Here is a 57671-nt window from a genome sequence, read left to right as displayed (position 1 = left end):
TGACGCAGGGAATGTTTGTCGGTTCGGTATCCGACAACTTCGATGAAAGGATAGAGCAGAAAATCTTCCATTGCGAAATCGTGGTAGATTCGGCGAAGGTAAAGCAAGAGGAAAAGGCTTACAAGCCTATCCCCATCATTACCGACTTCACCGACTCCGACGGCAAGGACTGCATGAAAGAGAAGATTCAAGAGAATTACAACCGCATCAAGACGGAAGTCCGGCAGATAGTTTCCGATGAGTTGCAACGTATCAAGAATGACCCTGCACTTGCCCACCTGCTTCAACAGAAATAATGCTTTTAAAATAAATGACGGTCAGAGCTATTATAGCCGTGACCGTCATTTATTGGAGATTAGATATTTCTACTATCATGTTATTGATTTAATTGTCTAACTGTTATCCCTAATTTCTTAGGTAGCTTGTTGATAGATGCGTATATTGTTACTCAGGTAGCTCTATCGTTGTCATTTATATTCATATGGATTATGAATATTGAAAGGAAGTTGAAAGTTATTGTACCACCAATACCCGTAAAAACAACCATATATAGCATCATTACCAGTATCTATTGAATGCTTGTTATATGCATAATAAAACATATCCTTATAAACTCGTAAGTTATCATTTATATTTATATTTACAGGATAACCACGAGAAAGATGGTCTCCGTTAAAAGTCAATATGTTATTGTTTTTTAATTGCAGATATACTTCATATAGGCACATTGTATTTTTAACTTGTTGTAAGCTAATAATTCCATTAGAATTAAAACCTATAACTCTTTTAACCTCTGTTTCAATTTTTCCACTTGTAACATTCAATAAATATCCTCCGTTACTTATAATCTCTAAATAGATATTATTAAAGGTCTCATTACCATTAAATCGAGGGTAGCTATAATTAGGTATTACAAAATATGCAACATCATCTTTATTATGCCGATCAACAGTCGGTCCATTTTCATGCACGAGCCTCATCCTACCATTCTCGTAATATATACTACCAACTTTTTGGTTTTTATCCATAGAAACAAATAAATACCTGCCTAACTTAGAATAGTCCATAATAATTTATTTTCTCCCTACTCATCTTCGGCTTTTCGGTTCCGCCGTTTTAATTATCTCACCTTAAAATTACGCCTTCCGTCCTGCATTGCCAACTTTTTTCTCCATACAGCCACCCCATCCACCCGACGACTTTCATCTTCTCATCCGTTCCTTCTCATCATCCTGCTGCATCCGCTTGTTCAATCGTTCCTGCATCTTATCCAGAAAATACGTCCGGCTATCATTCTTGCGGCGTTTGATGTCCGTATAGAAGCGGTAGCACTCCTTTGAATCCACGCCAAAGAGGGCATAGAAGAAAGCCGCCAGTTCACCTATCGGTGTATCACCGTTATTGATACAGCCCATTTCGTCGATACCGTAGATGATTTCCACCAGATCGACGGCATTTCCAGTCCAGCGGAAGGCGGAAGTGACGGAGGCAGGAACAGAATTTTTGGGAGAATTAAAAGAGGTGGATGTTAGTGGTGGCACTTGGATAGTCAGAAGTTTCAGCATCTTGCGGATGAAGGCAAGAGCTTTGCGGACATACACGTTCAGCCCGCTTTCCGATGCAGCGGCGGCGTTCTGCATTTCGTGGTACTGCAATTCTATTTCCGCATACGTCATGGCGAACAGCGAGTGATGCAGGTCGTGGCAACCGGAACACAGTTCGACAACACATTTCACAAACTCATTATACGCCGCATCCACGCCGGAGCAATCCTGTCTATTATGAATCAGGCGGAAAAATTCGTTTTCCGTTAATATAAGATAATCCATTATTCTTTCTGTTTTTGAAGTTCAACACTTTGTTTTCAGTGTGCGCACAGAAAGTAAAAGGACAAAAGCCGTTCCCGCTAAGTGGAAAAGCAAAAAAAATCCACATATCTTGTTGATTACCAACGGTATTGCGACAAAAACTTTTCTTACAACGCCTTTCAGCCCCCATAAAACGTGTAAACATTCTGAACAAATGTAAATAATATGGACACGCTTTACGATACGGAGTGTATATAAACCGGACACTTCCGCTTATTCTTCAGCTCCTGACCGTTGGTAAATCGTCCGTGAAATGCCTCCGTTATAAGTACATTGTTCTGTGAAATTCCAGTAAGAGGTGGGAAGAGTTGCTTTGAACAAATGCTGTCCCGTTCCGGCAATAAAAGGAACGGTATAAAGGATGATTTCATCTATCAGCCGCATACGCAGCATACCGTTGATAAATTCCGCTGTATTGGTGGTCGCTTCAATCAGATAACACACCGTGTCATCCTCGTTCATTTTCCAGTTTATCAACATAGAAAGGGAAATATCCGAAGTCAGTTCCAGACTTGCGTTATCCCGTATTTCCGTGATTCCATAGCTTTCGGGGCGGAGCCACCAGCGGGATTCCCTGTTCATTTCCGATAAACAGCCGTCCAGAGAAAGTACGGCGAGTAATTTAATTTTTGCCATAACCGGTTATTTAGTGGTTTACCGAAAAGCAAAAAAAGTAGCGTGCAAATCACACTACTTCAAGCGTAGGCTCTGGTAAGCCCCTGAAAGAAATACGTGACTGCACGCTATGCAAAGGCATAGCATAAGCTATCACGCAATGAGTTTCTTTCAGTTTCGATTTACCAGATTTACGCTTGAAACGCCTTGCGGTCTTATGTCTATCTCGTCAGGCAGAAGTTATGCTCTTCCGCCTGTTTTCCTCAAATCTCTATGCAAAGATAGAATTTTCACTCGAATATTCATTATCCGGCTTTCATTTTTATAGCATACCATACTGTTCCAGCTTTTTGTACAATGTGGTACGGCTCACCTGTAATAGCTGTGCTGCTATCTTCCGGTTCCCGTTTGCTTGTTCAAGAGCTTGCCTTATACGTTCCTTTTCCTGCTTCTCATCTTTGAGCGAATAACAAACCGGGACATCTGCTTGTTTACTGCCGATTTCCAGTTCTTCTTCCGAAATGAGCCCGTTTTCTTTCAGCAATACGGCAGATTGTACCCTTTGCCTCATTTCCCGCACATTTCCGGGCCACATATAAGTCAGCAGGATTTTCCGGGCAGAGGTATCAAAGCCGCATACGGCTTTTCCCAACTCCCGGTTGCCCTGTTCCCGGAAAAAATCGGCCAAAGGCAGAATATCCTCTTTGCATTCGCGTACAGGAGGGACAAGTATCGTAAAGTCCTGAAGACGGTATAACAAATCCTGCCGGAAACGCTTCTCTGCTACCGCCGTTTGTAAATCCTCGTTAGTGGCGGCTATTATCCGTATATTGGCATTCAGGTCTTCTTTCGCGCCTATCGGACGGTATCTCCTCTCTTGTATGGCTCGCAGTAACATCTGTTGTGTTTCATAAGGCAGGTTTCCCACTTCATCGAGAAAAAGCGTACCGCCTTCTGCTTCCTGAAAATACCCCGCCTTTTTCATGTCCGCGCCCGTAAAGGCACCTTTTGCGTGTCCGAAAAAAGCAGACTGTGCCAGATTGACGGAGAGCGAACCGCAATCCACCGGTACAAAAGGTTTATCCGTCCGTTTGCTTTGGAGATGTATTTTCTCGGCGATGTATTCTTTTCCCGTTCCGTTTTCTCCGAATATCAATACCGTCATATCCGTAGGGGCAACCAGCCGGATACGTTGTCGTATCTGGTAAAATGCTTCGCTTTTACGCTCGTATATGTTTTCCTTTTTTCTGCAAATCTGTTCCGACCGTTTTTGTAACTTCCGTATGGAAGGGAGTATTTTTTCTTCCAGTAATTTCTTCGGAACATAATCCTCTGCACCGGATTTCATGGTTTCTACGGCTGTATGAACTTCCGCATAATCCGTCATCATAATGAAAGGTTGGTTTTTCCCTTGTTTGCGCATCCATTGCAGTAATTCGATACCGTTTCCGTCTGCCAGGCGCAGGTCGGAAAGGACGATAGCATCCTCACCCGCAGCCTCTATCAATTTTCGGGCTTGTGCAACGCTGTATGTTTTTTCCGTCTCCATCCCGTTTTTGCGGAGATAATTGCATATATAATCGCAGAATACGGGATTATCCTCAATCACTATTATCTTCTGCATAAGAATCTTGCGTTTTAAATGCCAACCGGATAATAGCTTCTCCTTTCGTCAATACGGCTTTCACCCCTTGTCTCAATTTATCTTCTGAAAGTTCAGTACCATGCAGTATATTATACAAATCCTGCAAAGGTTTGTCCGCATGAATAATAGTCCATGAGCTGCGTAAGTGATGCACTTTCTCGTCCAAAGCCTTCCGGTCGTTATTTTTGTTCGCTTCCGCTATCTGCTCCATATCCTTCTCTGTTTCCCGTATCAGTTTATCCAGCATCTCACCTTTGTTCCGTTCGTACATCAACAGGGGGGAGAGGTCTGTTTCCTCTTCTTGTTTACTGCTTTCGATACATTTCTCTGAAGTCTCCAGCAATTCGGAAGAAGAAAAAGGTTTGCTCAGGTGTGCGGAGAATCCCGCAGTCAGAAAGTCTTCCGTCTGGCAGCTTCCCGAAGCTGTTGCTACAATAACAGGAATAGACCGGGAATTACCTACATTTGACGTGCGTAATAATTCCAAAACTTCATAACCGTTTACTTCAGGCATTTTCAAATCGGTTATTAGTAAATCATATTGTTTTACCCGTATCATTTCCATTAAGTCACGCACATTCCGGCAGGTATCGCACGGAATATTATAACAGGCGAACATATCCTGCGTCATGGCAAGTAAAACCTCGTCATTATCCAGTGCAAGTACGGAAAATTGACGGGAAGGTAAAGCGCTCCCTTGTACTTTGCTTGTTTCAGGTATATTCTCTGCTATTGGTAACGGTATGGCTATGGTAAACATACTGCCTTTATTTTTTGAGCTTTCCAGTTTGATACTTCCATTCAGTAAGGTCACCAGACTCTGCACAATAGGCAAGCCCAATCCGAATCCGTCTTGCGTGGCGGCATTCGGTAAACGCTCAAAAGCCTCGAATATTCGCTTTTGCTGTTCCTTGTCTATTCCGCTTCCCGTATCGCTTACAATAAGGGAATAAAGATTATTCGCATAAATCGTTTTTAGGCTGACAGTTCCTCGTTCTGTAAACTTGATAGCGTTGGAAAGTAAATTATTACCGATTAATATAATATGGTCTTTATCACCGATCACCACAGTGTCCTTACACGGATCTACTTCCAGCGTTAGTTTTTTTTCTTCCGCCAACGGAAGAAATTCGGTTTCGAGTGTGTCGGTTATATCCTGCAAACGGAAGGGTATCGAATTTGCCTGCTCTTTGCCGCTATCCAGGCGAAAGAAATTTAATAAAGTATTTAGCAACGACACCATGTGTGCGGAAGCTCCTCGGATGGCCTCGATATATCGTATCTGTTTGGACATTTCGTGTTGTTGTAGAATCAGTTCGGCATATCCGCTGATAGCCGTAAGCGGCGTACGTAGTTCATGTGTTATCGTAAGCATGATTTTCCGGCGGGCTGCCAGTATTTCTTCGTTTTTCTTTACTGTTAGTTCCAGCTTGTCTATCAGTTTTCCGGTTTTCATCTTATAGCGCTTAATTCGTTTCGTATCCTTATATATAAGGAGATATGAAAAAACGAGCAGTAGCATAATGGTTACTATCAGCCCGCTTGTCAATTGGAAAACTTCTTTTTGAGTTACGGCTATTTCCTGCTCTCCGGTAGAGAGGTCCGTTTGCACCTTTTTATCCATTTGTTGGATTAATTCCTTTAATTGTCGGTTCAAAAGATGGTTTCGGTTAGTCAGGCTATCGACAAGCTCCGCTAATAGGTGGTTTTGTTCTTGTTGTTTACTTATGACATTCCGGTTTAACGAATAGAGCATTGTAGTTGTAGTATTTATTTCGGGCGTTTTCTTCTTGAAAAATCTGAAGAAACCGCCGTTTTTTTTCTTGGATGGTTCCTGTACGCTTTTTTTTGTGATTATAGGAACTTGCAGGGCTATTTGTTCATAGGTGGCTTCTTGTTTTTCTAATATTTCATGTATATGATAGAGTTGTTTCTCCTTATTGGCAAGCAAACGTCGTACGCTGTCAATGCGTTGACTCGGATAAATGGTCTTGAATTTGCGCAATATGCTGTCAAGCCCCATACGTTGGGAACGATAAGTGATTGGGTCTGTTTGGCTCCAATCCATTACAGTTTCGCCGAGAAGGGAAAGTTCCGTCATGCGTACATAAGCATCGTGAATTTCCCGGCGAAGCAGATGGAGACGTTCAGAATCTACTTTCAGCATTTCCATTTTTTGCCAGCCATTCAGATATACACATACGATACAGCCTGTTAGCAAAGCAATGATGGCGTAACCGATGGCTATTTTACGGTATGGTTTTATTCCTTTTATTTGCTTCATTTAGTGTTTGGTCTGTTTGTATGGTTTCAATCCCGTTCACAGGTGATAGACAGAGGTTAAGTCCGCTTTAACCTGTGTGAACGGGATTTTTGTTGTCTGTGAAATAAGTCGAAAATTTTGCCGGGCACTTGCTCCCGTCCGGCATAGGAGTGTTTTTATTGGTTTTCTTTTTCTGCTATTATGCCTCCTTTCTGTTTTATATTTTTTCTTTTTCTTACATTCCTCCGGGCGTCACTCCGCCGGGCGCGAGGTCGGGAAGGGTGTAGGACTGGCCGGAGTAGTCTGTGGCACTGGTGGTGGTACCGGGCTGGGGCGTAAAAGTCCACGTGGCGCCGCTCCGGGTGAGAGTGATGGGGACGGGGATACCCTGATCGTCCGCAACCGGGAGGAGGAAGATGTCTCTGGGGGCGTCGGCGGCAGGGAGGTCGAGAGGGGTGGCGGCGGTTTTAATATTCAGGTCACCACCAGGTAGGTCATAGCTCGCATAGTATCTGTAATTTGCCATCTGCACTCTGTAGCCGGCGGGGATGCGCAGGCGGGAGCAGCAGTAGGTGAAGCTGAACGACCAGGAATCGCCCTGGATGGAACGCTCTCCGGAAGCCTCCATTACCGGAACAGAGGTATCGCTACTGGGAGCCGGGATAGTGATCAACCCGTTCTTACCCGGCTTGCCATTGCCTGCATAGTAGCCCAAGACGTCTATAACCGTGTATCCATCGGGGAGAATAATACGGTTGAAAGAGTTATCGTTGTTAAGTCCCATCTCGCCGGCTTCTGTCTTGGTGAGGTAGTACCATGTGGTGTCGGTGTATTTTAAGGCGGAGTAGAAGGTACCTATATTACCCTCTGTATCCTGAAATGTGGCATACAGCCATACCACATCCCCCTCTTCCCACTTCGTGGCGTCGTCGGTCTGGGCGACGCGGGTCTGGGCGAGGGGTGTGCCGTCGGCGCGGGTCAGGGTGCCGTCGGTGAAGGCGGGCTTCGGGCCCACGGTGATGTTGAGCGAGTGGCGGTCGTCGGTAGGCGCTTCGTCGCCGGGGAGATTGTCGGTGCAGCTCCATGCGCATAGGGCAGAGAGCATTAGTAAAAAGATGTTGCGTATCATATCGATCTATCGTTTTTTAGGTTTGTCATTTTCTTAGTCTTTAAGTTTATAGCTGGCGGCGGAGAATTATCAGTTGCCATTATTCTCCATATCGAGCACGGGCCAGCAGCGGTCGTCGCGCAGCCAGACATCGGAGTTATAATTCCTTTCACTTACGTTGATGCCGTAGGCAGGCGTGGCGGAGGCGTCGTAGAAGGTGGTGGAGATACCGGGGAATATCCAATCACTACTTGTTATTATATTCCATATCTCACTATCTCCCGGCGCCGTGTTATAGGCAATATCGCCTACGCGCTCCTCCAGCCCCGACGTCCCTTTGCCTCCTTCTCCCGCGCCGAAGCAAAAGTCCACGGCGCTGCTACCGTCGTATCCCCCCACAATGGCGCCGGCATGTCCGGAGGCGTTGCCTCCCGCCGTGGCCGTAGCCGTGCCCCGGGCGTAGCTGTACAGGAGGTATCCCCCCTCGCCGAGATACCCCACCAGCCCGCCGGCCCATGCCTGCACGGCGTCCGCGCCCGTATAGGCGGCCGTGACGGCGCCCGTCGCCACGCAGGCCAGGATATTGGCATCGGTGTTGCTGTAGTCGTTGTTGTTGTTGTTCTTCCCGGCTATCCCCCCGGCGCAGAGGGGCTGCGCGTCGGTGGACGTCCCCGCCCCCGTGAGGCTTACGCTCCCCTCCGCCCGGCAGGCAAAGAGGGTGCTGGTATTACCGTCACCGTTGGCCAAGTTCCATCCCACGATTCCCCCCGCCCAGGCTCTGCCGCCGCCTTTCAGCGTCACCTCCGCCCGGATATCCACCTTCGTATGGCAGCGGTTGACGGAACAGTTACCGGCATTGCCCACCAGCCCGCCTACGGAGGCGCCGCCGGAGCTTAAGGTGGCCTCTATCTTCCCCTCTGCCGAGCAAAGGGTCACCGTTGCGCCACTGACATAGCCGGCGAGCGCGCCGGTCCTGTTGCCGGTTGTGCCCGTTATCTCCACGTCCCGCAGGTGGATGCCCGTCAGCAGGGCGCCATTACCCGTGACAGAGCCGAAGAGGCCGTTACTGCCTGCCCCGTGATTGGATTTGATGCGCAGCCCGGAGACGGTGTACCCGTTGCCGCAATAGATGCCTGTGTATTGAATGCCGAAGCTGCCCACCCTGCTGCCTATCGGCACCCAGTCCGCCGCCAGCGCCCGCAGCGCGTCGTCTTCAGACCCGGCCAGTTCCTGCAAGTCGATATCCGCCACTTGCAGGGCGTTGAGGTCAGTCTTTCCCGAGCCCGGCGTCACCCCGTCCCCGTTCACATCGCGGGCAAAGCGTGCGAGGTCTTCCGCCGTGCGTATCAGGCGGAACTCCTTACCGTCGATCTTCGTGGTCAGGATGCCGTCCTGCCAGGGCACGTCGCTGTCGGTCACCGTCACTACCAGGCGGTTTTCCTCGACGGTCACGTTGTAGATGTATTCGTGTCCGCCTTCCAGCATGCTGCCGCTCTCCGCCGCATACCCCAGTTCAGTGCCGTTGGAGAGCCGGGCACTGATGAAGAGTTTGCCGCTCACGTCCTGCGGGGGCAGCAGGGCTTCGTAGGCCACAGCGTAGCCCGTGGGGGTGGCGGCACAACGGTGAGGGGTGACGGTTTGCGGTTGCAACTGATTCCCTCCGGTAGGGACATGGGCTGTCAATGTCCCGGTCTGGGGGTCGATGTCCGCTACTAGGAAGATATTCTTGTCGCCCAGCAGCACGGAGGCACCTGCCACTTCCTCGCTGGTGAGGGAGCCGCCGGGGCGGAGGCGGACGACGACGCGCGTCATGCCGTGGCGGAAAGTGAGTGCGGGGTTGCCGCGGTCGAGCGACTGTGCGGCATAGACGTAATCACGTCCTTCATAATCTTTATCTTTACTCTGGTCTTTGGCGACAGCACATTGAAAAACATATCCTTCATTGACATCATACATGATAACTCCTGTGGGCCCGTAAGCAAGGACATCTTTTCCGGTTTCCCCGCTTTTCCACTCAGGAGGTGTGGGGTCGATGTTCAGGCTGGAAATACTGGGGTCATGTACAAAGCCGCCGTCGGCTGTGCGGTAAACGAAGACTTTCCGCTCGCCGTCTATGTGGACGAGAATCCAGTCGCCTTCCTCGAAGGTTCCGTCGGGGATGGCACGTGAAGTGGGAGCATTGCCGTTGTCGTGCCCTTCGCGTGTGGCGATGGTGGCGCCGAAGGTGACGGAGGTGCCGTCACCGCCGGTAGGGTTTTCCGGCTCGTTGTCCGCGCTGCACCCGGTGAGGACTGCCAGCGTTGCCGTCATCGTTATCGCCGTGGCAAGCCACAGGCGGATGCTGTGCCGCCGGATGGCTTTCGGGATGATATGGTTGTGTATCTTCATATTCTCTTATTCTTTTATTTCTTATTTGGATGAATGGTGGGCGCGGCTACTTGCGGCGGAGCACGGGCTGGTTGCCGTCGGTGACTTCCCAGGTGGTGGTGAAATCCCAGGGGGTGAAGGTGTCGGTGTAGCCTTCGGGATGTTGGTAGCTATCCGCCCATCTGCCCTGTCCCGTCCACCACGAGGCGGCAGGCTTGGCATCGCAGTCCGCACCGTCCAGTTTATCGGGTCCTTTTTCTCCGGAAGCGGTCAGCACTGCCGAGGCATAGTTGTTGACTATGTAACCGCCGCTGATTCCTGTAATGCGGTGGATGCGGGTATTTTTCTGCCCATTCTTGCCTGATATGCTGCTGTTGAGTGCGGCACAGTTGGCTATACGGCTGTTGTTAGCTCCTGCAATGCCTCCCAAATCCACGTCTTCGGCAGTAGCCGTGTTTTCTATCTCTCCGGTGGCATAACAATTGAAGATGTTCCCACCGCTATTATCTCCCGCGATGCCTCCGGCTTTAAGGACGTCCATCTTTCCCGTTGCAGTCACCGTGACATTGGAGATGCAATCGGTGATGGTGCCGAGGTTATACCCGCAGATTCCTCCCACGTAGTAATATGTGCTTTCATCGGTGCCGTCCGCCGTTATCTGCCCGTCCACCCGCAGGCGGCGCACTTCTCCCCCTTGAATATTGGCAAAGAGAGAAAAAAAGTAATAGCTGGCGTTGCTGATGTTACCGAATACTGCCCGTATCCCCTTCACCCCATTGAGGGTAAGGGTATGCCCTCCGCCATCGAATGTTCCAAGGAAAGGCTCACTACTGCTGCCTCCACTGTAGCAATGGATAGCCTCCCAGTTATCAAGCACCAAATCCTTGCAAAGGCGGTAATGCTTCCTTCTATTTTCGTCACTCGCCCCGATGTCCTTCATCCCCTGCACATCCGTGATAAGAACGGGCTTTTCTTTCGTAGAGCCATCGCCCGACCACAGGGCATAGAGGGTGAGGTTTCCGGCAGGCATCGTCAGCTTGCTGTTTTTGGCATAAAACTCGCCGCCGCCTTCGGGCAGGGTGTTCCATCCAGCGAAGGTTTTGCCGGTTGGAGGCGTCAGGGCGGCACCGTCGTTCAGGGTTGTCGTGGCGCCTTCAAGAACTTTGGAGCTGTTCACCATGCCCGTGCCGCCGTTGGCGTCGTAGGTCAGGGTGCGGGCTTCCTGCAGGGTGATGTCCTTGCTGCCGCCGTCCGTCCAGTCTTCAATATCGGCTTTGCTGATTTCGATGCCGGTGCGCTCCACGTTTACATTAAAGGTATAGGAGGTGGAGGGGGCAAGGGCTTCGCCCGCCGTGCCGGATGGGAAAGTGAGCGCGGCGCCGAAGGTGGTGCCGTTCAGCGTCAGTTGCAGGCGCACGGAGTTTGCGGGTTGCGGCCAGAGGATGGCGGTGCCTGTGGGCTGTCCCGCGGTGGTTATGGTGGGCAGTTTTTCGAGGGTGGACGCCGTGCCCGTGGCTTGAGCTTCACCGGTGAGGGTGTTGAAAGTTCCTTCCGTTGCCAGTCCGGTGAGGGTGTAGGTCAGCCCGTCCGTTGGGAGTACTGTTCCGGCACCCGCCTTGAAGTTCAGGATGATGCGGCTCATGCGGTGTGAAAACTGGAAATCGACCTTCGGGTTGCTGCTTTGGGCTGTTTGCTGCGCCCAGAGATAGTCGATGGCGGGCAGGTTTGCCGTGCTCTGGTCGGCAACGGTGAGGGTTCTTGTGATGACGCCGTTGCTGCCGGGCTTGGTGCCGTTCACACCCTCGTAGGGGTAATAAGCGGTGAACTCTGTCGGGGACGTATCCTGAAAGTAGATGGTGTTGTCTTCGCCCGCCGCACCGGATACGGGTTTGAAAACACTGCCGTCGGTTTTGTATTGGATATTGATATAGTTTGTTTTTCCCTTCGCGGAAGAGGTGGAAATTCCGATACAGTCGTCGGCATCCCATACCGTATTTGAGGCGCGGGTGGATGTCACGTTGTCTGCCTTGCCGATAGAGGCGGTGACAATGGCAGCGTTCGAGGCGTTGCCGACGGGTTCATTGTTCTCCTCGCTGCATCCTGCTGCGAGCATGGCTGCTACCACGGACGTGACAGCGAAAAGCCGGGTTGATGTGAATTGTTTCATCTGCTATTTGTTTTTAGTTTATGATTATACTTGATTATTCCATTCCGGCATTTACGTCACTGCCGCTTGTCTCCGTCCAGCCGATAATCGTACCGCCCGTTTCGGAATTTACCGGTGCATATACATCACCGGTAAGACGCATGGGATGGAGTTTGTCGGCATTGAAATCCTTCAACATTTCGCTAAGGTCGGTTTCCACCGTCTCTGTCCTGCCATCGCTGAAGGTAAGTGTCATGGCCATACGCTGTGCCGTTCCCGGAATTATTCCCGGCACCCACACGGCACCGACCAGTTTTCCTTCCAACCGGACAAAAGGAAACGGCACGATAGCCGCAACGCCCGTCACTTCGCCCGTGCGCAAGTCGATGGACGCCGCCACTCCTAACAACCGGGCTTCGATACCGGTAATACGCCTGGGATCTCCTTCGGTAACAACCACTTCGGATTCTATCTTTCGGAAGAGTTGCCGCATGGGTAACACGACGCTCGTCGTATCGTCCGCCACGACATCGGCTACCGTCGTGCCTGCTAACAATACGCCCGGTTCAGGGTGTTGCATCCCGGCGTTGTCCGGGTCATTGTCCACTGTCGCTATGCCGTCCTTTACCGTAACGTGTGCCGCCGGGTTGTAGCCGAGCAGTTCCGTCGGTCCCGGCACGAATAGTCCGGTAAGCGCGGCAACCGGTTCATGCAGGGTGAAGGATGTTCCCGCTGCTTCCGTGATGTATTCCGCGGGAGCGGCTATGCCTTCGCCCCGCCGGGTCCAGTCGGCGGTTATCACGATGGCCCCTTTGTCGGGGTGCGGCGTGTTGTAAATCGGGTCTTTTACATCGCAACCCGCAAGGAACAGGGTCGCCCAGATGCAAAGTAATGTCATTGTAATTTTCATATATCACGTTTTTATAGTTCTACTTATTTGCTGCCGATAGTCCACACGAGGCTGATTCCTGCCTGCGTGGGTCCCCAGAAGTGCTTGCTATTGTTCCGTTCCTTATAGACACGCACGCCGTCGGTCACGCCGTAACTGTCGTATTCAGACCGGGTATATCCCAAACCGAGATTGAAGTCAACGGAAAAGGTACGGGACAGATAGAGCTGGTAGCCTAAAGTTAGTCCTACATTCCAGCACTTCCCCTGATAACCGGTATCTTTGGATAGGACACCGCCCAGCATATACTTATATACATTGTATTCGCCATAGTTGCCTGATACCCCTGCATAAAAGCGTTTGTCGCGCAGCAGGTACCATCGCACTTCGGGCGAGAGCATCCATATCTTCTGTACCTTGCCGTGCTCACCGCCCCACCACGAGAGGCTGCCGTCCAGCTTCACGCCCAGATCACGGTTCACCCGCCATTCCACGCCGAGCGTGGGAAGCAGCATGGCATCATACAACACGTTCGTGCGCACGGCAAAACGGTAGAGTTGTTCCGGTTCTGACGGCAATCGCTCCGCGACGGGTGCGGGTTGTCGTTCCACGTTCCCGTTGGCTGCAGGTTGCTTCTCCGACACGGGTTCTTCCTTTTTCTTCACGGTTACCTCTTGCGGTGCGGGTTCTTCCCGCTTTACTTCTTCTTTAGCCGGTTGCGGTTCCACGACGGTTTTGGCCGGAATGCGGAGCGTCACTACCACTATATCCTTATTATTATGGTACGCACGCGCGTAATTAGCCGTGACGAAATCCGTTTCTTTCAGTCCTTTCCGGGTGATAAGTTCCGATTTCACCCGGTTGGCACGAATAAATGCCGTGTGCAGATTCTCTTTGGCGGTTGGCAGCGAAGCGCAGTAGCCATCCACCTGCACGGGTATTTTGCCTTCTGTAATCTCTGCTTTGTGACAGTCAATCAGCCCATAGAGCCGTTCCAGTTCCGCTTCGTTACCCGCACGGGTAAACATATTCTCACCCGGAAGAAAACGGAAGGTGACAACCGTATCCGCCGCAGTAGTTTCAGATGCCCGTGCAGGGGAAATTCCGGTGAGCGAAACTCCCCAAAGCAAGAGAACTGATAGAATTTTGTGTAAATGTTTCATAGACTTATTTGTTAAATTTCATATTATTTCTTATTAATATCAGACATTGGGTAAAACAACGATCGGATATTATTTAACTATCATTTATCAATAAGCAAAAATAATCGAATCCTAAATCAGACTGGTGACAATTTCACAAAATCCGTTAGGACAAATCGTATGTAGGGTACTTTTTTCCTTAGGACAAATCGTAAAACGCCCTCAAATAAGTATATAATAGCCTATTTTTTTCATAAATCCGGTTTGCTTTGATTATATTTTAATATATTTGCAGTTATGGACCTCATCACTTCATATACTATGGCTATGGCTGTACTTATTCCGGCCTTTTCATCCGCCGCATGTGCAGCTCTGATTGCTTTCGCATTGCAGGATTGCCTGACATGGGAAGAGATGATGTTAAAAAAAATCACATTCGCCTACTTCGTTGTCGAGGGCATCGCCTGGTGCATAACCTTTTGTTACCCATTCTGTCCGGCGCTGTTCGTTTGCCTGAATGCGCTGTGCCTGCTGTCGTATGTGTTGATACCTGTATTCTTCTATCGCGTTATCCGTTACCTTACAAGGCTGGGACAGCCCGAAAACTTCTCTCCGCTGCATTACCTCATCCCCGGTTTGCTGGCGGCAGTCATGTTAGTGTGGTCGTTTCTGGTTCCCTTCGACGTGCAAGTGGAAATCGTGAAAGGAAAAGCGCTCGTATTTCCACGGGGCTACGAAACTTATGCCCATTTCTTCACTCTCAAGCTTTTCTTCCGTCTCCTTTGGGGAGTGGTCTATTATATCCTAACAATAGCCCTTTTGGCAGGATACTATAGGAAAGCGGGCAATCAGAATTTGAAATGTAAACCTGCCCGCTGGGTACTGTTCCTGATTGGCATATCCCTCACTTCGTTGATTTCTTCATTATTGCCCGCCTATAAGCCCCGCGGCGAAATACTGTACTCCTTCGGAACCTTGCTGGTGACAACGGGTATAGCCGCACAACAAATATTGCTTTCCTACCATATCATACGCCGGAAATATATGCTGTACTACATGCCGGAAATCGTGGAGAAACCGGTTGCGGAAACGCGGGTAAAGCCCTGGCGCAAGCAGCATACCGGCAAGCTGAACCGCATCCGTTTCGAGAACTTTATCGGGGAGAGTAAACCGTATCTGAATCCTGACTACAAAATAATCGATCTCGTGGAAGATATGGATGTAAACCGCACTGCACTCTCCGCTTTCATCAACCGGACATACGGAGTGAACTTCAACCGGTACCTGAATCGGCTCCGGCTCAAAGAACTCGCCCGGCTTCGTTCGCAGCCCGAAAATCAGGGCAAAAGCATCAGTTCGCTGATAGACAAGGTAGGATTTAAGGACTTCCGTAATTACTCCCGTGCCGTTGCGGCGGAACGGGATGCCGCCACCGAAAGAAAGGAAGCGGGCAAGAAGAAAGGAGGTCTTGAATGATACACATGAAACTGGCGGAAGCCTTTGCTTTTTCGGCTCCTGTGGTATGTGCGGTAATCTGTATGATAATGATGCTGATGGACGCCCATGCACGCAGGTCTAACCCGGTTGAGAGACGATTGCGCCTGTTCCTTGCCTTTGCCTATCTTGTTTCATTACTGGGATGGCTGGGCATGGTGTTTTTTGTTCTCAGCCCCCGCGTCTTCGTGTATTACTATACGGTATTCCTGTTGACGCTGATGCTTGACCAGGTGATGATTTACAGGTTCGTTTCCATCATTACCAATACAGGGGAACATCCCAAGTTCAACCGTTTGCATCTGATTATACCGCTTCTCATCATTGCCGTCTCGGCAACCGGTAGCCTCCTTGTTCCGGTGGATCGTCAAATGGACATTATTTACGGAGATGCCGGTTACAATAGCTGGTTCCGGGTAATGTACGTGACGGCAACTGTCATATTCGTTGTTTATAATTCTTTATATCCCGCATTGAACCTGCGGAATATACGCCGTTACAGAGAATTTATCGTGAACTATTCCGCCGATGCGTATTATACCTCCCTTAATTGGCAGACTATCATCCAGGTGCTCATACTTGTCACGGTACCACTCCCTTTTGCGGGGCTTCTGATAGGTGTTCCGGTCGCTGCTGTCAGTTCTCTGCTGCTGTTTGGAGCATTGGCATATTTTATTAATTACCTTATCCTTTGTTTTAATCTGCTCAATAGCAATTACCTTATTATCCAGCCCGATGCCCTGAAAAACGATAGCCCGTCTATGGCCGCAAGCATCGACCGCAAGCACTTCGAGCGTTACCTGCGTGATAAGAGTCCCTATCTTAATCCCCAATTGCGCATCACCGATTTAGCCGCGGGGCTGAATACCAACCGCAGCTATATATCGGAGTTTATAAGTAAGGAATACCAGATGAATTTCTGTAGCCTGATTAACCGTTGCAGGCTGAACGAACTCGACCACTTACGTTTACTCCCCTCGAATGCAACCAAGAGCAATATGGATTTGGTACTTATGGCAGGCTTCAGCAGCTATCGGAGTTATCTCCGGGCAAAGAAGGAAGAGGATAAACTGGCGTTATTGAAAGTTTTTGAAAAGTAATCGTTTTTGAGCAATAGCTTTTTTAATATGTCAAAGATCACTTTACTATTTTGAATACAATTTCTTTAATCCCGTTGAGCTGATAATCAGAAGATAACAGTAGTCGGGATATATAGACATTGTTTTCCGGTGCATAATAACTTTTCAAAGTTATGCCTTCAGATGTGTATTCGGCTTTTCCGTCTTTGTTATAGGAACATACAACGGTACTGTTTCTGCATAATGTCCTGTATAGATTATACACGTCCGCAGCATCGCGAACTTGTATAATCTGTATATGTTGGTGTTTTCTATCCAACGGACGGCATTTAAAGCAGGACATATCCGAAAGGATTGAATTTAAGACCTTTTCTGTCTCAAGTAATCGGGAATAAGCTGTTTTAATACCGACCTTCTTTAAAAACAGAAAAAGCGAATCTTTAAATCCGGAGCGTTTCATAACTATTTTCCGTCAAAGTGTGAAGCCTTTTCTACATTCTTTTGAGCATCCATTACTTTATTCATTGCTTCCATTGCTTTTTGTGAACTGGCTTTATCAATAGTCAATTGCAAATTGCAAACCGGGCAAACGAGAGAAGAACTTGTTACAAGTTCCTCCATAGAGGTCGGAATGAAACCTCCACATACCGGACAGCTAAAACCGCCGACTTTGTCTCTATTCATGTTCTGCATCATCTTTTATTTTATTATTCTCAACTGATTTAAACTCCATATTATTAACAAACTGAAGAAAACGCGAAAGTCCGCCGGGCAGATCGGCTTGATGAAGCCTCACATTCACTTTCATATTGGGCATATATGCGTTTGTACATTCATCGCTGGAACTCTCTCCCGAACGGAAAGATCGCAAGGCTACGCGCAGTTGGGGTGGTATGTGGCATTCGCTCTTTGGCAGGTCGGAACTCCCATCGAATAAAAAAAATGCTTCCTCCTGCGATTCCGACAGGTCCGCAATTCGAACATTGAAGCCGAAGTCTGCCTCCTTGACTTGCAGCAAGGGCAACGGTAACAGGGAAAGAATCGGTATATCCAACGATTGTGTGGTACCGACTGCGTCCGTGTACCAAAAGGTCAGTGTGCGCAAATTGCCTGCCTCGTCCGTTCCTTTGTCATAATGTTCAAAAGCAAGCTCGCACATATTGCTGTAGTACCGCTGGGCTGCCGCCGTATCGGCATCCACTGTTGCTACGAGTGTGCTTGAAAGGAGATCACGCAGGGAAACCACCTGCGAGCCTGTTGTAAGCGTATTCATCATTGTTTCTCGTTATGGGGTTCAACATAATTAGAAGAATCAGGCAGACTCAGTTTCAAGCGGATGGAGTGAATGCATTCAGCAGGGACTTTTTCAAGTCCTGCCGAATCCACTATCACGTCGGCGGTAGGTACTATCCGTTTGGTTGAAAAATTGTATCCTGATACCTGTTCTTCCACAAAAGGTCGAAGCATGCTGACAGCGTTATTTTCCACCTCTTCTCGTGATTGCCTGCTTTTTTTTCTGTTAAACAGGCCTTCGATGTCTGGTAAGCATAAAAAATCGCTGCGGATTATGCTGCACAAAAGAGTAACAAGCGGTTCTGTAAGAAGAGATCCTTGCCCGTCAAGAACGACACCTATACCGGAAATCAACCGGCTATATATCCTGCGGCTCAGGTAAGTAAGTAGTTTACGGTATTCTTTGCTTTCTTCAGACAGCAATACCCAGATACGCTGCGCCTCGCCGTCGGTGGCTACATCGACAGCTTTTATCGACGAGATGATGCCAGCGATAGTTACTTTAGCGGTCTGATGAGAGAAGTTTTTCAGAAAGGAATAAAGTTTTTGGTAATCAGTTTCTACCTGTTCACGCTGGGATTCCGCATTTTCAATGCCATATTTCAGGTTTAATTCAATGTTTCCGATAGTAGCGTATGGTAGGGTAAAGCCATTGGCTTTACCCCCCTCACGATATTCGTTCCGCAAACTTCCGGCATAAAGATTCGCTTCATGCTGGGCTTGAATGACGTCATTCAAAAGCGTACTGATGATTTTGTTAAATTCAGCCATGCAGGGTTAGTTTACTTGTTAGCAGGGTTTACGATTTTTTTCACTTCAACCGTCTCACTAAGATCTCCGGCTACCACTGTATAAATTCCTGTTTTTTCCAGCCTGAAGATACGACTGTTACTCTTGGCATTCAAAATTTTATCTTCATCTGCATCACTGGGTTTTATCTCGCCTGATGAATCCCTTACTGTAATCCTGGTTGGTTCGTAACGTCCATCCGGATTCTTATAAGTAACAATCAGCTGTTCACTAAAACCACTGTCCGATTCTACTTCAAAAAGATTGCTGTTAACACCCAATTCCCCCTTGGGGTTGCAAACATTGAGTGAACTGTTCAATATTTCGAGAACCTTAGCAAGTCCGGCAGGCATGTTTTCCTGTCCGGCGCGGATATCTACATCCATCGTGTATTCCACACTGTATTTGGAATCCTGCGTGGCACGCGAATCTTTTTTGGAAGAATAACCGCCTTTTAGGCTCATTTTGACACCCCACATTCCCCAACCAAATAAGCCGCCACCTGTTATATCCGTATTAAACTGGTCATTGCTGACCCTTTCCTCAGCGGTGCTGGATGCTGCTGACAAATTAGCCTTGAAAGAAATATCGATGTTCTGGATAGCAATGTAAGGAATCGGGATAATGGATAGCAATGGAATATTCAAACGGACTGTGTTTCCGTTCTGGATGAAAGTGAATGCCACGTTAACGGCCTCTTTCGTATCGTCCTTGCCATCAACTTTCTTCATGCCTACTTCTTGAATAAATTGCCACGTTGTTTTTGCAGCCATAGCCTGTGCCTTAATACAGGCGTCAAGTGGTGAACCGATAATCGTTGAAAACGGTATCGCTTGCAATGCGCTGGTTGCCACTTGTGAAGGTGTTGTATCAATTTTCATAATAATTCTTTTTTTAATTGTGATTATTAATTGTTGTTAGCTAACTTCATCACCAAAATTCGCGAAAGTACCGGACAATAAAAAAAAATCTTGCCGGACAACGGTTTAATCCACCCGGCGGCGTCATTTGTCATTTTTGTCTTTGACACGCTTACGTGAACCGATACAGATAAACTCTTCACTGATTTTATCTCTGTATTCCCTGCCGACAACGATTTCTTTCCCGTTTCTCAAAATCACCATATTGCCCCTATAGGTATCCACATATTCCAAATGAACTATAAATGATCGGTGTATCCTTTTAAAACACGCCGGATTCAAATAATCATATACTTCATTCATCGGCATAGACACATTCAGGCAAGTATTGTCTTCCAAATGGACATCACAGTAATTACGGGCAGCTTCCAGATAAGCGATCTCTCTTATTGCCACTTTTTTATATCCCGATCCTTTGCGTATGCACACATGGTCGTCATATTTTCTGATGACCGGAAGTTCGGCAGTTACTTTATCGGGAATGCTGACCGACAGTATGAAGCTGTTGATAAAATCCAATAATTGTTTTTTATCTATGGCAAGCTGCATGACGGTTATATCTTCTTCATCTTTTTCTTCGATAATAATAATTTTTGTTCTTATCTTGTTTCTTTTTGTTTCTTGCATGAATAAAGCGTGTTACATCTCACAGACACTCAAATAAACTAAAATTTAATGGTTTATCGGGTGTATGCTTCCCGAATGACCGAATAATCCACCCGATAACATAATAATAAAGGTTGCCAAGCACGGCAACCTTTACCCTTATCATATTTTTAAGCCTTTTACAACAGGTTTGATTTCAAGAGGAGCGTCTGCTATCGGATTACAGATTAAATCAGAATATGCAGGTGGTATCATATTCGGGCGTTGCCCTTGTTGCATTTCTGGTTTCCTTGTCTGTTCTTCCTGCTGTTGCTCTTTGTCCGGTTCTCCGGCAGAAGGGGTGGGTGGTGTCAGTTCCAGTTGTATCTTCCGGTCCAGTGTGGCAAGTTCCGTCTTTAATTGTTTCAGCTCGTCTTCCTTTTTCCATACTTTGCCTGCCATTTCCTGCAACACCGGCAGGTCTTTTTCCAGTACATAGTTCTTTTCCTGGTACTGCTCGACCATACCCGGTATTTTTTCCATTGCCCGGAAAAAGTTCATGGCAGCGGCTTTAGTATCTGCCATAGCGATAGCGCCGTTATTGTAAGTGTACTTGTAGTTCCCTTCAATAACGAACCGGTTCTGCGTCAGTGCAAGCCCGCCGTCCACAACGCTCTCGCTTTTCACCTTGATAGGGAATCCGTACAGTTCCCCGATAGGGGTGTACTCTTTTGCCGTAGTGGTATTCTTGGCAATCTCCTGTAACCTTGTTCCGATGCTTTTCTCGTCCGCTGCATCGAAACCGTGCAGGCGCACCGGGTTCAGGCGGTTGCCATCCCCGTCGGTCTGCATACGGCTGCTGAATGTTTCGTAATCCTTGCTCATCAGGTCGATACGTGTCCGGTTCTGCCCGATCTCCTCCTGTTTATCCTTCAGCTTGCTTTCCGCACCCATCTTCGCTTTGAGGAAAGTTTTGCGCTCGCTTTCCAGCGAGGCTATTTTCTTTTCTAATTTCGCTTTGTCCAGCAGGTCGGTATTACCCGAAAGAATCGCCATGTATTCCGAGAAGTTCATGCCGTTCTTCTCGTCCATCGAACCCTCGTCGATGGTACGTGCGCCCATCGCGCCGCTTTTAAGCTGCGAGATGAACGTCTGCTTGCAGTGCAGCAGGTTAAACTTATAGCTGTCCAGTGTCTTTTTCGTGGCGTAAATGATTACATCCACCTTGTTTCCGGCAAAGAACTTCGCTATTTCGTTACCCTTGCGCACCGCCCGGCCGTTTCTTTGGGAGAGGTCGGACGGTCGCCACGGCGTATCCAGATGATGCACAGCCACCGCCCTTTTCTGGGCGTTCACGCCCGTTCCGAGCATACTTGTCGAACCGAACAGCACGCGCACCTTGCCCTCGTTCATTGCCTTTATTACCGCTTCACGTGCCTTGTCCGTCTTGCACTCCTGAATAAAGCGTATTTCATCCGCTGGAATCCCGTAGTCCTCCACCAGCTTGCGTTTGATTTCGCTATAAATGTTCCACTCGCCGGGTTTGAAGGTCCCCAGATCCGAGAATACGAACTGCGTACCCTTCTGTTCGTCAAATTTCTTATAGTATTCGGCAATCTTGCGGGCGCAGTGGCTCGCCTTGTTGTTCGGGTGGTCGCTGTACTTTGCCGGATCGACCATACGCATATCCAATGCCATTTTTCTTGCATAGTCCGTAGCAATCAGCATCTTCGCTTTCTCTTCCGTGTCCGACAGCCTGCCTCGTCCCAGTATAGTGGCGTCGCCTGACTTGGCAAACTCCATCAACTTTTCTATAAACGCTTCCTGCTCTCCCGTAGGTTCGATGTCATACAGTATCTCGTTCATATCCGGACGGTCCACGCCCACGTCCTCCGCCGTGCGGTAGTCCGTTATCTCGTTGTAGAACGCAGCCAGTTCCGGCACTTTGATAAAATATCGGAAACGCTCTTTCTGCACCACGTTGTTCGTTACCGAGAACTCGAAATCGGTAGTTTTTTTGGCAAAGATGGCAGCCCACGCATCAAAACAGGAGATGTTCTGCCGTTCCAGTTCCTGCGGACGCAGGTATTTGAACAGCAGGTACAGTTCCGTCAGGCTGTTACTGATGGTCGTTCCCGAAAGGAACGTCGCACCGAGGTCCTTGCCGGAACGTTCCTGAATGGTGCGGATGGCGTACAGCATGTTCAGCGCCTTTTGGCTTCCCTCGCTGTTTCCCAATCCGGCTACACGCCCGTGCCGGGTATTGAACATCAGGTTTTTGAACTGATGGCTCTCGTCAATTAGGATATGGTCGATACCCATTTGTTTGAAGTCCACCACGTCGTCCGTCCTTACCTTTATCGCATCGGCGATTTTTTCCAGTTTCGCTTCGAGGTTGTGCTTCCGCACTTCCAGTCCCTTCATCATCCCGCGCGAGATGTCTTTTCCCTGCTTGCGCAACACTTCCAGATTTTCTTCCACCGTATCCAGTTCCGCTTGCAATATCTCTTCCTGCATTTCCGGCGACTGCGGTATCTTACCGAATTGGTCGTGCGACATGATAATGCAGTCATAGTCGTTATTCTTGATATTATTGAAGAACTTCACCCGGTTCTTGGTCGAAAAGTCCGCTTCCGAAGCGTAGAGGATACGGGCGTTCGGATAGGCGGTACGGTAGCACTCGGCTATTTCCGCCACGTTCGCTTTCAGACCGGTGATAATCGGTTTATGTGCCAGTCCGAGCCGTTTCATCTCATGTGCTATAACACACATTATCAGGGTCTTTCCTGTACCCACCTCATGGTCGCAGATACCACCGCCATTCAACAGCGACATCCAGATACAATCTTTCTGGCTCTGGTATATCTCTTTGATATTGTATTTCCGTTCCAGTCCTTTCAGGTCCAGGTCGGGAAAGGTCTGGTGGCTTCCGTCATACTTCGGACGGACGTAGCAATTAAACTTCCGGTTGTACATATCGGCAAGCCGTTCCTTGAACTCCGGCGACTGCGCTTCCAGCCAGTCGGTGAAGCCCGACCGTATCTCGTCGATTTTGGCATTGGCAAGCTGTATGCCCTCGCTGTCCCGCACCTTGATGTCGTTGCCGTGCTCGTCCTTTCCGATACTTTTCATCATGTCCGGCACGGTATTGTGCAGCGCATGACGAAGCAGGTTCAGTCCATTGTATAGCTTATAGTGTCCCTGTACGGCATATTGTTGGGTAATCTTTGCGTTGGTAGAGCCGCATTCCGCTGAAAATTCGTCGATGCTCTTCGTGTACGATATATTTACTTTCGCACCGTATAGATAGGACATATATGCCGAATAAATACCTGTCGGAATCCAACGTTCACCGAAATTGAAATCCAGTTCTTCAAAGCTGATAGGGCGGGGTTGCGCTTCATGCAGCGCGGCGAGTGAGGCTTCTGCTGCTGCTTTCATCGGATGGCTTTCGCCTTCTTCCTCGTTTGCCGCCAGCCATCTGGAAATATTTTCCGCTTTTTGCACCACATTCCCGGCGATGAAGCGGTCCTTTATTTCGTAATGGTCTTTCAGTGGATTATAATAGATACGTCCTTTCAGTTCCTCTGTCAGTTCCTCCCGGTCGGTTCCCGTGAGCGACTGCATATAATCCAGATCGACTTCCCCCGTCCGGTTCAGCGAGAGTGCCAGCGCCTCTGTCGCTGTTCCCACATGGGTTGTTTCTTCAGTGGCGAACGATACGGGACGGTCGAAGATGTCCGCCCTCACGATTTTTCCGTCTTCTTCCCGTTCCAGTGAAAGCGTGTCACGTCCGGCGGCATCCATCAGAATAAGTTTCACGTTCTGCTTGGCATTCAGGTTCCCATACCGCATCACGAACTCGTCATAGTGCGTGTTCAGGTGCTCGCGCCACTCCTTGTCCTCTTCCTGCTTCTCCGCTTCGTTGGCGTAAAGCCGTTGGTATGCGTCGCGCAACCGGATATACTGCTGTGCTTTTTCTTTCTGTACGGAGTCGAGGTCAAGCGGTTGGAAGGTTGCCCCCAACGGGGTTACACGCTTCAGTACGCCTACCTGATAGCGCACTCCCGCGGTATATTCCCACACGAGTGAACCTTCTTTCAGGTGTGCGTCCACCGGACGGGAATACGGACGCGGCTGCATCTCCTGCTCATGTCTGCGTTGCCGTTCTTCTTTCGTCAGTGCGGCTTCTTCCGCACGCATTTCTTGTTCTACTTCTTGCGCACGCCGTTTCAGGTCTTCCGCAGGGGCATTTTCAACGGGATACATCCATTCGTTACCATTGGAAGTTCCGTTACCATTGGACGTTCCGTTACGGCTCGTCTTTCCGCCGTTGTTATCCGCCGTCACGTTAGTGGCGCCGGTCGTTCCGGTCGTTTGTGTTTTCGCCGTCTTCATTTCCCGGTGCAATCCGGCTTTCTGCCGCAGTTCCTCCCGCCTTTCGGGTGTCAGGCTCATCATTGTTTCATAAAAACCGTTAATGGGCGGGTTCGTTTCCCAATTAATGGCGGCATACACCTCTTCCGGATCGGTATTTATCGTTTGTGCCGACATCTGCGCAGCCGTCTGTTCCGCAGCCATCTGTTCCGCAGCCTGTACCGTATCTTCAGCAGTGCTCGCTGCCGGATTTTCTCTCTGGCTTGTGTGTTGCGGTGAAATGGTTTCCGGCTGTTTTGTCGTACCTTTCGCCGTTTGCGCATCTTTCGCATCGTTTGCCGCTTGCGGCTTCACATCACCGAAAAGGTTCTTCTGTACAGGGGTGGTTTTCCCTTTTCGTTGGGGACTTTTCTTCTTCTTTATGCCTTGTTGTGCCTCCCTTCGTTCTGCCTGCGTAAATCCGAACAGGTCGTACAGTGTCAGCAGGGGGGCAGTCATTGGCTCTGCCTCTTCCTTTTCTTTCTTTACATCCGTAGTGGTAAAAGCGAACAATCCGCCTTCCACCGGCATTGCTGTTTTTTCTTTTTCCCTTTCCTTATCTTCTGTTACAGGTATTGTTCCTGTAATTGCAGCCGTTTCAGCCGTCATCTCTTCCGGCAACCGTTCATCCTTTGCAGGAACGGTATTTTCAGGCGCAGTTCGTTCTTGTATTTTTTCCGTCTGCGGTACGGCAGTTTTTCTCTGCCTGATAATCTCCGCCAGATAACGCATAATGTCGAGCCGGGCGTTACAGTCCATCCCCAACTTCTCGTACACATCGTCTGCGATACCTTGCACGCCGCCCTCGTGCAGATATTCCATTGCGGGTTTTCCGTAAGGATCTGTCCCCATTTTCTGTTGGGTACAAATAATCCGGTCGGGGTACTCCCGGAAATATTCGTTCACAGCCACTCCCTTATCGGACAAATACCCCCCGCAAAGCAAATCCTCGTCCACACTCATATCACCCTTGTCCCTGTTCTTTTGGAGTACAATCAGGTCACTGCCTACTTCCGTTCCCGCACCGTCCGTAAACAAGTTGTTCGGCAGGCGCAGGGCGGAAACAAGGTCCGCGTGCCTGAACATCTCCCTCAGTACGTTTTCATTCCGTCTGGAATTGACAACGCCTTGTGAAGTAATAAAGGCTACGATACCGCCATCCCGCACCGCATCCAGCCCTTTGAGGAAAAAATAATTATGTATCGACTTCAATGCCGTGCGTCGTTCCGCCGACTTGCTGTTGCTGAAATCGGGATCGAATACGGCAATGTCTCCGAAAGGAATATTGGAGAGAGCCACATCAAAGTGACCGTTGAAATACTTCTCCATCTTCTCGAACCCTTCCGTGCGCACCTTGCATTCGGGATAGAGTTGTGTCAGGATTTTACCCGTCAGCAAATCCTTTTCAAAAGCCGTCATATCCGTTTGCGGGTAAAACTTCCGGTACGCATCCATGAACGCCCCTTGACCGGCGGACGGTTCAAGCAGGAAGCGGGCTTCCACTTTGTAATTTACCAATGCTTTCGCAATGCCTTCCGTCACCTCACGGGGCGTGTAGAAAGCCGTAAGCACCGAATTTTTCAGCGAACTGACATAACGCTTGTATTGCCGTTCATCCTTGCTGTTCTCACGGATTAGACGGTGCAGTTCCACCGTCAGGGGAAACAGGTCGAGGTCGCTCTTTGCCCAATGGACGGCATCGGTCAGTTCATCCGCAGGATTGAGAATACATTTCAATCCGCCGAAACCGCAATAGCGTTCCAGCACCTCCCGTTCTGTGGGAGTGGCCGTTCTGCCTTCTTTCTCCAACGTGAATACCGTCCGTATCGCCTCGATGTTGTCCCGCAGCTTCGCTTTGCGGTTAAATGCCATACTCTTCCAGATAAAGGGCTACCGCACCCGTAAGCTCGGTGTAGAGCAAGTCATGTTCGGGCGATTGGGCAAAATCGTCCGTCAGTTCATAAATAGAAAATACATTTTCAAGCAACGGCAGCAACTTCCGGGCAAAGGCAGGAATCTCTTCTCCGGGCAGTTCTCCCTCGAACTCACTTTCCAGTACATCACGCAACAGATCGTACTTGGAAAAGTGCAACCCTTCCAGCAGGCTTTTCATCGCCAGTTCCTGCGCTCCGGCAGCGGGATAACCTTCACGGAAACTTTGGTCGTACACGTTGGCGGCACGCTGCGCACGTTCTTCAACAAGTGCCATGTCGTTTGCCTTGTCGGGATGGCTCTCTTTAAGGTAGTTAAGCAGGTACAGACCGTAGTAGTCCAGCTCCGTATGCTTCTTCTTTCGGCTCATATTCTTATGGATTTAGTGGTTTTGTGGAATATTTAGGATAGGATAAAATAAGGAAAGGGTATAAACGCAAAAGCACTCCGGGTATCCCTCCCGAAGTGCCACCACTAAATCCACAGCCCGGTCAGTACAACTATCTGCATAGTATGAACGACTTATGTCCGTGAACTTAGTGGCGAATATACGCATTATTTTCTTTTTTGCGGACGTTTCCCGCCCCTTTTCTTCTCCGGGAAAACAAACGTCGTATTGAAGTCCGCGTCAAATGCGATGACAGCCTCAAAGCCGTTGCCTTGCTTGCTTTGGAAGCCTTTCAGCAGTCCCGTCCTGCCTTGAACCAGCAAGTCTGTCACTTCCCCGTCGGAAAGTGTCTTTCCGGCTATTATGCGGAAAACGGGCAGACCGCAGGCAGGATTGTCGCAGCGTACCACCTTCCCGTAAAACTGCATCGTCCCCGACTTGCATTTCGGGCAGGTGTACCCCGAATCTTTATGCGAGAACAGTTTGTCGCACGACAACAGTTCGGAGGTAATCTGTGCCGTATATACCTCGATACTTTTGCGGAACGTGTCTGCATTCATCGTCCCCTTTTCGATATTGGCAAGGGCTTGTTCCCATTCACCCGTCATTTGTACATCGGCGATACGCATATTTTTCACGACGGAATAAAGTGCAAGCCCTTTCTCCGTCGGCACGAGCGTTTTCTTCTGGCGTACCATATAATCGCGTGCAAACAGTGTTTCGATAATGGCGGCACGGGTGGCGGGTGTACCGATGCCGCACTCTTTCAGCGACTGGCGCAGTTCCTCGTCCTCAATTTCTTTCCCTGCCGTTTCCATAGCGGCGAGCAGTGTCGCTTCTGTATGGAAAGGTTTCGGTTTGGTTTTCCCTTCGGTGATGGAACACGCTATTTTTTCGAGCGTGTCCCCCTCGTTCCATTCCGGCAATTCCGCTTCTTCCTTTTCCTCGCCATATATGTTGCGCCAGCCTGCTTGCTTCGTTACCGCACCTTTCACCGTGCAGGTTACGCCGCCACATTCGGCGGTAACGGTCGTTACGTCCTTAATGCACTTTTCCGAGAATGCTTCCAGCATTCTGCCGGCTATCATATTATAGACCGTCATGTCGTCCCCCGAAAGGTTCTTAGGCTTCATACCCGTAATCAACAGCGCGTGATGGTCCGTAATCTTCGTATCGTCCACGCTCCGGCGTGTCGGCTCTCCGATACGGGCGGCAAGCCTGCCCCATGTCATACTGTTTTTCAGTGTGGCGAGTAATGCGGGGATTTCCGCAAACACATCTTCCGGGATATGGCGGCTGCCCGTTCTCGGATAGGTAATCAGCTTCGCTTCATACAACTTTTGGGCGATGGAGAGAGTCTGCTCCGCAGAAAAGCCGTGCTTACTGTTCGCTTCTTTCTGAAGTGTCGTCAGGTCATACAATAGCGGTGTGTCCTGCACCGTTTCCTTGCGTTCCACCTTTGTCACCGTTGCCGTCTGCGCAGCCTGCAACGAGTGGTAAGCCGTCTCTGCGGGTTCCTTCTCCTTCCATTTCTCTACGGAGGTCAATTTCACGAAAGCAGGGTTATCACCGTCATTCCGTATGCCGCTATTCCCTGCATCGCTTTCCCCGCAGCCTTTCATCCCAAAATGCACCTGCCAGAACGCTTCGGGCGTAAACCGCTTGTTCTGCCAATAGCGTTCGCACACCATCGCCAGTGTGGGTGTCTGTACACGTCCGAGCGAATACGTACCCCGTCCGGCGGCAATGGTGATAGCCTGCGTACCGTTGATTCCCACGAGCCAGTCCGCTTCGCTTCTCGCTTTTGCCGCATAATACAGCTTGTCATACTTATTGCCGCATTCCAGCCGTTCCAATCCTTCGCGGATAGCCTTATCCGTCAGCGAACTGATCCACAGACGGTCAAACGGCGTGGCGCACCCGATATATTCATACAGATAGCGGAAAATAAGTTCTCCCTCTCTTCCCGCATCCGTAGCGACGATAATTTTCCCGCTTTCAGCGAACAGGCGGCCGATCACCTTTATCTGTGCCACCACGTCACTGTCCGGCTTATAGCCTTTCTCCGTTCGCTTTTGGCGTGGGATAAGAGTAAACACCGGAGGAATAATAGGCAGATTTTCCCGGTGGAACCCCTTGATACCGTATCCATCCGGCAAGGCGGGCTGTACCAGATGTCCGAACGCCCATGTCACTGCATAGCCGTTTCCCGACAAATAACCCTCTTCTCTCTTCGTTGCGCCCACGATGCGGGCAATCTCGCGTGCCACGCTGGGCTTTTCCGCAAGGATGCAAAATTTATAATTCATACTGATTAATTTTTTAAGAGCCTGCTCGAATCCTTCTTCCGGTATTCCCGCAGACCTGATTGTGGATTTAGTGGTCTATTATTTTTTTTCTGCACCTGAATGGTTTATCTGTAAGCGGTGCAGTAGCTCACAGCCTTGATAGGGAGCGTCCGCAGGCTACATTCTCATTCCTCTGCTCTTTTTCGGTTCGTCCGCTTGCGATGTGCTTTGCCCTTGCTGCTCTCCCTGTTGTTGCTGCTCTCCCTGTTGTTGCTGCTCCTGCTGTTTGGCATTGGCAGGGGCGACTTGCCCTTGTTGAAGCGGCTGATTGACATGCCTCGTCGCTTCATTGGTCGCACCGTCATTATTCACCGCCATTTGCGTGCGGCTCTCATTGGACGGGATAACCTCTGTGGCTTGTTTCACATCCGGACTTTCACTGTTGGCAACCGGTTTCCCTTTCTCCCAATCGAATTTGATATACAGTGTACACGGGTTGCCTTCCCGGTCCGTTGAGTTTTGAAGCACTACCGTCTTTCCTTCCACATAATCCTTCTTCTGCTGTTCATCAAACGGTTGTCCCTTCCATTTTCCAATCGGGCGGATCGTTCCCTCTTTAGTCAGCCAGGTGGACTGCTGTTGCTTCTTCTCCTGTCCCGCTTGTTCCGGTTGTCCCGTTTGTCCCGGTTTGTTTTCGTTGGGAGACTGGCTCGCCTTATTGCCGCCTTGCGTCTGTCCGGTATTCCCGTCGCCGTTGGGCGTTTTTTTTCGCTCTCCGGCAGTCTGGCTTTCTCTCTTTTCGCCCGCTTGTTGTTCCTTTTTCCCTTGCCATTGCGCTTTTTTCTGACCGAGCGGCTTGTTTTTCGGCACGAACTCCACACCTTTGTACTGCACGTTCACTTGCAGGGTGGCATTAAATTTCCGGTTGTTGTTCAGTTCGATTTCCTTTTTCAGTGGAAGCCCTGCGGCAAGCAAATCCTGTTCAGCTTTGGCAAGCTCCGTCTTTCCGATTTTTTGCGGGATTTTGATTTCGCTCACCCGGATATCCGTCAGTTCGTTCGTTTGTCTGTCGATACTGATGTACGACGGAATGATTTCGCCCGTTTCCTTGTCCACGATTTCCACCGTCCGCCCCAGATTACCGTTCTCTTGCAAGCTCTTACGGTCTGCATCCGTAAATTCGATGTCTTTGTAAGGCATATCCAGTTTCGGTTCTTTCTGGATAAAATGCGGTTCAAAATTCTTGCTGCCGTCCGGCATCGTCCTCACTTCCAGTCTCGCTTGTATCTCATAGCGTTGCCCTGCGATTTCCGGGTGGATAGTGACAAGGTTCGACAATCCGGTTTTATTCAGGTTTTTCAGTTCTCCGCTGTCCGTTAGTTCTTGCAGGGAGATACCCCATTGTTGTTCGAGTGTCGCCCAGTTAAAACCGTTCTCGTCGAGTTGTGCAGCAGGGGCATTTCCCGTCTGCGTTTGTCCTGTTGCGTCGGCTTGCTGCTCCTGCGTCCCGTCCTGCTGTTGTCCTGCTGTTCCGTCCTGCTGCTGCCCTTCCGTAACTTCCGGTTGCTCTCCATCCGTAACCTTTGTCGTAACCTCTTCGCCTTCGACAGCCGTTTTTTCGGCAGGCGTTTCACTTTCGCTTGCCGCTTGTCCTTGTGCTTGGTCTTCACCTTCCACAGTTTCCGTCTGCTGCGTTTCCCCTTGTGCGGCGGCTTGTTCTTGCCCCGCCCGTTCCTGCGCCACCTGCTGTTCAACGGCAGACGTATCCACCTTGTGGGGTGCAAGCAGGTCCTTGTACGTTTCCGGTTCTTTCAGGAAATTCTTCACAACCTCCATTACCTTATCCATCCCGTCCACTGCCACACGGTAAAACCCGAAGCGGTTCGGCTCTTTGCATTGCCGGTAGAAATTGGTTAGGAAAGTAGTCATAGCATCACCGTTCCGGTCGAACCGCAGGAAATCCTGCGACTGTTTCGGATTGGCAGGTGTCCGTTTCGGTGTGCCGTCCTTGTTCAGTCCGGCTACCACGCTGATCTCGCCCGTCTTCTCATCCCTGACGAGCAAAACATCTTCATCTTTCTTTTTTTCAGCCATAATTAAAATTGATTTTAAATGGATATTAATTAGGAAGTCGGTTCACCCGCTACCGTCTTTTCTCCGGTCTTTTGGGAGTGTCCAGGCTTCCTTTCTTCTATGGTATATTCTTCAATCATATCCGGTTCTCATTTCCCGCTGTTACCGTAATGAAAACCTTATTCCTACGGCAATTTTGAGATACGTGCCTTGTACCGTTCCACTTCATCCTTATGGAAAATCCTGCAATGCGTTGCAATAAAGCGCAGCACCTCTGATTCTTTGTAGTAGGTCTTGTGCCTCAGCATCACGTAGGGCAGTACCCCGATGCTCCGGTAGCGTTGCAGCGACCGTTTGCTCACTTGCAGTAGCAGGCACAAGTCCTGATTGTCGAGCAGGCGTTCCCCGTCCAGTAATTTTACATCCTCTTCCGGTTCTTTCTGCTTACCTTTAAGCGTGGCAATCAGTTCTTCCTGTCGGTCCAGCCGTTCGACGATACGCCGCATCCACCCCTCAAAGGTTTTTATATCCAGAAATTCCATAGGCTATTTGTTATTAGGTGGGATATTAGAAGGCTTGCCGCCTGTGCGTAGCAGATAATTCCGCTTAAACTCTTCCAGTGTTTGGGGATTACAGTTGAACACGCTTTCTTTTATCAGCCGTTCCACTTCTGAAAACGGATAACGGCACGCCCCCCGGAAGATAGCATAACCGATACGTCCGCTTCCCCGTAGCCGTTGCAGTGTCCGGCGGCTGATACCCAGAAGTGACATGACTTCCCGGTTATCCAGCCACACGTCTGCCGTATCTTTCTTTTTTGCCTGTTCGCGTTCATTCTCGCGCACATACCCGGCTATCTTTTCTATCTTTTCCATCAGTTCCTTATAAGCGGAACTTTCCATTGTAATAATCTCCATAACCTTCCGTTTTTCTGATTATGCAGCGAAATTCGTCCATTCCCGTGACGTCCTTTCACAAGACACGCGTGTCCCACGTAAGATTTTTATGTGTAGGGCCTTAAAATTCCCTTTGGGGGATCATTCTCACCATTCTTATGATTTTGTATCAGTACCGCCTTTCTTATCCTTTCGTATCAATACCGCCATTCTTACAATACAGTTCTCTGCCGCACTCGCCAATCCGTATCACCGTCCGGTATAAAAAAATGATGCCCCCGGACCGCTGTCCGCAGGGCATCATCAGAAACAAAAAACACATTCAGATAAGAACTTCATCCTATTTCCCAACAGTATGAAGTCAGGTTGATATGGTAAACAAACAATCACATTCGCAATCACATTCATATTCGCATTTGCGTTCATATTCATGTTTGTATTCATATTTCCTGCCTCCCGGCAGTACCATACGCCCAATCAACGTAAAGCAATTAATTAACCCAAGTATCACCAATCGTTTTCATTGTGGTTTTTCAATTCAAAATCTTTATCAGGCATTTTCTTTTCCTGATTATGCAGCAAAGTAAGCCGCTTCTTTTCACCCCGTTTCACAAGACACGCGTGTCCCACGCAACATTTTTCGCATTTGGCACAAACGGCTTCATTCCATTGCGCCACAAGCTGCCACAACCAGCCGGACAAGTCCGACCGACCGCAAGAAGTCCTATTTTCGCATCATTCCTGCCGCGATTTGCCCATATATGCCAGGAAGGGGCAGACAGCGGCATCAAACCCTAATTATCAAATTACAGTATTATGGAAATAATCATTATCGAAAAGAAAACCTTTGAAGCGTTGCTTTCAGACATCGCAACGCTAACCGGAAAAGTGAATGTACTCACACGCAAGTGTGACGACCGCCATCTGGCTAAATGGCTCGACGGTGAAGACGTCTGCCGTATGCTCCGCATCAGCCCGCGCACCCTGCAAACCTTGCGTGACAACCGTATCATCGGGCACTCGCGTTTCAATCGCAAGTTCTACTACAAACCCGAAGAAGTCGCCCGGCTCTTGCCCGTCATCGACCAGTACCGCACCGAACGGGATAAGATTTGATGATACACGTATTTGTTTAAACCACTAAATCCGCAGAGTTATGTCAGAGAACAGAGTCCTCACCGCAGACGACGAGCAGATAGCCGCCGTACTGCACGCATTAAGAAAAAGCGCAAAAGCGGCAAGCCGCCTTACCGAAAACTACCGTCCGCCCATGAACGGCGAACGTTATCTCACCGACAAGGAAGTCTCTCAAATGCTGAAAGTCAGCCGCCGCACCTTGCAGGAATACCGCACCGCACGCACGCTCCCCTTCATCATTTTTGGTGGCAAGGTCTTATACCGCGAATACGACCTTCAACAACTATTGGAAGAGAACTATCGTAAAGCCATCAGATAGCGCATGCAACTGACTTCCCTGAAACCGAAATCCGGTATGATGTTCTGTCGTTCCACTCCTAAAACGACCAACGGGCAGCCTTGCTTACTTGCAAGACTGCCCGTTAGTCATTTGATTATCCTTCGGAATATTTAGCAGACAAATCCTTTTCCACACTGTATAAATATCGTCGGAGTTTCTTTTATCATGCTCGTCGCTTTTTCCGCCAGCCATTTCCTGAACATACGGGTAAAAGCGTTGTCCCATTCGTAGGCAAGTGGAATAATCACCTCTATGCCGTACACCTCTCTCGTCCAGCCGATTTTATCTTCGTGTCCTTCCACCGGGATAGTCTTATAAATTGCATACTTATCAAAAATACCCCTCTTAATCAATCTCTGAACCGCCCGATCCACTTGTGCAGGACTGACCTCGAACAACTCGCCGAGTTCCGTTGAGGTCATTAACACGTTACTTCCGGTTGCGAACATTCTTCCGTTTTCAAATTTTATGATGTCCCATTCCATACTTGTACACTTAATAAATTTCACACTTCGTTCTACTTGATTCTCTGTTTATCCTTTCAGCCCTGCCGTATCTCATACGGCTTTCATAACGGCAAATTCCTTGATGTCTCCCAAGCGGTCAGCAAGGTTTTCCATATCACGGTTCAATTTTTCTTTTGTGATTTTCGCATAGACTTGTGTCGTCTTAATGCTCTTGTGTCCCAAAATCGAACTCACCGTTTCAATGGGTACGCCGTTCGTCATACACACCTCTGTTGCCATAGTGTGACGGGATACATGCCATGTCAGGTGTTTGGTTATTCCGCATCGCTTCGCTATCGGGTGTTTGATATTATACAAACATACCTGATAACCCGGAACGGGGAACACCCTGCCATCCGTCGCAAGGTCACGATATTTGTTAATCAATCTGCGCGGAATATCCAGCAACCGGATATTGGAAACTACGTTTGTCTTTTGGCGTGGAATGTTTATCCAAAGGTGATCGTCGAAATACGTCCGCAGGTTCTCTTCCGAAAGATTATACAAATCCGCGAAAGCCAAGCCCGTAAATGTACAAAATAAAAACAAATCCCTGATTAATTCCTGCTTTGCATTTTTCATCGGAGTATCTAAAAGGCGTGCTATTTCCTCTTTATTAAGGAAAGTACGTGTCGTTTCCTCCTTTTCAATCTCATATTTGCGGAAAGGGTCACGGGTGAGCCATTCATTATCAAGAGCCACATTTATCATTGTGCGCAGGGGAGCGGTATAAATCCATACCGTATTATTGCAACAATGCCTATCCGTGCGCAGATACATATCAAAATCCTTGATAAAAGCCAGCGTCAGTTCTTTCAGCGCAATATCTTTCAGATTATACCGTTGGTAAAGGAAATCTTTCAGGTGCTTATACACCGTCTGATATTTCTGATACGTCTTGATAGACTTCATATCTTCATCACACAGCTTCTTATAATCTTTTAGATACTGCTCGTACACCGTCATTAACGTACGGAAACGATGTTCCAGTCCGAGAAAGGCATTCTTCACTTTCTCCGCTGTGACAAAATTGTCACGGTCCATTATCTCCTGATAATGCTGATTGATTTTCACCCGCATCTTGTCGAGCATGCGGTTTGTTTCCAGCGCCACTGTGCTGCGTCCTGTTGCCCGTCCCGCTTTCGTATCCCACAAATCCGGGTGGATATTCAGTTTACAACTGAACTGCGTCTGTGTACCGTCCACTGTGATACGTCCCATGATAGGCACTGTACCGTCTTTCTTCACTGCTAATCTTTTCAGATAAAAGATTGTCGAAAATGTACTCTTCATAACTCTACTTTTTTTTAGGTTCAAAATTACGTTATGAAGAATCATTCATTGATATGCAAACCGGAGCGGAGCAAAGCAGACAAATCGCTTTTCATATTTTTTTCGGTCGCTTTTTCCAAATCCCCTTCCTTAAAACCTTCGTTTCTCTCCAAAACTGCTTATCCTTAACACCTTACGTTCATCACCCATATCTATCTCATAACCTTCTCGGTGAAAATACACAGGTTACTATTAGGTTACGCAGCTCCGGTTCAACTTGGCTTTATTCCGGTTTTCGTTGGCTTCGCTCTTCAACCCCAAATTCCCTAAACCTCTTGTCTATCAATTCTATCGCTCCGTATTTCCCATTTCCACTTTTTATTTCTACCTTTGCTTCTGAAAAATTGAAAGAAATAGTAATTCCGGGTACTGTTACCAACTTGGGAGACGGATGTTTTCAGGAAACTTTCAGTCTGCAGAGTATTACATTGCCTCAAAATATAACGGAGATTCCGGTGAGTTTTCTTGAGCGGAATAAAAATTTGACTTCGCTTGTTATACCGGATAATGTGACTGTAATTCATGATAATGCGTTCTACGGTCCGATAAAGGAGGTGCAGATGTCCAAGAACCTGAAAAGAATCGGGAAGGATGCTTTTAGAGAGAACTTTTTGACGGAAGTAGTGCTTCCGGCATCCATTGAATACATTGATCAGGGTGCTTTTCGTCTTTCTGATTTTTTGGAGCGTGTTTACTGTATGGCAAAAACGCCTCCGATGACTGCTTATTACAATATTAATAATGATAATGAGTCTTATGAACCTTTCTGTATTTTCCAAAGCAATAAAGACCTTACATTGTATGTTCCCGTCGGTTCCGGCGATTTATATCGTGAGTCCCCTTATTGGGTGGATTTCGATAATATTGTAGAAACCAATGATTTTCCTTCATCCGTTGGTAGAGCTTCTGCTACCGATTATCAAATTACATCTTTCGGTGGAGAAATAAGAGTGGACAATCCAACCGATATGCCGGTAAGTGTCAATATTTATGCAATCAACGGGAGTTTGGTTCGGCAAGAAAAAGTGGTCGGTACATTTGCCCTTACGGTTTCACCGGGGATTTATTTGGTGAAAGTAAATGATAAAGCTCAAAAAGTTTTAGTAGAGTAGGTTTTAGCTTCGTGTTTTGTTGATTTAGCTGTTATTCAATTTACTTGAGCTTGCCTTCACCTTATCACCTTTTGCTGTTTTATCTCTGATTGATAGGATGTTATAGTGAAGGTAACTTTTTTAGTTGAGAATTGAGAGTTGAGAATTGAAAGTTGTTTAAGAGAGAGAGGGTCAACGCCCCATTTTTAATTTTCCTTATTGCCTGAAAAAGTTACCTTCACTATAACCGTTTGGGTATCAATAATAAAGGAGCAAAAAGTGATAAGGTGAAGGTAAGCTCAAGTAAATTGCATAACTGCAAAATAGGTAGGTTGAAACGCCTAAGGGAGTGATGCCTTACGCTCCCGTAGATGTAAGCTATCGCTCAAGGGAGCGTTAGACGTCGCTCCCTTAAGCGTTGGACAACGCTCCCTTAGGTGATTTTGAAATGACCTTGATGTTTTTTACAAACACCTCGATGTTTAAAAAAAACATCAGGTTGATTGAAAAAATCATAAGGACGTTTGATGACAAAGATACGGTCGATTGTTCACAAACTCCTATTGTTTGCAAACAATCGACCGTATGTCTGTTTTATCTTTTTCCCTATTGGTTTAACGGTATGCCTTTATAGAAATCCAATATCTTCTTGCGGAAGATGTATTCATATTTGGCTTGTATCTTATCGGAAGTTGCTTTCATCAGGTTGGTTTTTATCTCGTTGTACTCTACGGCGGTGGCTTTACCGTTGTCGTATTTCTCTTTCATCAACCGGAACGATGCATCGCTTGCAGCCATTGCTGTTTCGCATGAGTTGTACTTGCTTTGTGCTGCCACGGCGTTGTAGTACGCTTGTTGTATCTCTTTATACAATGTTTTCTTGGAATCTTCCAGTGCCAATGACTGCATCGTCTGGTTGAGGCGGGCTGTCCGTACACGGTTGCGGGTTTCCAAACGATTGAAGATGGGCACGCTTAATGTAAAGCCGACGTATTTGCTGAAATTATTGCCCAATTGTTTACCAAACGGTTCGTTGTCAACTCCTTTCAGATTATAGTATGCAGTGCTGATTCCCGCCCCGAAAGAGAGCTTGGGATAGTAGGCACTCTGAGCGATTCGGATACTTTTGCCCATCCCTTGCAGACGGTATTGTGTGGCGAGAATACCGGGTTTGCTTAAAACGGCAATATTGAACAGGTCGTCCGGAGAAGACAGGGTTTGAAAATCGGGTTGTTCTTCCGGTGATATGATTTCGAATCCTTCGGGAGACGGTAACTCTAATAGTTGGCTAAGGTCGAGAAGTGCCAGTTTCCAATTATTGTAGGTTTGAGTCATGGACAGCTCGTCTTGCGCTACGCGGGATTTGGCTTCGTATACTTCGGACACGGCTGCTTTGCCAACTTCGTTGAGGCGTTTGATACGTTCATATTGCTCTTTGCTCAGCCGTACCTGCTCTTGTGCCACCTTGTAGAGTTCTTCATTGAAAAGCACTTGCAGAAAAGAAGAAGTAACCTGAATACCGATGTCCTCTTTCGCCTTGTTCAGGTCTTCCACGGATGCTTTCAGATTCAATTTGTTCAGTGCAATGGTATTGGGTATCTGCATCCCGGTGAAAAGGGGGATATCCGTACTGACATTGAAGGAGGTGTTTTTGGTATTTCGGTCGGTATAGATGTTCTGACTGTTCAGGGCACGCCCGAAATCGAACGATTGTGAAGCGTTCCCGTTCAGGTTCGGCAACCGGCTGAACTTGGCCGTGTTCAATTCTATCTCTTGTTGCTTTTGCGTTACTTCTTGCTTTTGTATCTCCAGATTATGCTCTATGGCATAGTCGATACAATCGCTCAACGTCCACTGTTTTTGGGCTTTTATTCCTGTGCAACAGAGTAGGGATAGGTATATGATGATTCTTGTTTTCATAAACAGCAGGGGGGATTAGTTGTCTTTTTTACTACCGCGGATTTTATCTTTCCCGGCAATACCATTCTTTATTTCTATCTTGATACCGTCACTGATACCGAGTTTGACTTGTTGTTTCTTGAATTTTTGTTCAGGAACGGAGTCTGTCAGTACATAAACGAAGGATGAGTCGTTACTGAATTCCACGCAACCTTCGGGAACCGTGAGGACTTGCTTTGCCTGATTCAGCATGATTTCGGCATTGGCGCTGTAACCGGAACGTATCTTCACTGTGTCGGGAACGGTGATGGCTGCTTTTATTTCAAACAGGTTGGCTCCGTTTTCTTCCACTCCTTTAGGAGATATGTATTCCAGCATCGCATCGAAGTTGATGCCCTGTAAAGCCCCGATGGTCAGTTTTATAGGCATTCCTTCATGGATGCGTCCCACTTCCGTTTCATCTATTTTGCCTTTGAAGATAAGGTCGTTCATGTCGGCTACGGTAGCAATCGTAGTTCCGTCATTGAACGTGTTACTCATAATCACGGAATTACCTACTTTTATGGGGACATCCAAGATGAGTCCGTCGATGGTACTGCGAATCATGGTTGTGCTGTAAGATGCACTGTTTTGTGTGATTCCGTCTCTGACAATGTCCAGATTATCCTTGGCCGTTTCTTTTTCTTCTTTAGCCTGTTTCATGGCAAGCTCGCTCTTTTCATATTCTTCCTTGCTTATCAGGTTGTCTTTATGAAGTTGTTTCATACGTCCAAACTCTTGTTGGGTCTGGGAGTAGTTGAGCTCGGCAAGGCGCAAACGGCTCTCTGCGGAGTTGAGCTGCGACATTTCCGGGATAACCTTTACTTTGGCTATTATTTCACCTTTCTTTACGGGCTGTCCCGCTTCTTTGTAAACATCGGAGATAATGCCCGATATTTGCGGTTTGATGAGTACTTCGTCACGTGGCTCTACTTTTCCTGTGGCAACGGTACTTTTCTCAATGTCCGCTATTGCAGGAGTTACAATCTCATAAGCCACCTGCTTGGGCTTCGACTTAACGTACAAGAATACGAATGTTCCGATAAATATGGCAACAACTACCACTGATAACGCAATCTTTAAGAACTTCTTCATAATGTATTTATTCAATTTTGTTTTTTTATTCTTCCCTAATGGCTTCAATCGGTTTTATGCCCATGGCACGGAATGCCGGAGCCAGCCCTGCAAGTGTGCCTAATGTCATTAAAATAACGGCTGTGCCTACCGCAACGCCGAAAGATATCTGGAATCCGGCGTCATAATCGGCGGATGAACTGATACCTACATTTACCACCTGAAGTACGAGTACGGCAAAAGATATTCCCAAAAATCCGGCAATACTTGTCAGAATCATGCTTTCACTCAGTATTTGCCGCATAATGTCAAACGGTCTGGCTCCGATGGCACGCCGTATGCCGATTTCTCCTGTCCGCTCACGTACCGTCACCATCATGATATTGCTTACTCCGATGATACCTGCAAATAAAGTGCCCAGACCTACAATCCAGATTAGCAACCGGATGCCTAGGAAAAGGTTGTCGAACTGTTTGAACATCTTTTCCATGTTCATAGAGAACAGAGCCTGTGCATCATTCGGTGCAATCAGGTGGTTTTGTTTGATAATCGTTTCCACCTGTTCCTGTATCCGGCTGATGGGGACGTCGGGCTTTCCCGTCAGTCCTATCAGATCCACATTGTTACCGGCGTGATAGGCCATCTGCATCGTGGAGAATGGCAATACAACCATTTCTTCCGCATTACCGCCGATGCTGATATTGTCCGACGCATCTCCCGCCACACCGATGACCTGATAATAAATACCGTCTATGCGTATAAACTTGCCGGATGGGTTTTCTCCTTTATTGAACAGGGCTTCGTAGATACGTTTCCCGATGAAGCATACTTTTCTTTGCTCTTTTACGTCCATATCGTTAATGAAACGTCCGTATGTTATTTTTTGAGCTTCTATCTTTTCATATTCCGGTAAAACACCTTTTACGCCTGCCGTATAGGCTTTGTCGCCATAGACTGTATTATTATCTTTCCATCCTCCGAATAAAATCGGGGTAATGTATTCAATCTCTTTTATGTTGGAGCGCAGAATGTCTATATCGTTCATTTCCAAGTTCCAGTAACGCCCTTTGCGGAAACCTTTGTATGCCTCGCTCGTTTGCTGGCTCATAAAAAAACAGGAATTGGTGGCGATGCCGCTGAATGAACGGCTCATCATGTTCTGCAATCCGTTGCCTCCGCCAATCAAAGCTACCAGCATAAAGATTCCCCAGAATACGCCGAAAGCCGTGAGTAAGCTCCGTGTTTTGTTGCGGGTAATCGTCATCCAGATTTCCTGCCAACGGTCTATATCTATTATATTCATATTCATAATCAGTCTGCTCTAAGTGCTTCAATCGGTTTTATCTGTACGGCTTTCCGTGCCGGGAAGAAGCCGGCAAGCGTTCCGGCAAGAATCAATACGGTAGTAGCTTGCAGAGCCATGCCCAGACTGATAGTCGGATCTTTGAAGATCGTGAAGTTCATCTCGTCTGTGGCTTGTGCGGCTGCCTGTGCGTCAAAATAGACAGACGCCCATTCTGTTACCCCTATCCCTGCCACCATGCCGATATATCCGAATAAAGTGGTTATAACGATAGATTCGAGAATTATCAGCCACAATATAGATGACGGAGAAGCACCCAATGCTTTGCGGATACCGAATTCTTTTGTCCTTTCTTTTACAGTGATAAGCATGATATTGCTCACTCCGACAATTCCGGAGAGCAATGTAAAGATGCCGATTACCCAGATTGCCGTATTCAGTATGTTTTGGGCGGTCATTGTTTCCAGATATTGGGTGAAGCGGTTCCATATCCACATAGCTCCGGTGTCATCCGGACTAAACTGATGGTGCGCCGCTATGACTTTCCGGTAGTCTTTTTCGAATGACTCATTTGCCTCTATCGTATTTAATTCTTTTGTGGAAAAGATAATGTTTTGTAGTGTAGTTCCCTGATTATAAATAAGCTGTGCCGTAGTAAACGGGATAAAACCTATTTGGTCGTTTCTTCTGAAATCCTGTACATAGACTCCGATGACTTTATAAGCTATTCCATTGATATTGATGAATTTACCGATGGCGTTTTCCTTTTTGAAGAGGGTTTCGGCCGTCTTAGGATGGATAACAACCACTTTGCGTGCCTCTTTTATATCCAATTCATTGATAAAGCGCCCGTTTCCTTCCGCTATTTTATAAGGTTCTATTTCCGTATATACCGGGTGCACTCCATATAATGGTCCTGAGACGTAGTCGCTGCCGTAAGTAAAGGTGCAATTCCATTTATAAATAGTGCCGCTGGCTTTGATTACGTTATCTTCAAACTCTTTCTCGGTTAGCATTAAATCCGTGTTGTCCAGGCTGATTCTTCTTCCGGACTGCATACCGGCGTAAGCAACTCTTGTCTTCCAAGTGGATACTTGCACGGAGTTGATGGCACGGTCGGAGAAGTTGCTGGTAAATCCGTTCATCAGTCCGTTGCCTGAACCTAGCAGGATGATTAGCATGAAGATTCCCCATGATACGGAGAATCCGGTGAGGAACGTTCGTAATTTGTTCCGGCGTATCGTACTGAATATTTCTTGCCAGATATCTATTCCTATTTTCATGATGCTGCCGTTTATTTAATGAGTCCGTTATCTCCGAAAGGGGAGATGTTGTGGTGGGGATTCTCTTCTATCGATTCAATAACGCCATCTTTTAAATGGATGATTTTATTGGTTTGATTGGCAACACCGCTTTCATGAGTGACAACGATTAAAGTCATGCCCGAATCATTGACTTCTTTCAATATCTGCATTACTTCTACGGAAGTTTTGCTATCCAAAGCTCCCGTCGGCTCATCGGCAAGGATGATTTGTGGCTGGGATATGAGTGCGCGGGCAATGGCGACACGTTGTTTCTGTCCGCCCGACATCTCGTTCGGTAAATGATGTGCCCATTCCTTTAATCCCAATCGGTCTAAATATTCCATTGCACGGATATTCCGTTGTTTCCTGCTTATGTTCTGGTAGAACAGAGGGAGAGCCACATTCTCCATTGCATTTTTAAATGAGATGAGGTTGAATGACTGAAAGATAAACCCTATCATTTGGTTGCGATATTGGGCGGCACGTGTTTCGCTGAGATTCTTTATCAACACATTGTTGAGATAATAGTTTCCTGTATCGTAGTTATCCAGTATCCCGAGAATATTAAGCAATGTAGACTTTCCTGAACCGGATGCCCCCATGATGGATACGAATTCTCCTTTTTCTATATCGAGATTGATTCCTTTTAAGACGTGCAGCGGTGCTCCGTTGTAGTAGGTCTTGTTGATATTCTCTAAATGTATCATTTCTAATGGTTCGAATTATTCTTGATTCTCATTTATTAGACGCAAGCAATAGTGGAAAAGTTGCAACCGGATAAAGAAATAGTGAAAAAAATTTTGTGGATTCAATCTTCTTTACGTAATTTGTGTACAAATAAACTAACCCAAATAATTATTAGTATCATGATTACAAATATTGAAAAACCTTATGCAGTAGGTATTGACATAGGTGGAACGAATACTGTATTCGGTATTGTAGATGCGCGTGGAACGATAATCGACGTGGATTCAATTAAAACACAAGCGTATGCAAAAGTAGAAGATTATGCAGACGCTGTTTGTGCAGGCTTGCTTCCGTTGATAGAAAAGAACGGTGGAAAAGGTAAGATTAAAGGTATAGGTATAGGTGCGCCGAACGGTAATTATTATACAGGTACAATTGAGTTTGCTCCGAATCTACCGTGGAAGGGTGTTATTATCCCGCTTGCGGAGATGTTTGAAAAACGTCTTGGCATCCCTACTGCATTGACTAATGACGCGAATGCGGCAGCTGTCGGTGAAATGACGTACGGTGCGGCTCGTGGTATGAAGAACTTTATTGTAATAACTTTAGGTACGGGTGTCGGAAGTGGTATTGTGATTAACGGACAAGTAGTTTACGGACATGATGGTTTTGCCGGTGAGCTTGGCCACGTTATCATCCGTCGTGACGGTCGTCTATGCGGTTGCGGTCGTAAAGGATGTTTGGAAACTTACTGCTCTGCTACCGGAGTGGCCCGTACTGCAAGAGAATTTTTGGCAGCAAGAACAGATAATAGTTTGTTGCGTAATATTCCGGCAGAAGAGATTGCATCGAAAGATGTGTTTGATGCCGCTGTTCGTGGAGATAAACTTGCTCAGGAGATCTTCCGGTTTACAGGAAATATTTTGGGTGAAGCTTTGGCGGACGCTATTGCTTTCTCAAGTCCGGAAGCAATTATCTTGTTCGGTGGTCTGGCAAAAGCAGGCGATTATATTATGAAGCCTATTTATGAATCAATGGAGGCTAACATTCTGACTATCTTTAAAGGAAAAACCAAGTTGTTGGTTTCTGAATTAAAAGACTCCGATGCGGCAGTACTTGGAGCCAGTGCTTTGGGATGGGAACTAAAGGATTTTGAAGAATAAAATTTTTAGTGATAATAAATGAGAGAGGGACAACCAGATATTCTGAATGTCCCTCTCTTTATATTTATAAAATTGATAACTCTTGTAAGATGGCGCTTACGCCTTTTGTTGAGCAGAAAGTCTTTGGATTCTGTTGTTCAAAGATTGGCAGATTGCGCCGTTTCCCATTGCTTTGTAACGTTGTAATTGATATTGCAACTTAGCAATTAAATTCTCATTGTTTTTGTTTGTTGTCTTCATAATTTTACCTCTTTTTTTGTTCTCCACGTTTTGAAGAACGGTTATTACTATCTTTCTTAATTCTCTGCAAAGATAACAATAATCCCGGTAAATATGTTCTATAACATATAAAATATTCCGGTATTTTACATTTATTATGATGTGTATCCTTGATTTTAAAATATAGTACCACCTATTAGTTGGGTTATCAGTGTAATGACATTCCTAAATATGCACCTATAAAGTAGGGGATTAACCAGATAATCCATACGACAATGCTAAACCTGTTGAAATGTTGTTTGGCTTTTAAAGATCCTAGTTTATAAGTCCATATAGCCCACATGGCATGTACCATCATTAGGAGGATGGCAATGACTCCGGTTATAGTATGTATTTCGTCATGCAGTTGAGTGAGCCGGGCGATGTGTTCCATTAATCCGGTTCCAACCGCATCCGACAGGAGTCCGAGTAAAAAGAATAGAATGTGCCATGACTTTAATTTCTTTTGCAGTCGTTCTCCCCATACCCCGATGGTATAGAATACTAATGCCGATGTTATCACGCAAATCGCGGCGATAAGGTAATGTGTGTCTGTTTGATTGAATATCATATCGATGCTTTTCGGATATAACATCGATGCAATGATAAAGGTTTAGCGGGAAGCAGGTATCAGGGTGGAGGGAAATAAAAAAGGGAAAGCTTATAAAGTTTTCCCTTTTTTATCTTGGATAAGAGTTGCTTAAGCGTTAACTCTTTTTTCCTGGATTCTTGCTTTTTTACCGGTAAGTGCACGTAAGTAATACAGTTTTGCTCTGCGAACTTTACCTACCTTGTTTACAGTAATGCTATCGATAGCCGGAGATTCGATTGGGAAGATTCTCTCTACACCAACAGTTCCGGACATCTTACGAACTGTGAAACGTTTTTTGTTGCCATGACCGGCGATTTTAATAACAACACCACGGTACAACTGTACACGCTCTTTGTTACCTTCGATAATACGATATGCTACTGTAATAGTATCACCGGCTTTGAAGCTTGGGTGCTCTTTCCCGGTAGCAAATGCTTCTTCTGCAATTTTAATTAAATCCATTGTCCTTTTTTTAAATTGTTTATCGTTACAACGCAACATATCAAGTAACTCTTCTTTGACAGCGATTGCGCGAAAGCGGTGCAAAGTAACTAATTATTTATCAGATAGCCAAATAAGTGTATGAATTATTTTTTATTATGACGGAATCTGCTTGCTGTATTTCTTTTTTTAACTATATTTGGTGCAACAAACTCTTATATAATGAAACAAATATTTGTGCGCAAAACTTATGTAGCATTCCTGTTTGCGGGAATGTTAACTTTTTCTGCTTGTCATTCATCCTATGAATTGGTTGGAATAGATGGCGGTAGAGTGGAAATTAATTCTGCTTATGATGTTCATCCCGATGAAGCTGCGGTGAAAATGCTGGCTCCTTATAAAGCAAAAGTAGATAGTGTAATGTCTCCGGTTATTGGTCATAGCGAAGTGGCTATGAGTGCTGAACGTCCGGAAAGTCTTTTATCCGATTTTTCTGCAGATGTGATCCGGTTGGCTGCTACCCAATATCAAGGGAAGCCGGCGGATGTGGCAATTACAAATATGGGTGGTTTGAGAAACTCTCTGCCACAGGGGGATGTTACATTTGGAAATGTTTATGAAATATTTCCTTTTGAAAATTCGTTGTGCCTGTTGACTATGAACGGCAAGTCTTTGATGGATTTGTTCGTGCAGATAGCGAAATTGGGTGGGGAAGGTCTAAGCGGTGCACGTTTGGTTATAACAAAAGACGGTAAACTGAAAGATGCTAAGATAAACGGGCAAGAAATAGAACCGGATAAATTATATACGGTCGCTACTTTGGATTATCTTGCAGAGGGAAATGATGGAATGACTGCTTTTCTTGAGGCAACGGAACGTGTTTGTCCGGAGAAAGCTACGATTCGTCAGATTATAGTGAATTATATAGAGGAAATGGAGAAAAAAGGTAAAAGTGTTACTGCCACACTTGACGGACGTATCACAGTAGAATAACCATATATAAATAAAACCGAATAAAAATGAAATTATCAATGCATTATATACAGCGTACGGGGATATTGCTTTGTGCCTTTTGTTTCTGTACATTGCTTTTTTCTCAGGAAGAGAAAGAATTGTTTATACTTCATACGAATGATACCCATAGTCGTATCGAACCGTTGGAGAAGAATGTAAAACCGGCAGAATATGCCGATAAAGGTGGATATGTGCGTAGAGCTACTTTTGTGAAAGAAATGCGTGAAAGGTATCCGGACTTGTTATTATTCGATTGCGGTGATTTCTCACAAGGTACACCTTATTATAATATGTTCCGGGGAGAAGTTGAGGTAAGCCTGATGAATGAAATGGGTTATGATGCCGGGACTATCGGTAACCATGAGTTTGATTTTGGTCTGGATAATATGCTTCGTCTATTTAAAATGGCAAACTTCCCGATTGTTTGTGCTAATTATAATTTTGAGGGTACTGTGTTGGAAGGTATAGTGAAACCTTATGTGATTATCGAACGTAACGGATTAAAGGTTGGAGTATTCGGACTTAGCCCCCGGTTGGAAGGTCTGGTACAGGAAAAGAATTATGAAGGGGTGGTTTATACCGAACCTAATGAGGTGGCTAATAATGTAGCGGATATTTTGAAGAATAAAGAGAAATGTGATGTCGTTATTTGTTTATCACATATCGGTTGGGAACCTGATCCGAAGAATCCGGTATGCGATATAGACCTTATAACTCATACACGTAATATAGATGTTGTTTTTGGGGGGCATTCTCATTCTTTCTTTGAGAAGACTTTGTATTACAAGAACTTGGATGGGAAAGATATTCCTCTGCAGCAGATGGGAAAGAATGGGATTTTTGTAGGGACAATGGACTTGAAGTTTGTTAAAGAGTAAAACAGGGATTGATTATATGAAAGGATGGTGGATAACTTTTGTTTCGGCATTTCTATTAATACATCAGGTAAAGGCTCAGGTTGAGCCTTTATTATTATATGAGGCAAAACAGGAACCTGCCTGCAAGGCTTGGGTGGATAAAACAATGGATGGGATGAGCCTCAAAGAAAAGGTAGGGCAATTATTTATCTACACGATTGCGCCTCAAAATACGAAACGGAATCTTTCGTTACTGCAAGATGTTGTCCGTACGCATAAAGTTGGCGGTTTGTTGTTCTCCGGTGGTCAGCTGCGGGATCAGGCATTGCTCACTAATTATGCCCAAGACAATGCCGAAGTTCCGCTTCTAATCACTTTTGATGGAGAGTGGGGCTTGGCAATGCGGCTGAAAGGTACTCCGAATTTCTCAAGGAACATGACTTTGGGCTGTATTCAAGATAATCAGTTGATTTATGAGTACGGCAAAGAGGTGGCGCGTGAGTGTAAAGAACTCGGCGTACACGTTAACTTTGCTCCTGTTGCCGATGTGAATATTAACCCGAATAATCCGGTAATCAATACTCGTTCATTTGGTGAAGATCCGTATCTGGTGGCGGAAAAGGTGGTAGCTTATGCCAAGGGCTTGGAGAGCGGAGGCGTTTTGTCTGTATCTAAACATTTCCCCGGACATGGGGATACGGATGTGGACTCTCATAAAGCACTTCCGGTTTTGCCCTTTACCCGCGCGCGGCTGGACAGTGTCGAGCTATATCCTTTCAAACAAGTTATAAAAGCCGGTTTAGGCGGTATAATGGTTGGGCATCTGCAAGTTCCTTCTTTGGATAACTCCTCATTACCGGCCTCGCTTTCCAAAAATGTGATAACCGGATTGTTGATTGATGAACTGAAATTTAAAGGACTTGTTTTTACGGATGCTTTAGCAATGAAAGGCGTGTCGTCAACGGAAAATGTATGTGTGCAGGCTTTAAATGCCGGAAATGATTTGTTGCTGGCTCCCCGAAATATAAAAACGGAGATAGAAGGGGTAATGAAAGCTATTGAGAAGGGGGTGCTTTCAGAGGAAATGATAAACGAGAAGTGCCGTAAAGTTCTGACTTATAAATATGCTTTGGGGGCCTATCGAAAGAAAAAAATAAATTTGTCAGGGTTGGAGGAACGTATTTCTACTCCCCAAACCTCCGGGTTGATAGAGAAGTTGCATGCAGCATCCGTTACAGTGTTGGGTAATCGTAAAAGAATACTTCCTTTTCATTATTCGGCAGATACGTTGACGGTGATTAGTATCGGTGTCCCTAAGTCTGATGAGGTATTTGTTCAGGAATTGGCGAAATACGGTCCGGTGATAAATTTCCGTTTAACTAAAGAAACAAATGATTCAGTGCGTCGTAGTATTATACACCGGATTGCTGATAGTAGGAGAGTCGTTGTTTCTGTTACTACACGCACGATAAAGGGATTCAGCCCGTTTTTAGCTACTTTATCGCTCAATGCGCCGACTGTTTATGCCATATTTACTCCTTTCACCACATTAGATCAGCTACCTTCGCTATCTTCCGCAGCATCAGTAGTTCTCGGACATTCCGTAGAGCCTGACGTTCAGAAACATGTCGCCGGGGTTCTTTATGGGGTTTCATCTGCCAGCGGAAGACTTTCTGCAAGTATTCCGAAACAGTTTAAAGCCGGGGAAGGCATTACTATCACTCCGGCAACACCTCAATATTATGCTCCGGAGGAGTTGTCAATGAGTTCTGGTGTTTTGAACCGTATCGATTCGATTGTACAGGATGGCATCAGTGCCGGTGCTTTTCCCGGTTGCCAGGTTTATGTGCTGAAGAATGGAAAGATTGTTTATGATAAGAGTTTTGGTTCTTTTACTTATGATAAGAATGCTCATAAGGTGCAGTCGGATGATTTATATGATTTGGCCTCATTATCTAAAACCACAGGAACTTTGCTTGCCGTGATGAAATTGTATGATAAAGGCAAATTTAACCTTACTGATAAAATCTCAACCTATTTGCCTTATCTAAAAGGTACGGATAAGGAGAATATCACTATTAATGAACTTTTGTTTCACCAGTCCGGATTGCCTTCTACTATTTTCTTTTATAAGGAAGCGATAGATAAGGATAGTTATGCGGGGGCTTTTTTAAAAAGTAAGAAGGATAATTTGCATACGATACAGGTCGGTAAAAACTTGTATGCCTCTTCAAGTTATAACTTCAAAGAAGGCTTGGTCTCTTCGAAGCCATCCGATGTGTATGATATAAATGTTGCGGATGATTTCTGGTTGAATCGTTCTTTCCGTCAGGAAGAAGAAAGAATGCTGGCAGAAGCACCGTTAAAGGATAAGGTATACCGTTATAGTTGTGTGAATTTTATCTTGCTGAAAGAGATGGTGGAACGGATTAGTGGTGAGGCAATGGATAAACTATTGTATCGGGAGTATTTTCGTCCGATGAAGTTGGAACGACTTACTTATCTGCCTTTGCGCAAGTTCTCTAAGGAACAGATTGCTCCTACCGTTAAGAATGATTTTCTACGTAGAAAATCTCCAGTGTTGCAGGGATATGTGCATGATGAGGCGGCGGCTTTCTTTGGAGGGGTGTCTGGTAATGCAGGATTGTTTGGCTCGGCTTCGGAGGTAGCTGCTGTGTATCAGATGCTGTTGAACGGTGGAACTTATAACGGACGAAGATATTTAAGTGAAGCGACTTGCCATTTGTTTACTACGGCAACATCAAATATTAGTCGCCGGGGACTTGGCTTTGATAAACCGGATATGAAAGATGTGGAGAAAAACCCATGTGCAGAGTCTGCGCCTGCTTCTGTATTCGGGCATACCGGATTTACAGGTACATGTGCTTGGGCAGATCCGGATAACGACATGGTTTATGTGTTTTTAAGTAATCGTGTTTATCCGAATGCATGGAATAATAAATTGGGACGGATGAATATACGTCCGAAGATTCAGCAAGTGCTGTATGATGCGTTGGGGCACTAATCTGATCCGAAATGTATTTACTCGAAATAGAAAGAAAGGACAATCATTCTTGAGTTTACCCGGTCTATGGATTGGGTAAACTTCATGAGTGACATATCCGTGAGATCATTACGTTTCTTTTCCAATAAATCGGCAAGACCGAAACGGAATTTTAGTTCGGGAATCAGCTTAAAGAAAGGAAGATAGAAATCACATCCCAAACCAATCTCCACTGCAAAATCCATGCTTTTCGTTAATAAGGCTTTTTGCTTCTTTTTTCCTAAATCAATAGACGGACATATTCCTGCAACGATGTAAGGACGATAATTATTAAAACGTTCGGCACTGAATTTTAAGTCGAGCGGCAGAGAGATATAACATGATTTCATCGTTTGTTTATACTCCTCTCCGGTTTCTTTCTCGCGAAAAATAATTTTTTTGTCTCCGAATTCCAATGAAGGAATCAATCGAAGGGCAAGATATTGGTTTAAATAGAGTTCGCCGAGCACACCGACTGTGAATCCCGGTGAATATTCCCCTATATCGGCAAACCATGATTGACCGTCTTCCGTGATGTAACCGTTATTTCTAAACTTGAGGTCCTGTGTATGTATCCCTATCGTAAACCCATAGTGCAACCTCCGCTGGTCTATATAAGGGCGGTTTTGTATCTTTCTGGTCTGTGAATAGACGGTGAAAGATAATGTCAGCAGGAGTAATATAGTGAAATACTTCTTCAATTCTTCCATGTTTATGTATCAATAACGGAAATCCTTTGTTCTTATTGCGGTGCAAATTTATAAAAATCATCCATACATCTTAAGCTGTAGGATATTTATTTAGATTTAATCCAAATTAGTCTAAATTATATCGGAAACATTTCGTCAATCCAATAAAACGTGTAATTTTGCCCGAACAAATTAGTACTAATAATTTAAATTTTAAAGAAAATGGCTTACGTAATTAGTGATGATTGTATTGCTTGCGGAACATGTATCGATGAATGTCCGGTAGAAGCAATTTCTGAAGGTGATATCTATCATATCAACCCGGATCTTTGCACAGAATGTGGAACTTGCGCTGATGCTTGTCCTTCTGAAGCAATTCATCCAGCATGATAAATACAATCATTTAGAAAGAATGACTAACTAACAGAGTCGCTTCCTTTTTCAGTAAGGGGGCGGCTTTTTTGTTTGCCGTTTCCAAAGGCCTTTTTATTATATCCTTTCGGCTGCCTTTAGAACAGAAAATGAACATACGGTCGATTGAAAACAAAGATACGGTCCTTTGTTTACAAACTCCTATCGTTTGCAAACAAAGGACCGTATGCTGAATAACAGGTATTCTATCTTATTTCAATTTCGCTAAAGCATCTTTGATACGTCTGATAGCTTCTTCAATATTTTCGTCGGAAGTAGCATATGACATACGGATACATTCGGGAGCACCGAAAGCTGCACCGCCTACGCAAGCTACATGTCCTACTTCAAGCAAATACATTGCTAAATCAGCTGCATTGCTTATTTTGCGATCCCCGCATGATTTTCCGAAATAATAGTCGCATTTAGGGAACAGATAGAACGCTCCTTGCGGCACGTTTACTTCGAATCCCGGTACGTCTTTTGCCAGTTTCACAATCAGGTCACGACGACGTTCGAATGCTTTACGCATTTCTTCAACCGGTGCTTGTGTTCCGGTATAAGCAGCTTCGGCAGCCTTTTGAGATACTGAACAAGGACCGGAAGTGTATTGTCCTTGGAGTTTGTTGCACGCTTTTACAATCCATTCCGGACCGGCGATGAAACCGATTCTCCATCCTGTCATTGCATAAGCTTTGGATACACCATTCACGATAACCACACGGTCAAATATCTCGGGGAATTGTGCAATGCTTTCATGCTTTCCGATGTAATTAATATGCTCATAAATTTCATCGGCAATCACAACTATTTGTGGATGCTTTGCCAGTACAGCGGCTAATCCGGCCAATTCTTCTTTGCTGTATACCGAACCGGTAGGGTTGGATGGCGAACAAAGAATGAGTGCTTTGGTTTTCGGCGTGATAGCTGCTTCCAATTGTGCAGGAGTAATTTTGAAATCTTGTTCGATTCCTGCCGGAATAGTAACAGGCGTACCATCTGCCAGTTTCACCATTTCCGGATAGCTTACCCAGTAAGGTGCAGGAATGATCACTTCATCACCTTTACCTACCAATGCCATCACTACATTGCAAACTGATTGTTTAGCTCCATTAGAGCAAGATATTTGTGCTGCTGTATATTCTAATCCGTTTTCTTTTTTTAATTTCTCAACGATGGCGTTGCGAAGTGCGGGGTATCCCGGAACCGGAGAATAGCGTGAGAAATTATCATCGATAGCTTTCTTTGCTGCTTCTTTTATATGTTCAGGAGTGTTGAAGTCTGGTTCGCCCACACTTAAATTAATAACATCAATGCCTTGAGCCTTTAATTCGTTGCTCTTTTGTGACATAGCCAGTGTTTCTGATGGAGACAGGCTATTAAGACGGTCTGAAAGTTGATTCATGATTATTATATTCCTGTTAATTGATTGTATTCCGCTGCAAAATAAGCTATAATATTTTAATTATGAAAGTATTTTGCTTGTAATCAATACATTTATCTTATATTATTTACGGTTGCCTAGCAATCTGAGAAGATAAAGAAACAGGTTAATAAAGTCAAGATATAAATTTAACGCCCCCATTAATGCTATCTTTTGTGTGCCCTCGTTTACTTCCGTACCTTCACTAAGCAATAGCTTTTTTATCTTTTGGGTATCATAAGCCGTCAGTCCTACAAAAATGAGTACTCCGGCATAGCTGACAATCCAGTAAAGAGTTTCATTTTGCCAGAACAGATTCACTACGGTTGCAATGATTAGTCCGATAAGAGCCATGAAACACAGGTTACCGATACTGGTTAAATCTTTTTTGGTGACATAGCCGTATATACACATTACAGCAAATGTGCCCGCTGTAACAAAGAAAGTGGAGGCTATGGACGAAAGTGTATAGATAAGGAATATCACAGAAAGGGTTACTCCGTTCAGGATTGAATAGAAGATAAAGAGTAGGGTTGCTGTTGAGAAAGATAGTGAATTTATCCGTGCAGACATATACCATACCAGTCCCAATTCTCCGAATAATAGAACATAGAATACAAACCGGTTACTGAAGATAGCAGAAAGTATAGAAGGGGAATCTGCTACGACTAATGAAGTTAATCCGGTGATGACAAGTGCCATGCTCATCCAAAGATAGACATTCCTAAACAAAGCGATTTGCTCGCTCTTTTCATAGGTCTTACTTACTGAGTTTGTTTCCATAATTATAAAGTTTGAATAAAATTATTTGCTGAAATGTAAAGTATGTCCCATACGCTCCTTTTTGGTTTTAAGGTAACGCTCGTTGTATTCGTTAGGTGTGACTTCGATAGGCACATTTTCGATGATTTCCAGTCCGTATGCTTCCAAGCCAACCCGTTTAACCGGATTGTTGGTTAACAGCCTCATTTTATGCACACCGATTTCACGGAGAATTTGTGCTCCTACACCATAGTCGCGTTCGTCGGCCTGATGTCCCAGACAAAGATTGGCATCTACAGTGTCCATTCCGTTCTCCTGTAATTTATATGCCTTCATTTTTTCCATCAATCCGATACCGCGTCCTTCCTGATTTAGGTAAACGACAACACCTTTACCTTCTTTTTCAATCATTTGCAGTGCTTTATGCAATTGCTCACCGCAGTCGCAACGTAGCGAGCCGAGTATATCTCCGGTCATACAAGAAGAATGTACGCGGACCAATACCGGTTCGTCTTCATGCAGCTCACCTTTAATAATAGCCATGTGCTCTAGTCCGTTGCTTTTTTGACGGAACGGAATCAAATGGAAATGTCCGTATTCTGTAGGCATATTGACTTCTACACCTTTTTCCACAATCGATTCCTGCTTTAGCCGATAAGCTATCAGGTCGGCAATAGAAATAAGTTTGAGGTCATATTGCTCTGCCATTTTGCGCAGTTCCGGTAAACGTGCCATCGAACCGTCCTCATTCATAATTTCCATTAAAGCTCCTGCCGGATATAATCCTGCTAAACGAGCCATATCGATAGCGGCTTCTGTATGTCCGGCACGACGAAGTACACCTTTTTCCTGTGCATACAATGGGTTGATGTGACCGGGACGTCCAAATGTAGCCGGGGTAGAGGCTGGGTCGGCAAGTGCACGTATTGTTGCGGCACGGTCGGCAGCGGAAACTCCTGTCGTACATCCTTCCAATTTATCGATCGTTACCGTAAAGGGAGTTCCCAGTACAGATGTATTATCTGTTACCTGATGAGGTAAATCCAACTCTTTGCATCGTGTGGTAGTAATGGGAGCACAAAGTACGCCACGAGCATGTTTAAGCATGAAATTTACTTTTTCAGGAGTAATCATTTCGGCTGCAATGATGAGGTCGCCTTCATTTTCACGGTCTTCATCATCTACTACGATGACAAACTTACCTTCACGGAAATCAGCGATAGCCTCTTCAATCGTATTAAGTTTATTTTCTTTCATATTTCTATATATTATTGTTTTTGATAATGTTTTGTATTTCTTTGTTTGTCTTGATGATTTCCTGCAAATCTTTATTTAATCGTATACGGAACATCCATATCCTGAAATAGAAAATTAATCCTATTGGAAACAGAATGCCGGCTATAATGTTGAATATTTCTTTTTTGAAAGGACTTTTATGGGCATAAACCGATAAGACCGGATAGTTGTTCAGGTACTTTAGTATGTCGGTTTGTTTAGTATTGGATAACTCGTCTACCATTGCTTCCATCTTTTCATTGATGATGGTAATATCTTCATCTTGTTCGTTCTTTTTCCAAATGTTGATATAGTTAGGAACGGAAGTAAGCCGATGTTTTTGTATATATTCCCGGCAATCGGTATTGAGTGTATCTATGTCCTTATCTATGCGGTTATAGTCAGGATCATGAATGATAACCTCTTTTTTAAACAGATGACGCGTTACGCGTATTCCGATGATACGCTTAATCCAGGACAGATATGTGTCGGCATTGAAGACAACTGAATCTTTGTTAGACTTATAGGTGAAGAAAACTCCTATCGGTGCGAGGATGAAAGAACTGATCCACATACCTTGCCAGACTTCCCAATTTCCGTCGCGAGCCATTTTATATCCGGTATTATTAATAATGTAGTAGATGATGAAGATAAGCACAGAGACTACAACCGGCATGCCCAGACCGCCTTTTCGAATGATTGCACCAAGTGGTGCACCGATGAAGAAAAAGATAAGGCAAGCCAATGATAGTGTGATTTTATTGTGCCATTCCGTTTCATGTTTACGTATGTTCTTGTCACTGTCGGTTATTGTAAAACTCTTGAAGCCCCAATCATTTCCTAAATTTTCTGTACGGCCGAGTGAAGTGCTTATGATCTTTTTTTTGTCGAGTAATGTCAATGTGTTATAAAGACTATCGACATTAACAGACGTAATAGTCGATGTCTTTAATTTGGTAGAATCTGTATGGGATAATTGGCTCGGAGTATAATTGGAACGCGATTCTTTATAGTATTGCCTTCCGATACTGTCTACTCGTGTAGACATGGAATCTATGGAGGCTTGTAACTTCCACATATCTTTACTCATGGATTGGTCGTTCATGAAACCTGCGTCTACCATATTGAAATTTGCGTCAAACTCAATGATAGAATGCTTCTCACGGAAAGTTTCCCTTCGATAAGGCACATTTTTCGCTGAGGCTTCCTGTGACTTTAGATTCTCAAATTGCTCGCCGCTATAAAGATGTAGGTATAGATGTTGCTTATCGGCTGTCATTTCAAGGCTTCCGGAATCGGCTACAATAATATGTGCATTCTCAAAACCATCCGAGAAGTTGTAAATCATAAGATTATATAGCTTTCCCGTTTTGCGGTCTTTGTGTTTAACATAAAGATTATATTCCGGTATTTCGTCATAAAAGACACCTTCCGGAATATCTACTTCCGGTGATTTTTGACGCATGGAGATTAATAGAGTCCATAATTTTACTTGCGCTTTCGGAGCTATTACGTTTTGGAAATAAAACGAAGTGCATCCGAGAAAAACACAAAACAGGATTAGTGGACGCATAATTTTGAGTAAAGAAATACCAGCTGCTTTCATTGCAAGCAACTCGTAGCGTTCTCCAAAATTACCGAAAGTAATAAGGGAGGCCAGCAAAATAGCTAGCGGAAGAGATATAGGTACAAGGGTAAGGGCTGAATAAAAGAAAAATTGTGCAAGAAGACTTATTGCAAGCCCTTTTCCTACCAATTCATCCACATATTTCCACAGGAACTGCATCATAAAGATGAAGAGGCATATAAAAAAAGTTCCGGAAAAGAGCAATGTAAAGCTCTTAAGGATGAATATATCTAATTTCTTTATGCGTAACATGTTTGTACTATTGGAGCGCAAAATTAGCATAAAAAAAGGAGAGCATATCTATGTTTTTATGATTTTTATATAATTACATACCACAAGTACGTCTTAAGGTTTCGATTTGTAGATCCCATAATTTCTTTTGATCGTCTATCTCGTCCGGTTCAGTAAAGTCGGTAATCTCCAGCATATAATCTCCTGTCAGCTCGTTATAATTCATTTTGAATTCAAAATAGGCTTTAGGGTCTTCTTCGTCCAGCCAGCGGAAACGTACGAATGAAAATATACGGATGTTTATAATCTCAGCTTCTCTAGTTTCTGTTTTTCCCCACATAAAGGTAAAAAGTTTATCCTGCGCTTTTACCTTATCGGCAAACCAGTTTTCTAGTCCTGTGGGAGTACTTATCGCTCCCCAAATGATACTTTTGGAAGTAGCGCTCAGTGGATATTCAATATGTATCTTTTCTTTTCTCATAGCACTTTATTCTGTTTTACGTCGGCAAGATAAATACTTTTTTCTGATTACAAAGCATAATTTAAAAAGTTTTTTTTGTTTGGCGTAGAATTTTCCTTTTGAAAAGTTTGTGGATGTGAAAAAAATATCTACCTTTGCACCCGCAATCGAGAAATTATGGCGCGATAGCTCAGCTGGTTAGAGCGCATGATTCATAATCATGAGGTCCCCAGTTCAATCCTGGGTCGCGCTACTAAGCCGAAAGGCTTGTAAATTAGGCAATTAGGAGGCTTCCACTCTTGGTTGTCTTTTTTGTTTATAAGGGCATTTGCACACAAATTGCACACATTTCGGATTAACGTAAACCCCTGAGGTATTTTCATGTTATGCATATAATTTAGTAAGTCTATACAAGAAGAATGCTTTATCCCTTACTCCCCTGGACTGTGCCCTAAAAGCGGACCAACGTAAAAACCTGAGGGCTTTTCCTATTATGCATATAACTTAGTTAATCTGT

50 protein-coding genes, 1 tRNA gene and 1 pseudogene (1 of these 52 running past the window's edge) are annotated in these 57671 nt (G+C 45.8%); 12 read left to right on the top strand and 40 right to left on the bottom strand.

Going from position 1 to position 57671, the window contains the following annotated elements:
• Nucleotides 1–296: the end of a conjugal transfer protein MobC gene (gene mobC, locus DXB63_RS14345; protein ID WP_122127088.1), read on the top strand. 1714 nt of this gene lie to the left of the window's left edge; only the last 296 of its 2010 coding nucleotides appear in the window; its start codon lies off the left edge, out of view; its stop codon occupies nt 294–296.
• Nucleotides 297–467: 171 nt separating this feature from the next.
• Here the strand turns inward: mobC and DXB63_RS14340 are convergent, their stop codons facing one another.
• The 11 genes from DXB63_RS14340 to DXB63_RS18265 form a co-directional block, all read right to left on the bottom strand.
• The gene (locus DXB63_RS14340; protein ID WP_122348309.1) at nt 468–1067 is read right to left on the bottom strand and encodes a hypothetical protein; all 600 of its coding nucleotides are present in this window, start codon (nt 1065–1067) and stop codon (nt 468–470) included.
• A gap of 135 nt (nt 1068–1202) precedes the next feature.
• Entirely contained in the window at nt 1203–1829 is a 627-nt protein-coding gene (locus DXB63_RS14335; RefSeq protein ID WP_122127086.1) for an RteC domain-containing protein, read from the bottom strand.
• A 252-nt stretch (nt 1830–2081) separates the two neighbouring features.
• Nucleotides 2082–2504, bottom strand: coding sequence for a deaminase (locus DXB63_RS14330; protein ID WP_122127085.1), 423 nt, complete (start codon nt 2502–2504; stop codon nt 2082–2084).
• A 301-nt stretch (nt 2505–2805) separates the two neighbouring features.
• A complete protein-coding gene (locus DXB63_RS14325) occupies nt 2806–4107 on the bottom strand; it encodes a sigma-54-dependent transcriptional regulator (RefSeq protein WP_369869629.1) in 1302 nt (433 codons plus the stop codon).
• On the bottom strand, nt 4085–6412 hold the full coding sequence (locus DXB63_RS14320) for an ATP-binding protein (RefSeq protein ID WP_122127083.1): 2328 nt from the start codon (nt 6410–6412) through the stop codon (nt 4085–4087). Before DXB63_RS14320 ends, DXB63_RS14325 begins: the two co-directional genes overlap by 23 nt.
• A gap of 214 nt (nt 6413–6626) precedes the next feature.
• Nucleotides 6627–7520, bottom strand: coding sequence for a hypothetical protein (locus DXB63_RS14315; RefSeq protein WP_147332290.1), 894 nt, complete (start codon nt 7518–7520; stop codon nt 6627–6629).
• A 69-nt stretch (nt 7521–7589) separates the two neighbouring features.
• Entirely contained in the window at nt 7590–9887 is a 2298-nt protein-coding gene (locus tag DXB63_RS14310; RefSeq protein WP_122127081.1) for a fimbrillin family protein, read from the bottom strand.
• A gap of 46 nt (nt 9888–9933) precedes the next feature.
• Nucleotides 9934–12033, bottom strand: a complete 2100-nt coding sequence (locus DXB63_RS14305; RefSeq protein WP_122127080.1) for a fimbrillin family protein — start codon at nt 12031–12033, stop codon at nt 9934–9936.
• 34 nt (nt 12034–12067) lie between these two features.
• The gene (locus DXB63_RS18270; protein WP_233522868.1) at nt 12068–12505 is read right to left on the bottom strand and encodes a hypothetical protein; all 438 of its coding nucleotides are present in this window, start codon (nt 12503–12505) and stop codon (nt 12068–12070) included.
• Nucleotides 12506–12945: 440 nt separating this feature from the next.
• Nucleotides 12946–14064, bottom strand: a complete 1119-nt coding sequence (locus DXB63_RS14295; RefSeq protein ID WP_122127078.1) for a DUF3575 domain-containing protein — start codon at nt 14062–14064, stop codon at nt 12946–12948.
• A gap of 399 nt (nt 14065–14463) precedes the next feature.
• Nucleotides 14464–14664 carry a hypothetical protein gene (locus DXB63_RS18265; RefSeq protein WP_233522867.1) on the bottom strand — a complete coding sequence of 67 codons (201 nt, stop codon included), beginning with the start codon at nt 14662–14664 and terminating at the stop codon, nt 14464–14466.
• Nucleotides 14665–14694: 30 nt separating this feature from the next.
• Here DXB63_RS18265 and DXB63_RS14290 point away from each other — a divergent pair, with 30 nt between their 5' ends.
• Nucleotides 14695–15519, top strand: a complete 825-nt coding sequence (locus DXB63_RS14290; RefSeq protein WP_233522866.1) for a hypothetical protein — start codon at nt 14695–14697, stop codon at nt 15517–15519.
• Nucleotides 15516–16637, top strand: a complete 1122-nt coding sequence (locus DXB63_RS14285) for an AraC family transcriptional regulator (protein ID WP_122127076.1) — start codon at nt 15516–15518, stop codon at nt 16635–16637. The genes DXB63_RS14290 and DXB63_RS14285 overlap by 4 nt, the downstream gene beginning before the upstream one ends.
• 37 nt (nt 16638–16674) lie before the next feature.
• On the opposite strand, the gene DXB63_RS14280 is transcribed toward DXB63_RS14285, so the two are convergent.
• From DXB63_RS14280 to DXB63_RS14225, 12 genes are all read right to left on the bottom strand, one after another.
• On the bottom strand, nt 16675–17076 hold the full coding sequence (locus DXB63_RS14280) for a hypothetical protein (RefSeq protein ID WP_122127075.1): 402 nt from the start codon (nt 17074–17076) through the stop codon (nt 16675–16677).
• A 2-nt stretch (nt 17077–17078) separates the two neighbouring features.
• On the bottom strand, nt 17079–17300 hold the full coding sequence (locus DXB63_RS14275) for a hypothetical protein (protein WP_122348308.1): 222 nt from the start codon (nt 17298–17300) through the stop codon (nt 17079–17081).
• Nucleotides 17293–17892: a DUF2589 domain-containing protein gene (locus DXB63_RS14270; protein WP_122127073.1), complete on the bottom strand. Its 600-nt coding sequence runs from the start codon at nt 17890–17892 to the stop codon at nt 17293–17295. Before DXB63_RS14270 ends, DXB63_RS14275 begins: the two co-directional genes overlap by 8 nt.
• Entirely contained in the window at nt 17889–18680 is a 792-nt protein-coding gene (locus DXB63_RS14265) for a hypothetical protein (protein WP_122127072.1), read from the bottom strand. Before DXB63_RS14265 ends, DXB63_RS14270 begins: the two co-directional genes overlap by 4 nt.
• Nucleotides 18681–18691: 11 nt before the next feature.
• A complete protein-coding gene (locus tag DXB63_RS14260; protein ID WP_122127071.1) occupies nt 18692–19579 on the bottom strand; it encodes a DUF2589 domain-containing protein in 888 nt (295 codons plus the stop codon).
• A 123-nt stretch (nt 19580–19702) separates the two neighbouring features.
• Nucleotides 19703–20245 carry a LytTR family DNA-binding domain-containing protein gene (locus DXB63_RS14255; protein ID WP_122127070.1) on the bottom strand — a complete coding sequence of 181 codons (543 nt, stop codon included), beginning with the start codon at nt 20243–20245 and terminating at the stop codon, nt 19703–19705.
• A gap of 141 nt (nt 20246–20386) precedes the next feature.
• The gene (locus tag DXB63_RS14250; protein WP_122127069.1) at nt 20387–26491 is read right to left on the bottom strand and encodes a helicase-related protein; all 6105 of its coding nucleotides are present in this window, start codon (nt 26489–26491) and stop codon (nt 20387–20389) included.
• Nucleotides 26481–26921, bottom strand: a complete 441-nt coding sequence (locus tag DXB63_RS14245) for a DUF1896 family protein (protein WP_122127068.1) — start codon at nt 26919–26921, stop codon at nt 26481–26483. The genes DXB63_RS14250 and DXB63_RS14245 overlap by 11 nt, the downstream gene beginning before the upstream one ends.
• A gap of 185 nt (nt 26922–27106) precedes the next feature.
• On the bottom strand, nt 27107–29248 hold the full coding sequence (locus DXB63_RS14240; protein WP_122127067.1) for a type IA DNA topoisomerase: 2142 nt from the start codon (nt 29246–29248) through the stop codon (nt 27107–27109).
• 156 nt (nt 29249–29404) lie between these two features.
• Nucleotides 29405–31321, bottom strand: coding sequence for a DUF4099 domain-containing protein (locus tag DXB63_RS14235; protein WP_122127066.1), 1917 nt, complete (start codon nt 31319–31321; stop codon nt 29405–29407).
• A gap of 164 nt (nt 31322–31485) precedes the next feature.
• The gene (locus DXB63_RS14230) at nt 31486–31842 is read right to left on the bottom strand and encodes a helix-turn-helix domain-containing protein (protein WP_122127065.1); all 357 of its coding nucleotides are present in this window, start codon (nt 31840–31842) and stop codon (nt 31486–31488) included.
• 3 nt (nt 31843–31845) lie between these two features.
• Nucleotides 31846–32217: a helix-turn-helix domain-containing protein gene (locus tag DXB63_RS14225; RefSeq protein WP_122127064.1), complete on the bottom strand. Its 372-nt coding sequence runs from the start codon at nt 32215–32217 to the stop codon at nt 31846–31848.
• 795 nt (nt 32218–33012) lie between these two features.
• Here DXB63_RS14225 and DXB63_RS14215 point away from each other — a divergent pair.
• Entirely contained in the window at nt 33013–33312 is a 300-nt protein-coding gene (locus tag DXB63_RS14215; RefSeq protein ID WP_122127062.1) for a helix-turn-helix domain-containing protein, read from the top strand.
• 40 nt (nt 33313–33352) lie between these two features.
• Nucleotides 33353–33652, top strand: coding sequence for a helix-turn-helix domain-containing protein (locus tag DXB63_RS14210; RefSeq protein ID WP_122127061.1), 300 nt, complete (start codon nt 33353–33355; stop codon nt 33650–33652).
• A gap of 131 nt (nt 33653–33783) precedes the next feature.
• Here DXB63_RS14210 and DXB63_RS14205 read toward each other — a convergent pair whose 3' ends face one another.
• Nucleotides 33784–34158, bottom strand: a complete 375-nt coding sequence (locus DXB63_RS14205) for a helix-turn-helix domain-containing protein (RefSeq protein ID WP_122127060.1) — start codon at nt 34156–34158, stop codon at nt 33784–33786.
• Between the two features lie 72 nt (nt 34159–34230).
• Nucleotides 34231–35472, bottom strand: a complete 1242-nt coding sequence (locus tag DXB63_RS14200) for a site-specific integrase (protein ID WP_122127102.1) — start codon at nt 35470–35472, stop codon at nt 34231–34233.
• 53 nt (nt 35473–35525) lie between these two features.
• Here DXB63_RS14200 and DXB63_RS14195 point away from each other — a divergent pair, with 53 nt between their 5' ends.
• The gene (locus DXB63_RS14195; RefSeq protein ID WP_122127059.1) at nt 35526–36623 is read left to right on the top strand and encodes a leucine-rich repeat domain-containing protein; all 1098 of its coding nucleotides are present in this window, start codon (nt 35526–35528) and stop codon (nt 36621–36623) included.
• A 585-nt stretch (nt 36624–37208) separates the two neighbouring features.
• On the opposite strand, the gene DXB63_RS14190 is transcribed toward DXB63_RS14195, so the two are convergent.
• From DXB63_RS14190 to DXB63_RS14170, 5 genes are read right to left on the bottom strand one after another with little or no spacing between them, the layout of a single operon-like run.
• Entirely contained in the window at nt 37209–38522 is a 1314-nt protein-coding gene (locus DXB63_RS14190) for a TolC family protein (protein WP_122127058.1), read from the bottom strand.
• Nucleotides 38523–38537: 15 nt separating this feature from the next.
• Nucleotides 38538–39635, bottom strand: a complete 1098-nt coding sequence (locus tag DXB63_RS14185) for an efflux RND transporter periplasmic adaptor subunit (RefSeq protein WP_122127057.1) — start codon at nt 39633–39635, stop codon at nt 38538–38540.
• A gap of 25 nt (nt 39636–39660) precedes the next feature.
• A complete protein-coding gene (locus DXB63_RS14180) occupies nt 39661–40917 on the bottom strand; it encodes an ABC transporter permease (RefSeq protein WP_122127101.1) in 1257 nt (418 codons plus the stop codon).
• Between the two features lie 8 nt (nt 40918–40925).
• Nucleotides 40926–42200, bottom strand: a complete 1275-nt coding sequence (locus tag DXB63_RS14175; RefSeq protein WP_122127056.1) for an ABC transporter permease — start codon at nt 42198–42200, stop codon at nt 40926–40928.
• Nucleotides 42201–42211: 11 nt separating this feature from the next.
• Nucleotides 42212–42928 (bottom strand): ABC transporter ATP-binding protein, encoded by a 717-nt coding sequence (locus tag DXB63_RS14170; protein WP_122127055.1) that lies wholly within the window; start codon nt 42926–42928, stop codon nt 42212–42214.
• Between the two features lie 159 nt (nt 42929–43087).
• Here DXB63_RS14170 and DXB63_RS14165 point away from each other — a divergent pair, with 159 nt between their 5' ends.
• A complete protein-coding gene (locus DXB63_RS14165) occupies nt 43088–44071 on the top strand; it encodes an ROK family protein (protein ID WP_122127100.1) in 984 nt (327 codons plus the stop codon).
• A gap of 96 nt (nt 44072–44167) precedes the next feature.
• Here the strand turns inward: DXB63_RS14165 and DXB63_RS18135 are convergent, their stop codons facing one another.
• The 3 genes from DXB63_RS18135 to rplS form a co-directional block, all read right to left on the bottom strand.
• Nucleotides 44168–44311 (bottom strand): hypothetical protein, encoded by a 144-nt coding sequence (locus DXB63_RS18135; RefSeq protein WP_178300706.1) that lies wholly within the window; start codon nt 44309–44311, stop codon nt 44168–44170.
• A 187-nt stretch (nt 44312–44498) separates the two neighbouring features.
• Nucleotides 44499–44900 carry an HsmA family protein gene (locus tag DXB63_RS14160; protein WP_122127099.1) on the bottom strand — a complete coding sequence of 134 codons (402 nt, stop codon included), beginning with the start codon at nt 44898–44900 and terminating at the stop codon, nt 44499–44501.
• A gap of 129 nt (nt 44901–45029) precedes the next feature.
• A complete protein-coding gene (gene rplS, locus DXB63_RS14155; RefSeq protein ID WP_122127098.1) occupies nt 45030–45383 on the bottom strand; it encodes a 50S ribosomal protein L19 in 354 nt (117 codons plus the stop codon).
• A gap of 201 nt (nt 45384–45584) precedes the next feature.
• Here rplS and DXB63_RS14150 point away from each other — a divergent pair, with 201 nt between their 5' ends.
• The 3 genes from DXB63_RS14150 to DXB63_RS14140 are packed head-to-tail and all read left to right on the top strand — an operon-like array spanning nt 45585 to nt 50258.
• Nucleotides 45585–46355: a 5'-nucleotidase C-terminal domain-containing protein gene (locus DXB63_RS14150; protein WP_122127054.1), complete on the top strand. Its 771-nt coding sequence runs from the start codon at nt 45585–45587 to the stop codon at nt 46353–46355.
• A 47-nt stretch (nt 46356–46402) separates the two neighbouring features.
• A complete protein-coding gene (locus DXB63_RS14145; protein WP_122127097.1) occupies nt 46403–47254 on the top strand; it encodes a bifunctional UDP-sugar hydrolase/5'-nucleotidase in 852 nt (283 codons plus the stop codon).
• Nucleotides 47241–50258, top strand: a complete 3018-nt coding sequence (locus tag DXB63_RS14140; protein ID WP_233522865.1) for a glycoside hydrolase family 3 N-terminal domain-containing protein — start codon at nt 47241–47243, stop codon at nt 50256–50258. The genes DXB63_RS14145 and DXB63_RS14140 overlap by 14 nt, the downstream gene beginning before the upstream one ends.
• A 17-nt stretch (nt 50259–50275) precedes the next feature.
• Here DXB63_RS14140 and DXB63_RS14135 read toward each other — a convergent pair whose 3' ends face one another.
• Nucleotides 50276–50977, bottom strand: coding sequence for a porin family protein (locus DXB63_RS14135; RefSeq protein ID WP_233522869.1), 702 nt, complete (start codon nt 50975–50977; stop codon nt 50276–50278).
• A gap of 210 nt (nt 50978–51187) precedes the next feature.
• Between DXB63_RS14135 and DXB63_RS14130 the strand changes: the two genes are divergently transcribed.
• Nucleotides 51188–51355: a DUF362 domain-containing protein gene (locus DXB63_RS14130; protein ID WP_122127052.1), complete on the top strand. Its 168-nt coding sequence runs from the start codon at nt 51188–51190 to the stop codon at nt 51353–51355.
• Between the two features lie 232 nt (nt 51356–51587).
• Here the strand turns inward: DXB63_RS14130 and DXB63_RS14125 are convergent, their stop codons facing one another.
• From DXB63_RS14125 to DXB63_RS14105, 5 genes are all read right to left on the bottom strand, one after another.
• Complete coding sequence (locus DXB63_RS14125; protein WP_122127051.1) at nt 51588–52781, bottom strand: pyridoxal phosphate-dependent aminotransferase; 1194 nt, start codon at nt 52779–52781, stop codon at nt 51588–51590.
• 102 nt (nt 52782–52883) lie between these two features.
• Nucleotides 52884–53582 (bottom strand): Bax inhibitor-1/YccA family protein, encoded by a 699-nt coding sequence (locus DXB63_RS14120; RefSeq protein WP_122127050.1) that lies wholly within the window; start codon nt 53580–53582, stop codon nt 52884–52886.
• A gap of 21 nt (nt 53583–53603) precedes the next feature.
• Nucleotides 53604–54818, bottom strand: coding sequence for a bifunctional 3,4-dihydroxy-2-butanone-4-phosphate synthase/GTP cyclohydrolase II (locus DXB63_RS14115; RefSeq protein WP_122127049.1), 1215 nt, complete (start codon nt 54816–54818; stop codon nt 53604–53606).
• Between the two features lie 4 nt (nt 54819–54822).
• Nucleotides 54823–56715, bottom strand: coding sequence for an LptF/LptG family permease (locus tag DXB63_RS14110; protein WP_122127048.1), 1893 nt, complete (start codon nt 56713–56715; stop codon nt 54823–54825).
• A 73-nt stretch (nt 56716–56788) separates the two neighbouring features.
• A complete protein-coding gene (locus tag DXB63_RS14105; protein WP_122127047.1) occupies nt 56789–57175 on the bottom strand; it encodes an START-like domain-containing protein in 387 nt (128 codons plus the stop codon).
• Between the two features lie 158 nt (nt 57176–57333).
• On the opposite strand from DXB63_RS14105, the gene DXB63_RS14100 reads away from it, so the two are divergent.
• A tRNA-Met gene (locus DXB63_RS14100) sits at nt 57334–57407 on the top strand.
• 131 nt (nt 57408–57538) lie between these two features.
• On the opposite strand, the pseudogene DXB63_RS14095 reads toward DXB63_RS14100, so the two are convergent.
• Nucleotides 57539–57613 (bottom strand): annotated as a pseudogene (locus tag DXB63_RS14095) (ISL3 family transposase); the annotation flags it as partial.
• Nucleotides 57614–57671 lie beyond the last annotated feature (58 nt).

The organism is Bacteroides sp. OM05-12 (assembly GCF_003438995.1).
Taxonomy (GTDB): domain Bacteria; phylum Bacteroidota; class Bacteroidia; order Bacteroidales; family Bacteroidaceae; genus Bacteroides.
The sequence above is the reverse complement of the archived record's forward strand: the minus strand, read 5'-3'. Positions and strand labels throughout refer to the sequence as shown.

Coding starts and splice junctions, on each gene's coding strand:
- DXB63_RS14295 (WP_122127078.1), bottom strand. CDS start 14,064: ATGAAACATTTACACAAAATTCTATCAGTTCTCTTGCTTTGGGGAGTT.
- DXB63_RS14285 (WP_122127076.1), top strand. CDS start 15,516: ATGATACACATGAAACTGGCGGAAGCCTTTGCTTTTTCGGCTCCTGTG.
- DXB63_RS14255 (WP_122127070.1), bottom strand. CDS start 20,245: ATGCAAGAAACAAAAAGAAACAAGATAAGAACAAAAATTATTATTATC.
- DXB63_RS14325 (WP_369869629.1), bottom strand. CDS start 4,107: ATGCAGAAGATAATAGTGATTGAGGATAATCCCGTATTCTGCGATTAT.
- DXB63_RS14320 (WP_122127083.1), bottom strand. CDS start 6,412: ATGAAGCAAATAAAAGGAATAAAACCATACCGTAAAATAGCCATCGGT.
- DXB63_RS18270 (WP_233522868.1), bottom strand. CDS start 12,505: ATGCGGCAACTCTTCCGAAAGATAGAATCCGAAGTGGTTGTTACCGAA.
- DXB63_RS14275 (WP_122348308.1), bottom strand. CDS start 17,300: ATGAATAGAGACAAAGTCGGCGGTTTTAGCTGTCCGGTATGTGGAGGT.
- DXB63_RS14205 (WP_122127060.1), bottom strand. CDS start 34,158: ATGGAATGGGACATCATAAAATTTGAAAACGGAAGAATGTTCGCAACC.
- DXB63_RS14335 (WP_122127086.1), bottom strand. CDS start 1,829: ATGGATTATCTTATATTAACGGAAAACGAATTTTTCCGCCTGATTCAT.
- DXB63_RS14185 (WP_122127057.1), bottom strand. CDS start 39,635: ATGAAGAAGTTCTTAAAGATTGCGTTATCAGTGGTAGTTGTTGCCATA.
- DXB63_RS14105 (WP_122127047.1), bottom strand. CDS start 57,175: ATGAGAAAAGAAAAGATACATATTGAATATCCACTGAGCGCTACTTCC.
- DXB63_RS14165 (WP_122127100.1), top strand. CDS start 43,088: ATGATTACAAATATTGAAAAACCTTATGCAGTAGGTATTGACATAGGT.
- DXB63_RS14215 (WP_122127062.1), top strand. CDS start 33,013: ATGGAAATAATCATTATCGAAAAGAAAACCTTTGAAGCGTTGCTTTCA.
- DXB63_RS14120 (WP_122127050.1), bottom strand. CDS start 53,582: ATGGAAACAAACTCAGTAAGTAAGACCTATGAAAAGAGCGAGCAAATC.
- DXB63_RS14110 (WP_122127048.1), bottom strand. CDS start 56,715: ATGTTACGCATAAAGAAATTAGATATATTCATCCTTAAGAGCTTTACA.
- DXB63_RS14125 (WP_122127051.1), bottom strand. CDS start 52,781: ATGAATCAACTTTCAGACCGTCTTAATAGCCTGTCTCCATCAGAAACA.
- DXB63_RS14280 (WP_122127075.1), bottom strand. CDS start 17,076: ATGAAACGCTCCGGATTTAAAGATTCGCTTTTTCTGTTTTTAAAGAAG.
- DXB63_RS14260 (WP_122127071.1), bottom strand. CDS start 19,579: ATGAAAATTGATACAACACCTTCACAAGTGGCAACCAGCGCATTGCAA.
- rplS (WP_122127098.1), bottom strand. CDS start 45,383: ATGGATTTAATTAAAATTGCAGAAGAAGCATTTGCTACCGGGAAAGAG.
- DXB63_RS14130 (WP_122127052.1), top strand. CDS start 51,188: ATGGCTTACGTAATTAGTGATGATTGTATTGCTTGCGGAACATGTATC.
- DXB63_RS14250 (WP_122127069.1), bottom strand. CDS start 26,491: ATGGCATTTAACCGCAAAGCGAAGCTGCGGGACAACATCGAGGCGATA.
- DXB63_RS14170 (WP_122127055.1), bottom strand. CDS start 42,928: ATGATACATTTAGAGAATATCAACAAGACCTACTACAACGGAGCACCG.
- DXB63_RS14115 (WP_122127049.1), bottom strand. CDS start 54,818: ATGAAAGAAAATAAACTTAATACGATTGAAGAGGCTATCGCTGATTTC.
- DXB63_RS18135 (WP_178300706.1), bottom strand. CDS start 44,311: ATGAAGACAACAAACAAAAACAATGAGAATTTAATTGCTAAGTTGCAA.
- DXB63_RS14330 (WP_122127085.1), bottom strand. CDS start 2,504: ATGGCAAAAATTAAATTACTCGCCGTACTTTCTCTGGACGGCTGTTTA.
- DXB63_RS14245 (WP_122127068.1), bottom strand. CDS start 26,921: ATGAGCCGAAAGAAGAAGCATACGGAGCTGGACTACTACGGTCTGTAC.
- DXB63_RS14195 (WP_122127059.1), top strand. CDS start 35,526: ATGCAAACCGGAGCGGAGCAAAGCAGACAAATCGCTTTTCATATTTTT.
- DXB63_RS14190 (WP_122127058.1), bottom strand. CDS start 38,522: ATGAAAACAAGAATCATCATATACCTATCCCTACTCTGTTGCACAGGA.
- DXB63_RS14290 (WP_233522866.1), top strand. CDS start 14,695: ATGTTAGTGTGGTCGTTTCTGGTTCCCTTCGACGTGCAAGTGGAAATC.
- DXB63_RS14200 (WP_122127102.1), bottom strand. CDS start 35,472: ATGAAGAGTACATTTTCGACAATCTTTTATCTGAAAAGATTAGCAGTG.
- DXB63_RS14180 (WP_122127101.1), bottom strand. CDS start 40,917: ATGAATATAATAGATATAGACCGTTGGCAGGAAATCTGGATGACGATT.
- DXB63_RS14310 (WP_122127081.1), bottom strand. CDS start 9,887: ATGAAGATACACAACCATATCATCCCGAAAGCCATCCGGCGGCACAGC.
- DXB63_RS14265 (WP_122127072.1), bottom strand. CDS start 18,680: ATGGCTGAATTTAACAAAATCATCAGTACGCTTTTGAATGACGTCATT.
- DXB63_RS14230 (WP_122127065.1), bottom strand. CDS start 31,842: ATGGAATTTCTGGATATAAAAACCTTTGAGGGGTGGATGCGGCGTATC.
- DXB63_RS14270 (WP_122127073.1), bottom strand. CDS start 17,892: ATGATGAATACGCTTACAACAGGCTCGCAGGTGGTTTCCCTGCGTGAT.
- DXB63_RS14315 (WP_147332290.1), bottom strand. CDS start 7,520: ATGATACGCAACATCTTTTTACTAATGCTCTCTGCCCTATGCGCATGG.
- DXB63_RS14235 (WP_122127066.1), bottom strand. CDS start 31,321: ATGGCTGAAAAAAAGAAAGATGAAGATGTTTTGCTCGTCAGGGATGAG.
- DXB63_RS14175 (WP_122127056.1), bottom strand. CDS start 42,200: ATGAAAATAGGAATAGATATCTGGCAAGAAATATTCAGTACGATACGC.
- DXB63_RS14210 (WP_122127061.1), top strand. CDS start 33,353: ATGTCAGAGAACAGAGTCCTCACCGCAGACGACGAGCAGATAGCCGCC.
- DXB63_RS18265 (WP_233522867.1), bottom strand. CDS start 14,664: ATGCAGCGGAGAGAAGTTTTCGGGCTGTCCCAGCCTTGTAAGGTAACG.
- DXB63_RS14240 (WP_122127067.1), bottom strand. CDS start 29,248: ATGAATTATAAATTTTGCATCCTTGCGGAAAAGCCCAGCGTGGCACGC.
- DXB63_RS14340 (WP_122348309.1), bottom strand. CDS start 1,067: ATGGACTATTCTAAGTTAGGCAGGTATTTATTTGTTTCTATGGATAAA.
- DXB63_RS14225 (WP_122127064.1), bottom strand. CDS start 32,217: ATGGAGATTATTACAATGGAAAGTTCCGCTTATAAGGAACTGATGGAA.
- DXB63_RS14160 (WP_122127099.1), bottom strand. CDS start 44,900: ATGATATTCAATCAAACAGACACACATTACCTTATCGCCGCGATTTGC.
- DXB63_RS14305 (WP_122127080.1), bottom strand. CDS start 12,033: ATGAAACAATTCACATCAACCCGGCTTTTCGCTGTCACGTCCGTGGTA.
- DXB63_RS14150 (WP_122127054.1), top strand. CDS start 45,585: ATGAAACAAATATTTGTGCGCAAAACTTATGTAGCATTCCTGTTTGCG.